Below are 54,246 nucleotides of genomic sequence, written 5' to 3'. Positions count from 1 at the left end.
TAGGAAAATGCTTGTAGACGGTGCCAACGGCGACATCGGCTTCCGTAGCGATGTCCTTCCAAGTCGTGCCAAAGATGCCGTTCTGGGTGTGCAGCTTGATTGTCGCGTCGAGAATGCGCTGCCTCGTCTTGGCGAAGGCGGCAGTCCGGGAACCCATGCTGTAGCGGCGAGGGGACATAGACGTCCACTTAAATAATTGAATGAACAATTCAATCATTTAATTTACCTGGAGTCAATCCAGATTCGCAGGAGCCACTCGCTATTCCCCACTCGCTATTTCATTATTCACCCCATGAACCCGATCGAGCTTCTCGACTATGCCGGCGTCGCCGTCTTCGCGGCGACCGGTGCGCTGGCCGCCTCGCGCAAACAGCTCGACATTATCGGTTACCTGTTTCTGGCTAGCGTTGCCGGCATCGGGGGCGGAACGTTTCGCGACGTCATCCTCAACGTGCCCGTGTTCTGGGTGGGAAACCGCGACTATGTGCTAATCTGTGCAGCGGTGGCGGTCGTCGTCTTCTTCAGCGCACATCGTTTGGAGTCCCGCTACAAATTGCTGCTCTGGCTCGACGCCATAGGTCCTGCCGCATTTTCGGTGATGGGCGCGGCCAAGGGGCTGACGATCACCGGGTCACCTGCAGTTTCGATCGTCACCGGCATGCTCACCGCAACCCTTGGCGGCATTCTGCGCGATCTATTGACAGGCGAGCCTTCGGTGCTCCTGCGACCGGAGATCTACGTTACCGCAGCGCTTGCCGGCGCCGGCCTCTACACACTTGGCGATTTCGCCGGACTGCCGCCGCTTGCGTCGGGCCTGGCAGGTTTCATGGCGGCTTTCTGCGTACGCGGCGGCGCGCTGAAATTCGGCTGGGCCCTTCCGTCCTACAAAAGCAAGCCTGGCCGGCGTCCGGAAGATATTCCCTGATTTAAGGTGTCAGGCCGCAAACCGCTGCGCTTCTCCGCCATAATAATTGACGTAGCGGGCACCGATCTCCTTGACCGGCATCACCACGAACACGTCGACCGTCGAGAATTCACGGTCGATGACGCAGCCGTCGCCGATGCGCGCGCCGACGCGCAGATAGCCCTTGACCAGCGGCGGCATCGCGGCGATCGCCGCCTTGGTATTGACCGCCTCGATCGGCATCAGATCCATGGAACAATAGCGCCCGGCGACGGCGCGCACATCCCAGGATGAATTCGTCCGGCAGTGGTGGGCAAGATAGGTCAGCGCCTCCGCATGTGCCGCCGGCACGGTGCCGTGGAACGACGCGCAGCCGGTCATCACGCCGATGCCGTAATGGTTGATGTAGGCCCAGATGCCTTGCCACAGCGCCTCGATGGTGCGCTTCGAGCGGTATTCCGGCAGAACGCAGGAGCGGCCGAGCTCGAGGAAGCGCTGGCCGGGATGCCGCGCGATCAGCTTGGTCAGCTCGAATTCACCTTCGGAATAGAAGCCGCCGGCGGCCGCGGCAATCTCCTGCCGCAGCAGGCGGTAGGTGCCGACGATGCGGCGATGCTCGGGGCCGGAAAGCGAAGTATCGAAGACCAGCAGATGATCGCAGAGGGGATCGAAGCGATCGGCATCGCGGCGGTCCTGCATCTGGAACAGGTCCTTCCTGGCACCAAGCTCGTCGTAGAACACCCGGTAGCGCACTTCCTGCGCGGCAGCGATCTCGGCCTCGTTGCGGGCGAGCCGCACTTCGAGATTGCCGATGCGGCCGAGCGATGCGCCTTTTATGACGGCATCGGCGTTCCGGCCGACGAGCAAAGGCCCGCTGGCGTTCGGCCGAGCATCACATTCCGGCATGACTGTATGCACGAGTGATTCTCCTTCGAGCCATCCCTCTTGGCACGGGGATACGGTGTAGGTGCAACAGGATTGTGACAGTACCGTGATACGGCTCTGCGGGCAATACTTCGTCGGCTGGGTAATCTATCAACCGTCTATGTTGTGCCTCAGGCGGCCGCTTGCCCTTCGACCGCATGAACCAGGGCATCGGGGTCGAGCGGCTTGGTGACGAAGCCGCTGGCACCGTGAGCGAGCACGGCGTGGCGGGTCTTTTCCTGGCTGTCGGCCGACAGCACCATGATCGGCACCGGCGGCACCGCGGTCTCCTCCTCATGGCGGCGGATGGCGGCGATGGCGTCCAGGCCGTCCATGACAGGCATATGCAAGTCCATCAGCACCACGTCGTAACGGTGCTTGTGGCCGGTGCTGATGACCGCCTCGACGGCGGCCTTGCCGTTGCCGACCACTTTCACGCGATGCCCGGCCTTCAGCAGCGTGGCGCGGGCCAGCATGGCGTTGATGTCGTTGTCCTCGGCGATCAGCACCGACAGGCCCTGCTGGCGGGCGCCAATGGCGTGCCCCGCCTGCGCGCCGCGCCTTTGCAGTTGCGGCTCGGCGATGACCGGCGCGTGGCTGGTCAAAAGCACGCGCAGCAATGTCTCGCCGCGCACCGGCCTCGCAAGAAAGGTGGCGTAACCATTGGCACGGAACTCGCCAAGCATGCCACGGTCGGTCGGTGCGATCAGCGTCACTGCTTCGCAATCGGCAAATCCGCTCTGGCGCAGGCGCCTGAGCAGCCTGCCGTCGCTTTGCTCCATGGCAGCATCGATCAGCAGCACGTCGCAGCTCTCGGCGAAAGGGGTGGCCTGGGCGGCGGCGGTGGCCAGATCGACCGTGCCGCCATTGGCGCGAATGGTGCGGGCGAGGGCTTCGGCCTCGACCAGGTTCTTCGACACGATCACCGCATGCCGGCCCGACAGCGCGTCCTGGCGGATCTGCGGCGCCTCGACGGCGGAAATAGCGGGAATCTCGAAGACGAATTCGGACCCCTGGCCAAGCCGGCTCGACACAGAGATAGTGCCGCCCATGGCGGTCACCAGGCGCTTGGAAATGGCGAGACCGAGGCCGGCACCGCCATGCGCACGGGTCGAGGTGCCGTCAGCCTGTTCGAAGTCCTCGAATATGCGCTCCATGTCCTGCTCGCGCAGACCGGGGCCGGTGTCGGTGATGCTGAAGCGGATGCGGTCGGTGGTTTCGGTGCGGACGCGGGCGATGCTTGCCAGGACGCCGCCGCTGTCGGTGAACTTGACGGCGTTGCCGATGAGATTGAGCAGCACCTGCCTGACCCTGCCGGGGTCGGCGGTGATCAGCTGCGGCACGTCGGGTTCGACATGACAGCCGAGGCCGATATCCTTGGCAAAAGCCCGCGCCGCCAAAAGCTCGATGACATTGTCGGCGATCTCGCGCACCGACATCGGCTGCGGTTCGGGATCGAAGCGGCCGGCCTCGATCTTGGAGTAGTCGAGCAGGTCCTCGATCAGCGCCAGCAGCGCGCTGGCCGAGGTCGAGATGGCGCCGACATAGGTCCGCTGCTCGGGCGAAAGGCTGGTGTCGGCGAGAAGCCGGGCCATGCCCATGATGCCGTTCATCGGCGTGCGGATCTCGTGGCTGACGGTGGCGAGGAAGCGCGATTTGGCCTGGCTCGCATATTCGGCCCGCTCGCGGGCGGTGATCAGCGAGGATTCGGCGCGCTTGCGAGCGGTGATGTCGCGGGCGATGGCGCGATGCGAAACGGCGCCGCTGTCCTTGTCGCGCACCGACAGCTCGATCCAAGAGAACCAGCGTGGGCCGTCCGGCGTGCGAATGGCGACGTCGGTGGAACTCAGGCATTCATGATCGGAAAACGCGGCGTCGGGGACGATGCCGACATCGATGCCTAGTTCGGCCAGGGTCTTGCCGGCAAGGTCGCGCTGGTCGGTTTCGACAAGGTCGGCGAAAACCTTGTTGGCGTAGACAATGTGGCCGTCGCGGTCACGATGGACGACGAGATCGCCGAGTGCATCGATCAGCCCGCGAAAGCGCTCCTCGCTCTCCTGCATCTCCCACATGCGGTCGGCCAGCGTCTCGATTTCGGCGCGGCTGCGGGCGGTCGTGGCATCGAGCAGGGCCACCGCGCGGCGCTCGGTGCGCCTGTTGCGCAGATGCATGGCGAGCCCGGCGATGGCTGTCGCCAAAAGGCCGATGGTGATGAAGATCGGCGCCCCGGTCAGATGCGAAAAGCCTGCCAGCACGACGATGGCGACGAGCGTCAGGAAGGGCAGGCCTTCGCGGTTGGAGGCCGGCAGTTCCGGCGCCAGCGGTGGCGCGGCGACAAGCTGCCGTCCTGGCGCCGCGGGGGCCGTCCCATCGGCCCGTTCGGCTGGTTCCGCCTCTCTGAAGCCGGGTTCCGCAATCATACGGAAATCCTGCCAGACAGAGCTTATCGAAGGTTGTGGTTGATCGCTCGAATTTTACCGGTCGCGCTCTTTTTTATCCCTTGGGGGCTCACATATCCACCACCACGCGGCCGCGGATCTTACCCTCGACGATGTCATGCGCGGCGCCGATGATGCCGTCGAAGCCGATGCTCGTCGACAGGCTGGCAAGCTTTGCGTGGTTGAGATCGGCGCCGATGCGGCGCCAGGCCTCGAGGCGGACCGCCTTCGGCGCCATCACCGAATCGATGCCGAGCAGCGAGACGCCGCGCAGGATGAAGGGGGCGACGCTGGCCGGCAGGTCCATGCCGCCGGCGAGGCCGCAAGCGGCAACGGCGCCGCCATAGGAGGTCATCGACAGAACGTTGGCCAGCGTGTGACTGCCGACCGCATCGACGCCGCCGGCCCAGCGTTCCTTGGCGAGCGGTTTTGCCGGCTGGGCGAGCTCGTCGCGTGAAATCACTTCCGCAGCGCCGAGGTCGATCAGATAGGGGCTTTCGGCAGCGCGGCCGGTCGAGGCGATGACGTGATAGCCGAGGCTGGACAGGATCGAGACCGCGACCGAGCCGACGCCACCGGCAGCGCCGGTCACCACCACCGGGCCGCGATCGGGCACGATGCCGTGCCGCTCCAGCGCGATGACGCAAAGCATGGCGGTGTAGCCGGCGGTGCCGACCGCCATCGCATCATGCGGGCTCATGCCGTCCGGCAACGGCACCAGCCAGTCGCCCTTGACGCGGGCGCGCCCTGCAAAGGCGCCGAAATGCGTCTCGCCGACGCCCCAGCCGTTCAATATGACCTTGTCACCCTTGCGCCAGCCAGGATTGGAAGACGAGATGACGGTGCCGGCGAAATCGATGCCCGGCACCAGCGGCCAGCGCCGGATCACCGGCGCCTTGCCGGTAATTGCAAGACCGTCCTTGTAGTTCACCGTCGTCGCCTCGACCGCGACGGTGACGTCGCCCTCCATCAGGTCTGCCTCGGTAAGCTCGGTCACCGCGATTGACTGGTTTTTCTCGGCGTCACGCGAAACGAGCATGGCTTTGAAGGTTTCGGGCATTTTTTCTCCTCGGGCTTGCAGATCAGAATGTGCGGCGCCAGGCGAGTGAGGTCAATCGCTCGACGCTCCGCGCCGCCAGCCAATGAGTTCGTCGAAGACGACCAGCACGGCACCGACCGAAATGAAGGCATCGGCGAGGTTGAAGATCGCGAAGGACCAGACCGGCGTGTGAAACAGAATATAGTCGATGACATGACCGTAGATAGCGCGGTCGATCAGATTGCCGAGCGCGCCGCCGACGATCAGCGCGAAGCCGATGCGGGCAAGCAGGTGGCCCGGCGGCGTGCGGGCCGCAAGGTAGAGCACGAAAGCGACCACCAGAACCGCGACGACCACCAGGCCGGTGTCGCCGAAGGACGAAAACAGCGAGAACGCGATGCCGGTGTTGTAGGTGCGGTACAGCGCCAGGAACGGAAGCAGGTCGAGCCGTTCCTGAAAGGCAAGACCGGTTTCGACTAGGTATTTCACCCACTGGTCGAGCGCTATCGCGGCGACGACCAGAAGAGCATACGGCCTGCAGGACTTCATGGTTTGCAGTTTCACGGTTTGAGATGTCACGATCTGGCGTCCTCCGGGACGAGCTTCAGCGCGCCGCGCCGGATCTCGAACAGCATGACGCCGGTGGCCACCGCAAGGTTGAGCGAATCGGCGCGGCCGGCCTGCGGTATCCGCAGCAGTTTGTCGCAGCTTGCGGCAAGCTCGTCAGGCAGGCCTTGCTGCTCGTTACCCATCATCAAAAGCACCGGGCCTTTTGAAAAATCGACCGAGCGGTAGTCGACCGCACCCTTCAGATGGGTGCCGGCGACGAGGCCGGGAAAGCTCGTTCGCCAGGCGAGAAAAGCTTCGGGCGACGCCTTGGCGACCGGCACGGCGAAAATCGAGCCCATGGTGGCGCGCACCGTTTCGACCGAAAAGGGATCGGTGGTCTCGCCGACCAAGATGACGCCCCTGGCCCCGACAGCGTCGACCGTGCGGATGACGGTGCCGAGATTGCCGGGGTCGCGGACGCGGTCGAGCGCCACCCAGACGTCACCGTCACGGGCGCGGATGTCCTTCAACGGCAGGAATTTCTGCGAGAACACGCCGACGACCATTTGCGGATTGTCGCGGCGGGTGATGGCGACCAGCACTTTTTCCGAAACTTCAAGGACGGTGCCGCCGGCGGCGACCGTGCGCGCCGCGATCTTTTCAACCGCCGTATTGCCACGTCCGGCCTTGACGAAGACCAATGTCCTGATCGACCAGCCGAGATCGAGCGCGTCGATGACCAGCTTCAGGCCTTCGGCCATGAAGGCATTCTGCTGGTCACGGAATTTCTTCAGCGCGAGCGCCTTGATGTCCTTGACCAGCGGGTTGGCGAGGCTGGTGACTTCCTTCACCTGCCCTGGCGCGCCCGCGTGCCGTTCGTACGCACTCATTCAGGCCACCCAGCGTGAGAACAGCGAGGTCGAAAGCGCCCGACCGGCAGACTTCTCGCGGATGATCAATTCACCCGACTCGACCGTGCCGCCCATGCCGGCGAAGGTGTCGCGCATCAGGGCATGGATGGCGAAAAAAGAGGCGCGGATCGAATAGGCGGTCAGTACCACGGCGAGCGGCTTCGGCGTCAGGATCGCGCGGCAGATATCGGTCAGCGCCGGCAGGTCCTCGAACAGCTGCCAGACCTCGCCCTTCGGTCCGCGGCCATAGGCGGGCGGGTCGAACAGGATGATGTCGTAGCGGCTGCCGCGGCGCTCCTCGCGCTCGGCGAATTTCACGGCATCGTCGACGATCCAGCGGATCGGCTTTTGCGACAAGCCCGCCATTTCCTGGTTTTCGCGCGCCCAGCCGATCGCCTTCTTGGAAGCATCGACGTGGGTGACCTCGGCGCCGGCACGCGCCGCCACCAAGGAGGCAAGGCCGGTGTAACCGAACAGGTTCAACACCTTCACCGGCCGTTTTGCCGCCGCGATCAGTCCGGCCATGTGGTCCCAGTGCGAGGCCTGCTCGGGAAAGACGCCGACATGGCGAAACGAAGTGAAGCGGCCGAGATAATCTATGCCGTCATGCTTCATCGGCCAGGTCTCGCCGAGCGGCGTCTTGGGGAAGCGCCAGCGGCCGATGCCTTCCTCGTCGGTATCGCCGGTGAAAATGGCGTCGGCGCGCTCCCAGTCCCTGGCCGGCAAAGCCTTTTGCCAGATCGCCTGGCCCTCCGGCCGTACGATGCGGTAGGGGCCGTATTGCTCGAGTTTTTCTCCGGCGCCGCTGTCGAGCAGCGCGTAGTCCTGATTGGGGCCGACCTCGAGGATCAGCGGCAGATGTTCGGCAGGCAGCGCGCCATCGCGGCGGGATAGAGGGCGCGGCGCGGCTTTCGGCTCGGACCGGTCCTGCAGTTTAGGCTCCGAACCGGCGGTCAGGCCGGCGTCGCGCCGCCGCGGCTGCTCCGCCCCGCCCTTCGCGGGCGGGCGGCTGTCGCGGCGTTTGTCGCGAAAAGGTTTCAAGAAGGCGCATCTCCGGAAGGCGGCTCGCCGCTTCTGCCACAGCACATTGACCGGCGCAACAAAAGGGCTGCCGACGTGTGCAACCGGATCAGCCGCGCCTGATCGACAGCAGGCCGACTGCGAGCGTTATGAAACCAACGGCCTTGAAGCCGGTGACGACCATATGGCCGGTTTCCCAGCGGCTCCGGATACTTTCGAAATTGTCCGGGATCGGTCCAGGCACCCAGGTGGCCAGGACATCGTTTGCCGGTTTGACCAGGGTAAACCACGCCACGAGGGCCATCAGATAAAGCACGGTGGCGGCCAAAATCCACCAGAATGCCGGGCGGTCGCTGCGCAGCATACAGGCGAGAAGCCCCGGACAGGCGATCGCGGCCACGTCCAGCGGTGCGCCGACAATCGCGAAGAATTGGAACTGAGCGTTGAAGACAGTGGTTTCACGCCAGAGCGAAGGCGGCCATCTGGTCAGCCGCGGCACCGATTCCAGCACATGGGCGAAGGATGGTCCGAGGCTGAGCGCAGCGACGATTGCGGTCAAAACCGACCAGAACAACAGGAACCCGCGTATATCCATAATGGCCAGACAACGGCGTCGGGGCGCAGACGTTCCCGTCCGCCACCATGTCGCTTGCCGCCGAAAGTGCTGGGGCTCTATCGTGATTGAAACTAGGTCATGATTCATGTCCCGTGCTGAACGCCTGCTCGACCTGATCCAGATCCTGCGCCGGCATCGCCGGCCGGTCAGCGGCCGCAGCCTTGCGGGCGAAATGGGTGTGTCGATCCGCACGCTCTATCGCGATATCGCCACGCTGCAGGGGCAGGGCGCGCCGATCGAGGGCGAGGCGGGGTTGGGTTACGTGCTCAGGCCCGGTTTCATGTTGCCGCCCTTGATGTTCACCGATGAGGAGATCGAGGCGATCGTGCTCGGTTCGCGCTGGGTGGCCAAGCAGCCGGACTGGCGGCTTGCGAACGCCGCCACCGACGCGCTGGCCAAGATCGCCGCGGTGCTGCCGGACGATTTGCGCGAAGAGCTCGATGCCTCGACGCTGCTGGTCGGGTCGCGCACCGAGGTCACCGAAGGCATCGATCTCGGTGTGGTGCGGCAGGCCATCCGCGAGGAGCGCAAGCTGATCTTTGTCTATCGCGACGCCGGCGGCGCTGCCTCCGAGCGCACCGTCTGGCCGTTCGCACTCGGCTTCTTCGACAAGGTGCGCGTCGTCGCGGCCTGGTGCGAGATGCGCCAGGATTTCAGGCACTTTCGCGCCGACCGGATATCCGGCCTCAATGCCACCGAGATGCGCTATCCGCGCCGCCGTCAGGTGCTGCTCAAAGAATGGCGGGCGACGCTCGACACGCCAAGCTAAGGCTGCTGCTCAGTTGAGACTGCTGCCAGAATCTGGCAGTGGCATACGGTATGCTCCTCCAGTCGAAACCATCTGGAGAGCAATTCATGACACCGCCCAATTTCGTCATCCTCTATGTCGACAAGCCTGAGCAAAGCGGCGCCTTCTATAGCGCGCTGCTTGGGCGGCAGCCGGTCGAGACCTCGCCGACCTTCGTGCTGTTCGTGCTCGACAACGGCTTCAAGCTCGGCCTCTGGTCGCGTCACACCGTGGAACCGGCCGCTGCGGCAGCAGGCGGTGGCGCCGAGATCGTCTTTGCGCTGGACACGCCGGGTGCCGTCGACGCCACCCATGCCGAGTGGGCCGGCCGCGGGCTGAAAATTCTGCAGACGCCGACCGACATGGATTTCGGCCGCACCTTCGTCGCGCTTGATCCCGACCGCCACCGGCTGCGGGTTTATTGGCAAAGGGAGTAAGGCAGTAGGGCAGTAGGGGAGTACGTGACAGGAAACATAGCTGGCGCGGCGCCGCACGATCAGTGCGGTTTCCTACTGCCCTACTGCCCTACTGCCCTACTGCCCTCCTGCCCTACTGCCCTACGCTTGCGCGATACACGGCAATGCCGGCGGCGAGGTCCTCGAGGGCTGCGCCGACCGACTTGAACAGCGTGATCTCGTCGTCGTTCTGCCGGCCTTTTTTCTGGCCGCGCGTGAGTTCATAAAGGTCGGCGACGATGGCTTCCGGCTTCAGAACGCCGGAGGCCAGCGGCTGGACGATGTCACCGGCTTCCTTGGTGGCGCCGGCGCGGGTGTCGACATAGACGCGGGCGCGTGCAATCGCGTCGTCGTCGCTTTCGCGCATCGCCGGCGTGAAGCCGCCGACCAGATCGACATGGGTTCCGGGCTTCAAGAGGGCGCCCCTGATCAGTGGCGTGGTGGTGATGGTCGCCGATGACACAATATCGGCCTGGCCGAGTTCGGCGTCGAGATCGCCTGCTGCTTCGGCCGAAAAACCCTCGGCACGCAATTTTGCCGCGACCTTTTCGGCATTCGCCGGCGTGCGGTTCCAGATGCAGATGTTCTTGATCGGACGCACCGCCGAATGCGCCTTTGCAAGGAATGGCGACAGCGCGCCGGCGCCGACCACCAGCAGCCGCGATGCGTCCTCGCGGGCCAGATAGGAGGCAGCCAGCGCCGAGGCACAGGCCGTGCGCCACTGTGTCAGCCTCTGGCCATCGATCAAGGCCTGAGGCTCGCCTGTGGCGCCGTCGAGCAAGAGGTAAAGCCCCATCACCGCGGGCTTGCCGACGGCATTGTTGTCAGGCGACACGGTGACGATCTTGACGCCGATATGGCCATCGGCCGAGGTGCCGGCTGCGTTGAAGTCGGTCCAGGCCGGCATCAAAAGCAGCGTCGAGGCGGCGCCATCGGGCCGCTCGACCGTGTGATGGTGCCTGACCGGCTGCACGGCGCCATCGCGAAAGGCGGCGCGCAACGTCTCGACCAGCCCGGAAAAGGTCAGCGCGCGGTCGACCTCGGCGGCGGAAATGGTCAGCATGAAAGGCTCCGTGGAGAACTGGGCCGGTTGTGCTTCAGGCCCGAGCCGCGGCTCAGTTCGTCGGCTTCGGCAAGGCTGGGCTCTGCGACCCGGTGGGCGCGCGGCTGACCGCCTGGCGCAGGTTCTCTGCCTCGGCGCCGCGCTGGCGCGCCAGCTTGCGGTAGCGGCCCTGCTTGATCCAGGTCGCCAGGCTGCCGACGATCATGCCGATGGCCAGCGCCAGGAACAGGAAAATGAAGAGCGGCACGGTCAGCGTCAGCGCCGGATTGCCGGGATTGAACGGATCGAGTGTGAAGGCCACCGGTTCGCGGTTGGCTACGGCCAGCGCAATCAGGATGACGGCCAGCGGCACGAAAACCACGATGAGGAGAAAGCGATTAAACATGTTTTTCCGTTCGGAAGCAAAGGCACCAGCGGTGGCGGGCGCCGCGCCTATTTGCCTCCGTTCAGCCTTTCACGCAATTCCTTGCCGGTCTTGAAGAACGGTACCCATTTCTCCTCGACCTCTACGGATTCGCCGGTGCGCGGGTTGCGGCCGGTGCGGGCAGGACGATTTTTCACCGAAAACGCGCCGAAGCCGCGCAACTCGACCCGGTTGCCCTCGGCAAGCGCGTCGGTGATTTCATCGAAGATGGCGCTGACAATGTTTTCGACGTCGCGCAGGAAAAGATGCGGATTACGCGTGGCGATGATCTGCACAAGTTCGGATTTGATCATGAAAAGGCTCCCCGTAAAAGCAGTGCCGCCGAAATTATCAGAATGATTTTATTTGGTTTTTCACTCGTCCCAAGCGGTTCCTCAAGGGTGCCAGACGGAAACGAGACCGTCAAGAAACAAGCGGTCCGCTCCAATTTCGTGAAGGACGTCGCCGTCATGGCCGGCCAGGCCAAGCGCAGCACCGACGGTCTGCGCCATCGCTTTGGAGAACAGGAAACCGCCGCGTTTTTCCGTGTCCTTCCATTCCACCACCTTGAGCTTGGCATCGACACCCTTGCCTGCAAGCCAGTCGATTGCTTCGGCCTCGCCGCCGACCGCGTCGATCAATCTGTTGGTGACCGCCTGCCGGCCGGTGAAGATCGACCCGTCTGCGAGCGCCAGCGCGTCCGGCTTGGTCATGTTGCGGCGCTCGGCGACGATGCCGACGAACCAGTCGTAGCTGTCGAGGATGAGCTTGCGGACCATGGCGCGCTCATCGTCATTGGTCGGCTTGAAGGGAGAAGGCGAGGCCTTCAAGGGCGAGGATTTCACCTCCTCCAGCTTGACGCCGAGCTTGTCCATGAGGCCGCTGACGTCCGGGTACTGGATCAGCACGCCGATCGAGCCGACGATCGAGGATTTGCGTGCGACAATATGGTCGGCCGCGGTGGCGATCATGTAGCCCGCCGAAGCCGCGAGCGTGCCGACCTCGGCCACCACCGGCTTGTCGGCAGCGAGCTTGCGCACTGCCTCGTAGATCGATTCGCCACCGACGGTGGTGCCGCCGGGTGAATCGATCGACAGGATCACAGCCTTGACGCGCGGCGACTGACGGATTGCCTCCAGCCGCTTGATCAGTTCTTCGTCTTCGGTGATGGTACCTTCGATCTTGACCTTGGCGATGTGGTCGACAGCCGCGCCGGTGAAGTCGTCACCATAGATCCACGCCGAAAAGGCGATCAGCCCGGCTGCGGCGACGATAATCGCCGCGACACGCCAGAATGTCAGCTTGCGGCGCAAGCGGCGGCGGTCGATCAGGTCGTCGGCTCTCAATGCCATGGTCAGCCTCGTAGTCGGTGGGAGCAAATGCTTTTAAAGCAACCATTCGCGCCCGGCTACCGTTTCCTGACGGCCTTGCGCCAAAGGCCGTCTTAGGCATTCGCGACAAGCCTCAACCTGTCACGTTCTACAGGCTCTAACACTGTGCGCCCATATCTGGTATGAGGTACAGGCTGCGCTGGGGCCATTTTCATTGTACAGGGGCGGCTGTCACATTTTTGCGGTTTTCCTCGGCTTGTGCTTGCTTGAGGGCGCCGGCACCCCACCTATAGGGCGGCCTGGCGGGCAGGGGTTTAGAAGAAGCAGTCATGTTAGCGGGACCAATCGAACCGACCAACACCGAGACGGAGTTGGCTCCCAAGGCCGCAGGCCGGGCGCGGGTCGACGCGTTTGACGTTGCGCAGCGTCATTCGCGCCGGGTCCGTATCCTCAAGCTGGCCGTGCCGCTGGTCGCTGCCGTGATTGCGGTCGCGTTTCCCGTCTATTCCTATCTCATGGCTCCTGCTGCAATCGAGGTGCAGGCCGACGGCGGCGCCTTTGCCGATGGCAAGCTGGTGATGGCCAACCCCAAGCTCAACGGCTTCACCAAACAGAACCTGCCCTATTCGATGACAGCCCTGCGCGCCATACAGGATGTCAGCAAACAAGGCATCATCGATCTGGAAGGCATCAAGGCCAAGCTGCCGATGGCGGCCGACAACACGGCCGCCATCGATGCCACGCACGGCACCTATGATCGCGACGGCAACACGCTCAGCCTGACCAGCGATGTGACCGTGTCGACCACGGACGGTGTGGTGGCAAAATTCAAATCAGTCTATCTCGACATGGGCGAAGGCACTATGAAGACAAGCGAGCCCGTCGATGTCAGCCGCGGCGGGTCGCGGATCAGGGCGGATTCGATGTCGGTCCAGGACAATGGCAAGGTCCTGGTTTTCGAGAACAAGGTGCGCGTCGACATCGATCCCGCCAGTTTGAAGGCGGCAGAGGCAAAGAGCGGAGAGACCAATGCGGTTCAGTAGTTCGGCACGGCGCCTCGCCGCGATTTCGGCGTTGCTAACCTTGGGGCTGACCTTGGGGACGGCGCCGTCGCTGGCGCAATCCAGTGCCACCAGCCAAATGTCCGGCCTCAGGCTGTCGGGCGACAAGCCGATCCAGATCGAAAGCGACAAGCTCGAGGTGCGCCAAGCGGAAAGCGTTGCCGTCTTCACCGGCAACGTCAACGTCGTCCAGGGTCCAACCGTGCTCAAGGCCGGCAAAATGACGGTCTATTACGTCAGGGATGCAGGCGCCGCCAAAAGCGCCCAGCCGGCGGGTGCCGCGGCAATGACCGGATCCGCCAACATCGACCATCTCGAGGTCGACGATAAGGTCTACATCAAATCGGACAATCAGGTTGCCACCGGCGACCGCGGCACCTTCGACATGAAGACCGAAGTGCTGGTGCTTTCGGGCAGCAAGGTCGTGCTCTCGCAAGGCGACAACGTGCTTGTCGGCTGCAAGCTTACCGTGCAGATGAAGAGCGGCCTTGCTCAGGTCGACGCTTGCGGCGGCCGCGTCATGATGTCGATCACGCCGCCGGCGAAGTCTGGAGCAGCGAAACCCTGATGACCGGTATATCGTCGCTGCTGGCGCGTCTTCCAGGGCGTGCCGCCAGCAAACTTGCGGCACCGGCCAGGGTCACCGTCGAAGCGGCAAAGTTCAAGGGAACCTTGATCGCCAAGGGGCTGACCAAAAGCTACAAGGGCCGCAAAGTCGTCAGCGGCGTGACGCTGGGCGTGCGCGCCGGCGAGGCGGTTGGGCTGCTCGGCCCCAACGGCGCCGGCAAGACGACCTGTTTCTACATGGTAACCGGCCTGGTGCCGGTCGATGAAGGCACGATCGAAATCGACGGTTTCGACGTCACGTCGATGCCGATGTATCGCCGCGCCCGTCTCGGCATCGGCTATCTGCCGCAGGAAGCCTCGATTTTTCGCGGCCTGAATGTCGAGCAAAACATCCGGGCCGTGCTCGAAGTGGTCGAAAAGAGCCGCAAGGAGCGTGAGCGCCTGCTCGACGAATTGCTCGAGGAATTCCACATCAGCCATCTGCGCAAGGCTCCGTCGCTGTCGCTCTCCGGCGGTGAGCGGCGACGCCTCGAAATTGCCCGCGCCTTGGCAACCCGCCCCGCCTACATGTTGCTCGACGAACCTTTCGCCGGCATCGATCCGATCGCCGTCGCCGACATCCAGCAGCTCGTGCGCCACTTGACGGCACGTGGCATCGGCGTTCTGATCACCGACCACAATGTCCGCGAGACACTTGGCCTGATCGACCGCGCCTACATCATCCATGCCGGCCAGGTGCTGACTCATGGTCGAGCCGACGAAGTGGTCGCAAATGCCGATGTGCGGCGGCTTTATCTCGGCGAGGGATTTACGCTCTAAGTGCGAAATTCCGGCTCGAGCGGGATTTCCGGCGGAGTCCAGCAGCTTTTTCTTCAATTTTCTGCCTGAAAACGCTCCGACAGGCGAGTTTCACCGCTCCTCGCCTTGACAAGCAAAAGCCGGGCCAGTTTCTATGCTGGCCTGGAAAATTCCTTCCAGCAGTGCGGGTGCGTAGACGGAGCGTTTGAAACCGAACCATGGCGTTGGCGGCAAAACTACAGCTACGACAGTCACAGTCGCTGGTGATGACGCCGCAGCTGATGCAGTCGATCCGCCTGCTGCAGTTCACCCATCTCGAGCTGGAACGCTTCATCGACGACGAGATCGAACGCAATCCCCTGCTGGAACGCGCCGAACCGCAGGAGGACGCCGCCAGCGACCAGGCGCAGAAGGGCGACGCTGCATCGGAACCGGCTGCCGACGGCGACTGGTTCGAGGCGGAAACGGCGTGGAGCGCCGAGGCGATCTCGGAAAAGCTCGATACGTCGCTGGAAAACCTGTTTCCTGACGATCCTGGTACGAGCGAGCGGCTCGGGCCCGACCTGACGGCACAATGGAAATCGGCGTCCGGCAACGGTTCCACCTCTTCCTCCGACGGCTTCGACGTCGCCGATATGGCGGCGGCGGCCATCACGTTGCGCGACCATGTCGGCGAGCAGGTGGCGCTCGCCTTTGCCGATCCGGCGGCGCGCCTGATCGCCGGCGAGCTTGCCGACGGCCTCGACGAGGCCGGCTACCTGCGTGCCGACATGGCCGAGATCGCCGCCCGCCTCGGCACGGACGCCACGGCGGTGGCAACGGTCCTGGCGGTCTGCCAGACATTTGAGCCCGCCGGCATATTCGCCCGCGACCTCGCCGAATGCCTGTTGCTGCAGCTGGCCGTGCGCGACCGGCTCGATCCGGCGATGAAGGCGCTGATCGCCAATCTCGAACTCCTGGCACGGCGCGATTTCCAGACGCTGAAGCGGATTTGCGGCGTCGACGAGGAGGATCTGCTCGACATGCTGGCCGAGATCCGGGCGCTCGACCCGCGGCCGGGAATGGCGTTTTCGCGCGGTGCCAGCGATGCGATCGTGGCCGACGTCGAGGTGCGTGCAGCCAATGACGGCAGCTGGACGGTCGAGCTCAATGCCGAGACGCTGCCGCGCGTGCTGGTCGATCACATCTATTTCGCCCAGGTCACGCCACATGCGAAAAACCAGGCGGAAAAGGATTTCCTTGCCGAATGCCTGCAGAACGCCAACTGGCTCACGCGCAGCCTCGACCAGCGGGCGAAGACCATTCTCAAGGTGGCCTCTGAGATCGTGCGTCAGCAGGACGCTTTTCTCGTCCACGGCGTGCGGCACCTGAAGCCGCTCAACCTGCGCACGGTGGCGGACGCTATCGGCATGCACGAATCAACGGTCAGCCGGGTCACGGCAAACAAATACATGCTGACGCCGCGCGGTGTGTTCGAGCTGCGCTATTTCTTCACCGCCTCGATCGCTTCGTCAGGTGGCGGCGATGCGCATTCGTCGGAAGCGGTGCGCGACCGCATAAAGCAGCTGATCGACGAGGAGAAAGCCATCGATGTGCTTTCCGACGATGCCATCGTGGACATGCTGCGGGAAAGCGGCGTCGATATCGCCAGGCGCACGGTGGCCAAATACCGGGAAGGCATGAACATACCCTCTTCGGTGCAGCGGCGGCGCGAAAAACGCGCTTTGGCCAGCGCCGGCCGTTGATCTCCGGCGGAATTTCCACAGCTTTCGCCCTTCATTGACAAGCGGCGACGAAGTGGCTAGAAGCCCGCCCGCATGAGACGGGCTGGCGAGTGGATTTGAGTTCGCCGATGCCCGCACGAGAGATGGTCCGTCACGACGTAGGCCACGGGACGGCCAAGAAGGCGGCTTGTGATCAACCGGAAAGTTCGGATCTAAAATCGGCGCAAGTGACGCCGCAAAAGCTTGTGCGCGCGGACCACGAGTATAAACTCGGGACAGTTTGAAGCCTGAGCAAGGAAGGTCAGTTTTCAGATGACACTGCGCATATCGGGAAAACACATGGATATCGGCGATGCGTTCCGTACGCGCATCAACGACCGTGTCGGGGAAGTGATCGGGAAATATTTCGATCGGGGCTTTTCAGGGCAAATCGTAGTCGTCAAATCGGGGTCGCGCTACACGGCCGATTGCATGATCCGGCTGGACTCCGGTGCTTCGCTGCAGGCGACCGGCGATGCCCAGGATCCAACGCTTGCCTTCGATACCGCGGCAGACCGTCTGGAAACGCGCCTCAGGCGCTACAAGCGCCGGCTGAAGTCGCACAATTCGGGCAATAGCAACGGCGAGCTCACCGACGTCGCCTATACGGTGATGGCGCCGCTTGCCGACGACGAGGAGGATATACCGGAGAATTTCGCGCCGGCCATCGTCGCTGAATCGACTATGACGCTGCGGACCATGTCGGTGGCGTCAGCGGTGATCGAACTCGACACCAAGGACAGCCCGGTCCTGGTCTTCCGCAATGCCGGAAATGACCATCTCAACATCGTCTATCGCCGGCCGGACGGGAATATCGGCTGGATCGACCCGTCCACGGCCAAGGTCGCGCAGGGGTAAAGACCAGCCGCACGCGAGCGTGGGGACTGGCGACGGCAGGCGAACAAGGGATTTCAAGCATGGATCTGAGCGATCTCGTCAGCGTTCCGGCAATCATGCCGGCGTTGAAGGCGAACTCCAAAAAGCAGCTGCTGCAATTGCTGTCCGAAAGGGCGGCGGCGATTTCCGGCATTCCGGAGCGAGAGGTGTTCGACACCATCCTGCAACGCGAGCGGCTCGGCTCCACCGGCGTCGGCAACGGCATCGCCATTCCGCACGGCAAGCTGGCTGGGGTGAAGCGGATCGCCGGCGTTTTTGCCCGGCTGGAGACACCGGTGGACTTCGAGGCCCTCGATGATCAGCCGGTCGACCTGGTGTTTCTGCTTTTGGCTCCCGAAGGTGCCGGCGCCGACCACCTCAAGGCGCTGTCGCGCATCGCGCGGGTGCTGCGCGACGCCGACACGGTTGCCAAGATCAGGGGCACGCGCGACGCCGTGGCCATCCATGCGCTGCTGTCGGACACGCAGGCCTCGCACGCCGCTTGAGGTTTGATTAAATCCGTTGAAGGGCCGCCGTGAGCGGCCCTGTCCGTTTCCAGCCAGATCGCTGCGCCGTATTTGTCAGTGGATAACGACGTTAGTGGATAGCGACCGGGGTCAGATCGTTTTCCAGCGCGCCAGCCAGTGCCCGGTCGCGAGCGTCCGAAAGCAGGATCGGCTGGCCATTAGCGGCAAACAGGGCCCACAGTTCCAGACCCGGCGCGATTTCGCCGAGGCCCGGGAAACGGCCGCGCAGATCGTCGCTCGACACTTTCCTGAGATAGGCGACCGAACCTTCGCCGAGATGGGCGAATTCGCCGCTGGTCATGATGATATTCTCGTTAGTTCTGGTCATTTCAAGCCTCCTTGCCGCGAGACGCCGCTCAAGGCCATCCCGCATGAGAGCTATCGGCAAAAATCAGTCTTTCACCGATATGTTTATTTTTCGTACCAGCCGTTCGGATTCCGGCCGATCGAGATCGATCAACAGAAGGCCGTTCTTCAATTCCGCCGCAATCACCCGCATGCCGTCGGCCAGCACGAAACAGCGCTGGAACTGGCGCGCGGCGATGCCGCGGTGGAGAAATTCGCGCTCGGTGTCGTCGTTCTGACGGCCGCGCACGACCAACTGGTTCTCCTCCGTTGTGACATCGAGATCGCTTTCCGCGAAACCGGCGACGGCGAGCGTGATACGCAGCCTTTCGGTTTTGCCGTCGGCACCGCTGAGGCGCTCGATGTTGTAGGGAGGATAGCTGTCACCGGACTTTGCCAACCGCTCCAGCGTCTTTTCCATGGAATCGAAACCGAGGAGAAGCGGGCTGGAAAAAGGCGTCATTCGGCTCATGTTACAGTGTCCTCTCAAGAGCGACATAAAGTGGAAAAACCCGGATGGCATTTTTCCCGATGGTCTTGATATGGTCCGCCGCCCGGCAGACTTCAAGCCGTCACACGTCCCGCCCAAAAAGACTTGCCAAAACAAGGAATTGAAATGCCCCAATCCCGCAGGATCATCATCGACACTGACCCCGGCCAGGACGATGCAGTCGCCATATTGCTGGCGCTCGGCAGCGCCGAGCTGGAGATCGTCGGCATCACCGCGGTGGCCGGCAACGTGCCGTTGAAACTTACCGAAAAAAACGCCCGCAAGGTCTGCGAGCTGGCCGGCCGGACGGACGTCAAGGTCTATGCAGGCGCCATCCGGCCGCTGGCGCGCGAACTGGTCACCGCCGAGGAAGTGCATGGCAAGACCGGCCTCAACGGGCCGCAACTGCCCGAACCAAAGATGAAACTGCAGGAAGAGTATGCGGTCGATTTCATCGTCGAGACGCTGATGAGGGAGGAGAGCGGCACGATCACGCTTTGCGCGCTCGGGCCGCTCACCAACATTGCGTTGGCGCTGATCCGCGAGCCGAAAATCGCGCCGCGCATCAAGGAAATCGTGCTGATGGGCGGCGGCTTCTTCGAGGGCGGCAACGTCACGCCGACCGCCGAGTTCAACATCTATGTCGATCCGCATGCAGCCGATGTCGTGTTCAAATCCGGCATTCCGATCGTGATGATGCCGCTCGACGTCACCCACAAGGCGCTGACCACCGCCAAGCGCACGAAGGCCTTCCGTAAGCTCGGCACCAGGGTCGGCACGGCCACCGCGGACATGCTGGAATTCTTCGAACGTTTCGACGAGGAGAAATACGGTACCGACGGCGGCCCGCTGCACGATCCTTGCGTGATCGCGTATCTGCTGAAGCCGAAGCTGTTCAAGGGTCGCAACTGCAATGTCAGCGTGGAAACCGCCTCGGAGCTCACCATGGGCATGACGGTGATTGACTGGTGGGGGGTGACCAAACGGCCGAAGAACGCCATGGTGATGCGCGACATCGACCATGATGCGTTTTTCGCGCTGTTGCTGGAAAGGCTGGGGCGGCTTTAGCGCCGTCTTTCATTCCCGAAGCAGACGATACGTTTCGGTGTCGTTCATGCGACGCTGTCGCTCGATCAATACTTGCGAGCCGATGGCGCGCGGCGCGCGCGGGTCGCCATACACGAACACCAGGAGGTTACTTTCTTCGAGACGGATTCCATAGAGATAGCGGAATCCGTCACCGACCGCCCCTTCAGCATTGAGGACGTTAACCACCGTGCCTGTCACGCGCTCCACATCGACGATGGGGCTGCTCCGCCTTGCAATCAGTGCACCGATTGCCAAAATGCAGACGCCCACCACAAGGCTGGTGATAATGACGCCCCGGAGGTTTTCCCGCAGCTTCAACAAGGTGAAGGCCAGCCGCGCTCTTGCCATGGTTCAACTTGCAAATCGGTAAAAGACGAAGCCATTGTCGCGCGTGACGCGCTCGATGCCGACGCGCGAGCCGATCAGATGCGGGAGGTCGTCGTAAACCAGGACCGTCGAACCGTTCTCAAGGACCAGCAGATATTGGATATTCCGCCCTTTACCCTGTCCACTTTTGATCGTCGCATCGACCGGGTCAACCGACCGGATCGGACTTGCGTCATTCGCCCATTTGTTCAGAGCCGACGGAACCATCACCGCGAACAAACCGATGAACAGGATCACGCCAAACGCGTTCCTTTTCAAATCCGCGTAAGTCCACGGCATAGACATGAATCCCCAACTGTTGATCCATGTGGTGGCCTGAAGGCCGACTTTCAATCGGCCTTCCTATTCCAGGATGTTGCTGTTGGCGTCGCCGGGCTCGCGGCCGTTACTTCGCCTTGGAAAAGGCCAGCCACAGGCCGCCGCCGACCAGGAAGCTGCCGCTGATCCTCGACAAGAGCTTGACGCGGCCGGCCGACAGCAGGCGTCCGGCGCGGCCGGCGGCCAGCGCGTAGGTCGAATCCGAGACTGCGGCGAAGATCATCGCGGTGAGACCCATGACGCCGATCTGTAACGCGAAATTGCCTTCAGGCGCGATGAACTGCGGAAAGAAGGCGCCGAAGAACACTAGCGTCTTTGGATTGCTGATCGCCACCAGCAGCCCCTGCAAAAAGAAGCCGCCACGCGGCTTTTTTGCCGATCCGTCGGCGTTCAGCTTGCCTTTCGAGCGGAACATCTGCACGCCCATCCAGATCAGGTAGGCGGCGCCGATCAGCCGGACCCACTCGAACCAGTGGCCCATGCCGGCGATCAGCGAGGTCAATCCGATGCCGACGATGGCGATCATGATGGCCAGCCCGGCCTGGGTGCCGGCAACATTGGCGAGACCGGCGCGCGAGCCGTGGCGGATGCTGTTGGCGATGATCAGCGTCACTGTCGGCCCCGGCACCAGGATGATGACGATGCAGGCGACGACGTAGGTGGCGTAGAGTTCCAGCGACATTTTTCCCTCCACAGAATGCCGCTCGTGCGGCGCGCTGTCGCGATCAATGCATGACGATGAGTTGCGTGCAAGTCGGCGAGGCGCCGACAATACGGAGCTGATTTTAGCAGGCGCCGGCCTGCCATGGCAGCGTGGCCTCATAGGCGGCAGCCGCCCTCAGCACGGAGAGGTCACCGCGCGGTCGCCCGATCAATTGCATGCCCATTGGCCTGCCCCTGGCGTCGAAGCCCGTCGGTACGTTGACCGCCGGGCAGCCGCCCAGCGTGGCGAGCGCTGAGACCTGCATCCAGCGGTGATAGCTGTCCATGGCACGCCCGGCCACTTCCCTTGGCCAGTGGGTGACGACATCGAAGGGAAAGACCTGTGCGGCTGGCAGCGCAATCAGGTCGAAACGCTCGAAGAGCGACAGCAGCATTCGATGCCAGGACGAGCGCCTCACCGTGGCGGCATGGATCTGCGGCGCGGTGAGGCGCAGTGCATGTTCCACCTCCCAAACGGCCTCCGGCTTCAGCAGACTTCGTTTCAGGAGATCGTCGTAATGCGCCTTGAGTGCACAACCGCTGCTCGCCTGGCGAAGCGTTACAAAGGCTTGCCACAGCGCTTCGAAGTCGAATTCCGGCATCAGCGGCTCGGCCTCGAAGGATACACCCGCGAACCGGCCGAGTGCTGCCTCGCAAAGCTGTAGAATGCCTGCTTCAACCGGCAGATGACCTTCGAGATCGCCGAGCCAGGCGATACGCCCGCCGGCCGCCGGCGTTTCCACCCCTTGGAGAAACGAGCCTGGCTTATCATGCGACAGCGGCGCGCGAGGATGGTAGCCGGCCTGCACGTCGAGCAGCAGCGCCATGTCCCGCACCTTACGCCCCATCGGCCCTTCGACGCCCATTTGCGCAAGAAACACATCAAGGTCAGGGCCGGCCGGCACCAATCCCTGCGATGGACGGAAGCCATAGACATTGTTGTAGGCAGCGGGATTGCGCAGGGAACCGCCAAAATCGCTGCCATCGGCAACGGGAACCATGTCGAGCGCCAGCGCGACCGCCGCACCGCCGCTCGAGCCGCCGGCGGTCAGCGCCGGGTCAAATGCGTTGAGCGTCTGTCCGAACACGGTGTTGTAGGTGTTGGAGCCGAGCCCGAATTCGGGAACGTTGGTCTTGCCGATGATGATCGCGCCGGCCTTGCGGACGCGCTCGACGAAGAAGTCGTCTTCCTCAGGCACAAAATCGGCGAAGATCGGCGAGCCGAAGGTGGTTCTCAGGCCTTTTGTCAGCGCAAGATCCTTGATCGCGATCGGCAGGCCGAACAGCGATCCGGTATCTCCACCTCGCGCCAGATGAGCGTCAGCGCTGTCGGCCTCGCGCAGGATGTCGGCACGCTCACGCAATGAAACGATAGCGTTGACCAGCGGGTTCACCGCCTCGATCCTGTCGAGGAATGCCGCGACCACTTCGCGCACCGAAAGCTGCCGGCGCCGGATCTTCCCGGCAAGCGCCACGGCAGACAGGCGGCAGATGTCGCCGGCGGGCGGCACCGCATGCTTGGTCGTCGGGCGCATGGCTGTCATCCGGCTTCAGCCTGTAGATTTCTGCAGAGCGGCATCGACGTCCCTGGCCAGCGGGATGGCCGGCTGTGCACCGGCTTTCAGGCAGGCCAGCGAACCGGCTGCGGCAGCGCGGGCAAGCGCCTGGTCGAGCGGCAGGCCGGCTGCCAGCCCGGCTGCAAAATAGCCGCAGAACGTGTCGCCGGCGCCGACCGTATCGAGCGGACTGATCTTCAGCGCCGGAACCATCAGGAGATCGTCCGGCGTTGCCGCCAGAACGCCGTCCGCGCCAAGCGTGACGACGATGGTGCGGCCGGTTCTCGCGGCATAGTCGCGCATCCGTGCCGGGCGGTCGCGGCCATTCAACGACAGCGCCTCGCCATAGAGGTCGAACTCGGTTTCGTTGGCGACGACATAGTCGGCCTTGCCGAGGAAGCCGGCCGCGTCGCCATGGAAAGGGGCGGTGTTGAGCACGGTGATCGCGGCGGCTGTCCTTGCCGCGTCGAGTGCTGCCTCGACGGTCTGCAGCGGGATCTCCAGTTGCAGCAGCACGACGTCGCCGTTTTTTACGAAAGCCTTGGAAAGGTCACCCGGCACGACCGAATCATTGGCGCCCGGCACAACGGCGATCACGTTCTCGCCGTCGGCGCCGACCATGATCAACGCGGTACCGGTCGAGGCAAAGGTCTCGCCGACGCCGGACAGGTCGATCTTGCCGTCGCGCAGCAGCGCCAGAGCCTCGCTGGCGAAGCTGTCCTTGCCGACCGCGCCGACCATGCGCACCTTGGCCCCGGCACGGGCGGCGGCCAGCGCCTGGTTGGCGCCCTTGCCGCCGGGGGCAGTAGCGAAACCGGAGCCGCGCACCGTCTCGCCGGGACCGGGCAAGCGGTCGACACTGGCGATGAGATCGAGATTGATGGAGCCGATGACGACGATCAAGAAGTGCCTCCCGCTAGCGCATACCACTCTAATTGCGCGGGAAGCTACTCCGTAAGATCGCTGCTTGTCACCCTAGCGGTCCTTGCATCGCTCCAATCGTTCCATTCGTTGGCTATTTAAGAAGAGACCTGTCCCGCCTCCCAGCCGAGGATGGCGCGTTTGCGGGTCAGGCCCCAATGGTAGCCGGTGAGTGCGCCGGACTTGCCGAGAGCCCGGTGGCACGGCACGACGAAGGACATCGGATTGGCACCGACCGCGGCACCGACAGCCCGGCTGGCACTCGGTGCGCCGATGCGCGCGGCGATCGAGGAATAGGTGCAGGCCTGGCCCATCGGAATGCGCAGCAAGGCCTCCCAGACACGGACCTGGAAGTCTGTGCCGATCATGACAACGCGCAGCGGCTGGTCGGCGCGCCACAGCGACGGATCGAAGATGCGCGCGGCATAGGGCGCCGTCGCCGCCATGTCCTCGACATAGGTCGCATTCGGCCAGCGGCTGGTCATGTCGGCAAAGGCCGCACGCTCGCCGCCGGGGTCGTTGAAGGCGAGGCCGGCGAGGCCGCGGTCCGTCACCATGATCAGCGCGATGCCGAAAGGCGAGATATGATAGCCGTAGCGGATGGTGAGCCCTGCGCCGCGGGTTTTGTAATCCCCCGGCGACATCGCTTCGTGGGTGACGAACAGATCATGCAGCCGGCCTGGGCCGGACATGCCGAGTTCGAACGAGGTTTCAAGCAGCGGCATGCCGGCATCGAGCAGCTTGCGCGCATGATCGAGGGTGACGGCCTGCAGAAAAGCCTTGGGCGACAGGCCGGCCCAGCGGGTGAACAGCTTCTGCAGCCCGGTCGGCGTCTCGCCGACCTCCTCGGCCAGCACTTCCAACGAAGGCTGGTCGCGATAGTCGAGGCTGATCTTTTCGATGGCACGACGGACGATTTCGTAGTCGCCGCCTTCAGGCGTGATGTCTTTCTGAAGGATTGCTGTCGTTTTGAGAGGCATTTGGGCGTTCATGGCAGTATCTCCTTGAGTGCGAATATCGTCCTTCGCGGCGCCGATCACCACCCGAAACTTGCTTTCCCGCGGCATGTACCCAGATAGAGCTGGGCTTTGAATGGGGAGGACGGTCGTGGCTGGTGAAAAAGTAAACCTGACCGGGGCAAAGGAGACCTTGTTTTTGACACTTTATGGCAAGGCGCTGGAGAGCCGGCTGCCCAATTCGCTGCTCAGGGACTACTTTGCCGACGAGGCGGTGCGCAACATCGACTATGATTTCTCACGGCTCAGGGTCGACAACAATCTCGGCGTCGGTCTAGCAATCAGGGCAAAGACGCTGGACGTCTGCGTTCAGGACTTTCTCGCCCGAAATCCTGACGCCATCGTACTGCATCTCGGGTGTGGGCTCGATACGCGCATATTCCGTATCGACCCGCCAGCCGGCGTGGACTGGTTCGACGTCGACTATCCCGAAGTCATCGACCTCAGGCGCAAGCTCTATCCAGTGCGGGATCACTACCACCTGATCGCTTCGTCGGTCACCGAACCGGGATGGCTGAACGAAGTACCTCGGGATCGCCCGGCCATAGTCGTGGCGGAAGGCCTGACTCCCTACCTGGGCGCCGAGGAGGGGCAGCAACTGTTTTCTCGTTTGGTGGGACATCTTTCGAGCGGCGAACTGGTTTTCGATGCCTATAGTCGCCTGGGCCTGAAGATCATTCGCCTCAATTCCTCCTTCCGCGCCACCGGTGCCGAGGTCCACTGGAGCATCGAGAACCCGCATGAATTGGAGCGAGCCGTTCCGAAGCTGCGGTTCGTCGAGGACATCCCTGCCTATAAGCCGGCACATGCCGCTCGCATGCGCTGGTTCGCGAAACTGTTCGTTCGCCTTTGGAAATACATTCCAGCATTGCGCAAGATCGGCAGGCTGTTGCGCTATCGTTTCTGAAACGCTGGCTCAGCGCGCCTTGGCGGTCGCCAGAGCGCGCGAAAATGCGGTGGCAAAACTTTCGCGGTCGTCAGGGTTGAGGAAGCCGCCGATCGAGACGGTTTTTCCTTGCGCCTCGACCGCCATTCTGGTGATGCCGATCTCGGCGTGGCGGGCGATCGAAAAGCGCGCCCAGAACGGATTGAAGCGGTGTGCTTCCGATTTGCCTGACGGGGCAGTCTTGCGGATGTCGAGGCTGGTGCGCGACACCGATACCTCCTCGCGAGCCCGGGCGGCACGATAATTGGCGCGGAAGGCGATGTAGACGGCGATCACGTCGAGGCCGAAGAAGCCGAACACCGGCCAGGCGCCGCGCAACAGAAAAAACGCTCCAGTCACCAGCCAGCCGAACAGCAGGGCGCCCATCAGTATGGCAAAGCCGGTCTTGCCCAGCGACCGGTGCGGTGTCAGCAGCGCCTGGAAAAATGGCTCGTCGGCCTGAAATGAGGCGTTTGTGTCGCTCATTGGGGAATATTATAGGAAGGCAATGACAAGCCCCAAGCCCAAAAACTCTTCCGCGCTAAAAAAAGACCTGTTGCCCGGCCGCGGCGACGGCTCGAACGTCAAGTCGCGTCCGCGGACGGCGAGATCGCGGGCGCTTTACAGCGCGGCCGAGGTGCATGAGATTTTCCGGCGCTTTTCCGTTCAGCGGCCGGAACCGAGAGGCGAACTCGAACATATTAACGCCTTCACGCTGCTGGTGGCGGTGGTGCTTTCGGCTCAGGCGACGGACGCCGGCGTCAACAAGGCGACGCGGGCGCTGTTCAAAATTGCCGACACGCCGCAAAAGATGCTGGCGCTGGGCGAGGCCAAGCTCGGCGACCATATCCGCACCATCGGGCTATGGCGCAACAAGGCCAAGAACGTCATCGCGCTGTCGGAGGCGCTGATCCGCGACCATGGCGGCGAGGTGCCTGAGGATCGCGATCAACTGGTCGAGCTGCCGGGTGTCGGCCGCAAGACCGCCAACGTCGTGCTCAACGTGGCATTCGGCCAGCATACGATGGCGGTCGACACGCACATCTTCCGCATAGGCAACAGGCTCGGCCTGGCGCCGGGCAAGACGCCGGAACAGGTCGAGCAAGGTTTCCTGAAGATCATTCCGGATGAATATATGCGGCATGCGCATCATTGGCTGATCCTGCACGGCCGCTATGTCTGCAAGGCGCGCAAGCCGGATTGCCCGGTCTGCGTCATCGCCGATATCTGCAAGGCCAAGGAAAAGACGACCAGCGTGCCTGCACCGCTGGTGGAGATCGCGCCGCTCGGGCCAGGAGAAGCGGCTACTGAGTCAGTGCCCGGCAAGTGACTGTGAAGTTCCTCGTATGTGGCGCCGTCCACGTTCAGGAACTCTCCTCGACGAACACCTCCTCGCGCTTCTTCCTGACCGCGGGGAGAAACACGATGACGAGCACGGCAAGCGCGATGAGGAGCAGGCTGGCGCTGATCGGCCGCGTCACGAAGGTGCTCGGATCGCCGCGCGAGAGGATCATGGCGCGGCGCAGGTTTTCCTCGAGCAGCGGGCCGAGCACGAAGCCGAGCAGCAGCGGCGCAGGTTCGCAGCGCAGCTTGGTCAGGAGATAGCCAAGCAAGCCGAAGAGGGCGACGGCATAGAGGTCGTAGACGTTGGTGTTGACGCTGTAAACGCCGATCGAGCAGAACGCCATGATGATCGGGAAGAGCACGTAATACGGGATCGTAAGCAGTTTCACCCAAAGCCCGATCAGCGGCAGGTTCAAGATGATCAGCATCAGATTGCCGATCCACATCGAGGTGATGATACCCCAAAACAGCGCAGGCTGTTCGATGGCGACATTGGGGCCGGGCACGATGCCCTGGATGATCATCGCGCCGATCATCAGCGCCATTACCGGGTTGGCCGGAATGCCGAGCGTCAGCATCGGGATGAAGGAGGTTTGGGCGCCGGCATTGTTGGCCGATTCCGGTCCGGCGACGCCTTGGATGGCGCCCTTGCCGAATTCCCCGGGATTTTTCGAGACACGTTTTTCGACGGTGTAGGAGGCAAAGGCGGCAAGGATCGCGCCGCCTCCCGGCAAGATGCCGAGCGCCGAACCGATGATCGTTCCGCGCACGATGGGAGCCGCCATGCGCCGAAAATCTTCGCGGGTCGGCATAAGGCCGGAGATCTTTCGGATCAGCACGGAACGCTCATGCTCGTTTTCGAGGTTGCGCAGTATCTCGGCGACGCCGAAGACACCGACCGCCACTGCGACGAAATTCAGCCCGTCGGCATATTCGCGGATGCCGAGCGTGAAACGGGGTGTACCGGTGTAGATATCGGTGCCGACAAGGCCGAGCAGCAGGCCGAGCACGACCATGGCCAGCGCCTTGACGATCGAGCCGTGGGCGAGCGCGACGGACGAGACCAGACCGACAATCATCAGCGAAAAATACTCGGCAGCACCGAATTTCAACGCTATCGCCGTCAGCGGCGGGGCAAAGATGGCGACGAGGAAGGTCGACACCGTGCCGGCAAAGAACGAGCCTATCGCCGCGGTCGCCAGTGCCGCCCCGGCGCGGCCGTTCCTGGCCATCTGGTAGCCGTCGATGGCGGTGACGGCCGACGAGGATTCGCCGGGCATGTTGATGAGAATAGCGGTAGTCGAGCCGCCATACTGCGCGCCGTAATAGATGCCGGCGAGCATGATCAGGGAGGAAACCGGATCGCCGATCTGGAAGGTGATCGGCAACAGCATGGCAATGGTTGCGGTGGCGCCGATACCGGGCAGGACACCAATCAGCGTGCCGAGAAGGACGCCGATCAGGCAGAAACCGAGGTTTGCCAAAGATGTGGCTGTCGAAAAGCCGAGTGCGAGGTTGTTGAGGAGTTCCATTTCATCTCCTCACAACGACGTTGGCAACCACGGGCCGAAACGCCGAAACGGCAGGCCGAGTGCGTAGCTGAAGACGACGAATGCGAACAGCGTCAGGCCGGCTGACAGCACGAGTGCAGTCAGCGGCTTCATACGGCCGCTACCGAAAGATGCGATCAGCGCCGTCAGGAAGATCGACGGGATGAAGCCGAGGCCGCGCACCGTCAGGCCGAAGAAGATCGGAGCAGGCAGGATGAACAGCATGCCGCGCCACGCAATGTAACCGATCGGCTCGCTCTCGAAACGCACCGCTTGGACGAGGATGGCGGCGCCAAGCAAGATCAGCACAATTGCCAGCACCAGCGGGAAATAGCCCGGCTCCATGCGAAAGGCGGTGCCGATTTCGAGGCCCAGCGACTGCAGCGCGAAAAAGGCGCCAATAAAGATCAACAGCGCGGCGCATATGCCGTTGGTTCTGTCGATTGCGAAAGGTTTCATGGCGTCCTCCCGGCCCGCCTCACGGGCGTGCCGATGCCGGTGTAAAAACGGGGCGCTGGCGGCGCCCCGTTAAAAACCTTTAGTCGGCGTACTGGCCGGCCGCTTCGATGATCGGCTTCCAGCGCGCAATCTCACTTTCCAGCTTGGCCTTGAGCGCGGCCGGCGTGGCATCGGCCTCGGGCGACGGCTTGGTGCCGAGTTCGGCAAATCGGGCGACGACGTTCTGGTCCTTCAGCGCCACCTGCAGAGATTTCGACAGGCGTTCGGTGATCTCGGCCGGCGTGCCCTTGGGTGCATAGATGCCGTGCCAGATGCCGACCTGCACCTGGGGAAGACCGGCCTCTACCGTCGTCGGAACGTCCGGCAGCACGTCTAGCCGTTGCGGCGAGGTTACGGCATAAGCCTTGATCGTGCCGCCCTGGATCTGCTTGGTGGTATTGGTCGTCTGGTCGCACATGATGTCGACCTGGCCGCCGAGAAGATCGGTCATGGCCGGGCCGGTGCCCTTATAGGGTACGGTGACCAGCGGCGTGCCGATGGCGCTCATAAACAGCATGCCGCACAGATGCGAGGCGGCACCGATCCCGGCATTGGCAACGGTGATGCTGTCCTTGTTGGCCTTGGCGTAGTCGACCAGCCCCTTCAGATCGGTCGGCTCGAGGTCCTTGCGGCCGACGATGGTCATCGGCACCTCGGTGACGAGGCCGACATATTCGAATGCGTTCAGCGTGTCGTAGGCGAGCTTTCTGTAGAGCGTAGCACTTGTCGCCATGCCGATGTGATGGAGGAGCAGCGTGTAGCCGTCAGGCTCGGCATTTGCGACGCGGCCGGCGCCCAGTGTGCCGCCGGCGCCGCCGACATTCTCGACGATGACCTGCTGGCCGAGGTCCTTCGACATGGCTTCCGCGACAAGACGCGTGACGGTGTCAGTAGGGCCGCCGGCCGAAAACGGCACGACAATGGTGATGGTGCGTTCGGGGTAGGTCTGCGCGCCAGCGGCCGGTGGGTAAAGCATGGCGGCCGCAGCGACAGCCAGCGCGGCGACGAATTTTCTCATCGTGATTCCTCCCAGGATACGAATTACCAACCGCTGCGCGGAGTTCCTCTCAAAACCGAATGTAGATGGAGCAATAACTAGCGCAACCCGACAAATGACAATCGGCCTCGAATGGCAAACTGCACGTTTGTCCGCGCAAATGAGTGGAAAGGTTGGGCCGCGCGATGCCGTTCCTCCGACCTATCTTAATAACCGTAGCCGCGCGCTATCGCCGCCGCGAACACCGGGATCAAGAGGAAGATGAAGGCCGCGGTGCGGACATAGGTGCGAACGGACGCTAGCTCCGCCGCAGGAACCTGGAAGCCGGGACTGACGCTCGCCTGCCTGTTCCAGGACAGGAAACGGATGGTCGGGATAATCGACAACAGGCCGACAATGGCGAAAGCGGCCATCTTTGCCCAGAACATCCAATTGTACACGTAGAATTCCCAGCCTTTCAGACCATAGACGACGCGGCCGATGCCGATGACGATGATCAGCATGGCAATGATGCCGTAGTGGCGGTCGATGCCGACGAGCCGCTTCAGCGTCGCGGCGGACAAGTCGCTGCGGATCAGGACGAATTCGGCGCCGATGATGCCTGCCAGCGAAAACACCAGCAGATGATGGAAGATGGCAAGCACAAGGTCGGTGGTGTCCATGCTGTATTCCCTCTGTCGGACGGCAGCGCCGAAACCCAACGCGCCTGAACCAGTACTGGAGAAAACTAACACCGCCTGGCAGGATTCACATCAGCCTGGAAGATGATCTACACAGCCTTGGCTCTTGTTTTTCGCAACGGATTTGGATTTCCCGTCTCGTGCGTGTCGCTGTCCCCACGTTTGGAAGACCTGCATTAGGCACCGGCAACACAACCGAGACATGACCATGGCCAGTCCGCATACAATTGTCGCCCCAGTGATTGAGACCTCGCGCACGGTCCTGCGGCCGCACCGGCTTGACGATTTCGACGCCTATGTCGCTATGTGGGCCGATCCCGTCGTCACCCGCTTTATCGGCGGCAAGCCGCGCACGCGAGAGGAAAGCTGGATGCGTTTCCTGCGCCATGCCGGCCTGTGGTCGCTTCTGGGCTACGGCTTCTGGGCGGTCGAGGAAAAGGCGACCAGCCGCTTCATCGGCGAGGCCGGCTTCCACGACCTGAAACGCGACATGACGCCGTCGATCGAGGGCATTCCGGAAACCGGCTGGGCTCTGGTTTCGGGCGCGCATGGCCACGGGTTGGCCAGCGAAGTCGTCGCACGGGTGCTTGCCTGGGGCGATGAGGCATTTGCAGCCGCGAAGACCGTCTGCATCATCGATCCGGAAAACACCGGCTCGCTGAACGTCGCGGCAAAATGCGGTTATGGCGAAGTGCACGAACCGTCTACCAAGGCAAGCCGACCATCCTGCTGGAGCGGCAGCCCTGACGGACGCTGTCTGGCCTCTGCCTGCCACGTCGTCCGGCGTCGAGTTCGCCTGCCTGAAGATCGCACAGGCCGATTGTGCCGCATGCGGCGTGTTCTGTCTTTGACAGGAAGACGCAAACTCTGCATGAATTTTATCGAGCGGGTCTGAAGTCAGGCCACGTTTCTGGCAGGCACCGGAGGAGGTGTCGCGATTTGGAGGAATCCCATGCTGAACAGACGCCGATTCTTGATGAGCACCGCTGCAGCAGGTGCTGCCGGACTGGCGGCATCGCATTTTATCCCCGCCTTCGCGCAGGACGCACCGCAGCTGCAGATTTTCGTGCCGGCGGCGCCGGGCGGCGGCTGGGACCAGACGGCGCGCGCCATGGACCAGGTGCTGCGGGGCGAAAAACTGATCTCCGGCTCGCAGATCACCAATGTCGGCGGCGCCGGCGGTACTGTCGGCCTGCCGCAATTCGTCAACCAGTGGAAGGGCAAGGGCAATGCGCTGATGGTGGCTGGCATGGTCATGGTCGGCGCGATCATCGCCAACAAGGCGGCTAACAACCTTACCGAGGTCACGCCAATCGCCCGCCTCACCGGCGAGTTCGAGGCGCTTGTGGTGCCGGCCGCCTCGCCATTCAAGACTGCGGCCGACTTTGTTGCCGCCCTCAAAGCCGACCCGACGCAGGTTCCGGTCGCCGGCGGTTCGGCTGGCGGCTCGGACCACATCTTGTTCGGCCTCATCGCCAAGACCGTCGGTGTTCCGGCCACCAATCTCTCCTATGTGCCGTTTGCCGGCGGCGGCGAGGCGCTCTCGGCGCTGCTCGGCAACCAGGTCGCGGCCGGCATCTCCGGCTATGGCGAGTTCGCCGAACAGGTCAAGGCGGGTGCGCTGCGGCTGCTGGCCATCTCCGCGGATAAACGCCAGGAGGGAATCGATGCGCCGACGATGAAGGAAGCCGGCATCGATGTCGAGCTGTTCAACTGGCGCGGCGTCTTCGCACCGCCCGGCGTCTCGGACGCCGACAAGGCAGCAATGATCAAGCTGATCGAGACCATGGCCAAGAGCGACGCCTGGGCCACCGAATGCAAGAACCGCAACTGGACGCAGATCCTGCTCACCGGTGACGATTATGCGAAATTCGTCGCCGAAGACACGGCCCGCATCGGGACGATCCTCAAGGACCTCGGTCTAGCGTGATGCTCTCGGCAAGGGGTGGCAGCCTGCGCCAACCCTTGCCGACTTTCGCCAGCCGCATGGACATACGCGGCGCCGGAGGTGAAACTACGCCGAGATCGGCCGAGTGAGACCGGTCCAAGGAGAACCGGCCCCAAGGGACCGACATTGGGAGGACGATGATGAGCACCAGCGACCAGCCGGCGCCGCCGCGCCTTGCAGTACCCGAACTGCTGATCGGCGTCGGGCTCCTCGCCTGTGCCGGTGCGGTTGCCTGGCAGACGCTGGCAATCCCGGTGTCGCCGCTCTATTCCAAGGTCGGTCCGACCGTCTTTCCCTACATCACCATGACCGGGATGGTGATCCTGTCGCTGCTGCTCATCATTGCCGCCTTGCGGGGCGGCTGGCAGCCGGAGGACGAAAAGGAGACGCCGACCGACTGGAAGGCGATGGGCATCGCCGCCCTCGGACTGATCGCCAACCTGGTGCTGATCCAGCCGCTCGGCTTTACCGCGGCATCTGTCATCATGTTCGTTCTCATCTGCCACGGTTTCGGCAGCCGGCGTCCGCTGCGTGACGTGCTGCTCGGGCTGATCCTGGCGCTGGCCGCCTATTTCGGCTTTGCCAGGGCGCTTGGCGTCAATATCGGTGCCGGCTTCATCGAAAACCAGCTGAACGCGACCGTCGATTCGATCGTTGCCATGCTGAGGGGCTGACGCCATGGAAACGCTTGGCCATCTCGCGCACGGATTTTCGGTCGCCTTCTCGCCGATCAATCTCATATGGTGCCTGGTCGGCACCACGCTGGGGACTGCCATCGGCGTGCTGCCCGGCCTCGGGCCGGCACTGACCATCGCGCTGCTGTTGCCGATCACCTATCAGGTGGCGCCGGAGGCATCCTTCATCCTGTTTGCCGGCGTCTACTACGGCGCCATGTATGGCGGCTCGACGACATCGATCCTGCTCAACACGCCTGGCGAAAGCGCCACCATCGTCACCGCGCTGGAAGGCAACCGGATGGCCCGCTCCGGCCGTGGCGGTGCGGCCCTGGCGACCTCGGCGATCGGCTCCTTCGTCGCCGGCACGCTGGGCACGATCGGCGTTGCCTTCCTGGCGCCGATCGTCGTCAAATTCGCGCTGGCCTTCGGCCCGGCCGAATATTTCTCGCTGATGGTGCTGGCCTTCATCACGGTTTCGGCGGTGCTCGGCTCGTCGTCGGTGCGCGGCCTGACCAGCCTGTTCGTCGGCTTCGTCGTCGGCATGATTGGCGTCGACCTGCAGACGGGGCAGCCGCGCTTCACCTTCGGCATGAGCGAATTGTTGGACGGCGTCGACGTCATCGTCGTCGCCGTTGGCCTGTTCGCCGTTGGCGAGACGCTTTACATGGCCTCGCGCCGCTATGCCGGCAAGGACGACATCGTGCCGTTGAAAGGGTCGCTCTACATGACCGCGGCTGAATGGTCGCGCTCGTGGAGGCCATGGCTGCGCGGCTCCCTGATCGGCTTCCCGATCGGCGCCATGCCGGCCGGCGGCGCCGAAATCCCGACCTTCCTCTCCTATGCCATCGAGAAGAAACTCTCCAGACACAAGGAGGAGTTCGGCACGGTCGGCGCCATCGAGGGCGTTGCCGGGCCGGAAGCGGCCAACAATGCATCCGCGGCCGGCGTGCTGGTGCCGATGCTGACGCTCGGCCTGCCGACCTCGGCGACGGCCGCGATCATGCTGTCGGCGTTCCAGAGCTACGGTATCAATCCGGGGCCGCTGCTGCTGACGACGCAGGCCGACCTGGTGTGGGGGCTGATCGCCAGCCTGTTCATCGCCAATGTCATCCTCGTCGTCCTCAACCTGCCGCTGATCGGGCTCTGGGTGCGATTGCTGAAGATCCCGGCGCCGCAGCTCTATGCCGGCATCCTGGTGTTCGCCACGGTCGGCACCTACGGCATCTCGCAATCGCCGATCGACCTCGTCATCCTCTATCTGCTCGGTGCCGCCGGTTTCCTGATGCGGCGTTTCGATTTTCCGACCGCGCCCGTCATCATCGGCATGATTCTCGGGCCGCTTGCCGAAACGCAGTTCCGCCGCGCGATGACCATCTCCAACGGCGATTGGACGGTGTTCTACAAGCATCCGCTGTCGCTGACGCTGCTGACGCTGGCCTTCATCGGGCTGGTTGGACCGCATATCTGGGCCTACATCGAGCACAGACGCATGCGTGGACCGGAGCACGTGCCGGGCGATGCCTGAGCTGTTCGTGACGTCATGACAGACCTGCTTTCCGGCATCCGCATCCTTGACCTGACCAATGTGCTGGCCGGCCCCTATTGCGCCTACCAGCTGGCGTTGCTCGGGGCCGACGTCATCAAGGTCGAGACGCCGCAAGGCGGTGATCTGGCGCGCCAGCTCGGCGCCTCGCCGGAGCTCAACCGGGCGGGCATGGGCGCTTCGTTCCTGGCGCAGAATGCCGGCAAACGCTCGGTGGCGCTCGATCTCAAGCAGGAGGCCGGCCGCGAACGCTTCCTCGATCTGGTCGCTTCGGCCGACGCGCTGGTCGAGAATTTCCGCCCCGGCGTAATGGACCGGCTGGGGCTTGGCCATGCCAGGCTGAAGGAGGTCCGGCCAAGCCTTGTCTATTGTGCGATATCGGGCTTCGGCCAGACCGGGCCGATGCGCGACAATCCAGCCTACGACCAGATCATCCAGGGTCTTTCCGGCACCATGAGCATCACCGGTACACCGGAAACGGCGCCGCTGCGTGTCGGCTATCCCGTCGCCGATACGCTTGGCGGGCTGGTCGGGGCGTTCGCCATTACCGCCGCATTGGTCAAGCAGAAGACGACAGGCGAGGGCGCGTTCCTGGACGTGTCGATGCTCGAATGCACGCTTTCTGCGCTCGGCTGGCCGGTGTCGAACTATCTGACGGCGGACGTCGAGCCGCAGCCGATGGGCAATGAAAACATGACGGCCGCACCGTCTGGCGCGTTTCGCACCGGCGACGGCTTGCTCAACATCGCCGCCAACAAGCAGGAGCAGTTCGTCGCGCTCTGCCGATTGATCGGCCGGCCGGAGCTGGCCTCGGATGTCCGCTTTGCCGAGCGAGAAACGCGCAAGCAGAACCGCATTGCATTGAAAGCGCTGATCGAGGATGCCTTGGCGAGCGGCTCGGCCGCCGCCTGGGAGGAGACGTTCAATCGCGCCGGCGTGCCGGCAGGCCGGGTGCTGACAATCCCGCAGATACTGCAGGAGCGACAGGTGATCGAGCGCGGCATGACGGCGCGCTTCCCGGCTGTGTCCGGGATGGACCAGCCGCTGACCGTGGTGCGCGGCGGCTTCATGGTCGATGGCGAGGCACCTTTGCCGAGCAGGCCGCCGCCGGGGCTCGGCGAGCATATGGACGAGGTTTTTGCCGGCCTGCCGCCGCGTGCCAGGAAAAGAGCGAAGGCATGAGCGGAGCGCAAAACAAGACTGGTCGCGCACGCGGCGAGGAATGGTGGCAGACCGGCATCATCGAGATGCGCCCCGGCGTCATCCGGCTGCGCGGCTATGAAATCCAGGATCTGATCGGCCGCGTCAGCTTTCCGGCAATGATCTGGCTGATGCTGCGCGGCGAACTGCCAAGCGAGGAGCAGGCGGCGCTGCTTGGCATCGCGCTGGGTGCTGCCGTCGACCATGGGCCGCAGGCGCCGTCGATCGCCATCGCCCGTATGGCGATCACCTGCGGCGTCGGCATCAACAGCGCCATGGCATCAGCCGTCAACGTGCTTGGCGATGTGCATGGCGGCGCCGGCGAACAGGCGCTTTCCTTCTACGGAGACATCGCTGCCGAACTGGACGCCGGCATGCCGCTTGCGGACGCCGTGTCGGCGCGGCTCGATCGTTTCCTTGCCGGGGAAAACGGTTATGTGCCCGGGCTCGGCCATCGTTTCCATCCGGTCGACCCGCGGGCGCCCCGCCTCATCGAGCTAACCCGCGACTTTGCCGCGCGCGGCATCGTCAGCGGGCGCTTCGCCGATATCGCCGAGGCGATCGAGGCCGAGGTGGCGCGGCGCAAGGGCAAAAAAATCCCGCTCAATATCGACGGCGCCACGGCCGTCATCTACGGCGAGCTCGGCTTTCCGCCGCCGCTGACGCGCGGCCTTTTCGTGCTGTCGCGCTCGGTCGGCATCCTCGCACATGCGTGGGAACAGTCGCAGGAAAGCGACCGCAACAAGGGGCCGCTGCCGCGCGAATGGCTGTGGGCCTATACCGGCACGCCGGCGCGGCCTCTGCCCGAGGAAGACGATGGCAGTCATTGAGGCATCGGTTCAAGAGACGGCGGCGGCGGGCGCTGGAACCAATTCCATCCCGACACAGTCGGGGCGGGCCTCCATCTTCTATTGAGCGGGATCTTTTCCGAACGCCGGACTCTGCTTTTTGGGATTATGCTCCAGCTCGGCAATCCTGATGTTTCTCACCAGCGTCGAAAGATCCGGCTCGTCGATGAGCAACGCCGCGTCGGCTGGTGCCAGCCATGCCCGCTGCCGCCTCCTGGCTTCCTGCCAGTCGGCAAGTTCCTCGGTTACTTCCAGCAAATAGACGACGACGTCGACACGGACGAAGCGGTTTGCCAGCCGCTTCCAGTAGCAATAGGTGCCGGCCGGTTGTTTCAGTGTCTTGCCGAGAACGCCGGCTTCTTCCTGTGCTTCGACAGTGGCCGCCTTGCGGCCGCTCTTGCCCTTCATCGGCCAGCCCTTCGGCACGATGAAGCGCCTCGTCGTTCGCGATGTGACCAGCATCACCTCGACATCGCCATGCTCGTTCAGCCGAAAGGGAATCGCCGCGACCTGGCGAACCCCGTCGCCCTTCCTTGCCTTGCGTACAACCTTCTTCTTGCTGGCTGCCATTCGATAATCCAGTCGAATCGGTGCCCAGACGGCAAGGGCAGCGTTGCAAACTCGCCCGCTTTCAATGGGGCGCAAGCGGAACGGTTTCCACAATATATAAGTCGGCTAAATAAATGGAAAGGGCCGGTCGTCAGCGGCAGGTGCTGACAAAGCCGCTCCCCGACGGCAGCAACTGGCAAGTTGGCCTCATCTGCGGCACCTCCTGCCGTTGCGGTGTTGGGATTTGGCGATCCTGGGCACGGTACTGCTGTTGCTGCTGCTGGTATTGCTGCCGCCGCAGCCTGTTCTCCAACATCTGCAACTGGTCCTGCTGGATCAACACGTTGCGGTCGGCGGGACTGACGACCTGTGCCGATGCAGCAGGATTTACGCCCGACAGCATCGCCGCGGTCAGCATTGCCGACCCTAAAAACGTCAATAGACGAAGCCGTGACATCCATTCATTCCCGCACAAAACCGATCTTTCCTTAATATAGGGCTTTTGTCCGGCGACACCATGGCCGCCGCTGATTTGAAGCGGATTGGAAGAGGCATTTCGGCTTCGGATGCTCGTCGCGTCAATCGATTTCGCGCAGCCGGTATCCAACGCCGGTCTCGGTGGTGATATAGCGGGGCTGGTCGGGCGTTTTTTCGATCTTTTGCCTGATCTGCCGGACGTAGACTCTGAGATATTGAACGTCGGTGGAATCGCCCCAGACCTGCTTCAGCAGGAACTGGTGGGTGAGAACCTTGCCGGCGTGCTGCACCAAGGTGCGAAGAATGTCGTATTCTTTCGGCGAGAGCTTTATCTCCTTGTCCTCGACCTTGACGACGCGCTTCACCAGATCGACGGAGAGGTCGCCGGTCTGGAACACCGGTCTCTCACCCTGCTGCTGAAACTTGTGGCGAAGCGCTACGCGGATGCGTGCGACAAGCTCGTTCATACCGAACGGCTTGGTGACATAGTCGTCGGCGCCGAGTTCGAGGGCGGACACGATGCCGGCCTCATCAGTGCGGCTGGAAAGAATAACCACGGGAATGTCCAGGCCATCATCCCGCCATTTGCGCAGCAAATCATGGCCGCTCATGCCGGGGAGGCCGAGATCGAGCAGCACAAGGTCCGGCTTTTCCGTCTCGATGAGTTCAATCGCCGCCCTGGCGTTCGGCGCCTCGCTGATCGCATAGCCTTGGCTGCCAAGCCCGACGCGAAGCAGTTTCCGGATCGGCGGTTCGTCGTCGACCACCAATATCCTGACGTCCAGGCTCGTCATGCCAGATCGTCCATATTTTGATGGCCCGTCTCGGGTTCGCCGAGATTGGGCAGTTCCGCCGGCACCAGTTGCATCTTGATCGTGAAAACCGCCCCCGAGCGGTCGGACCTGTTTGCCGCCAAGAGCGTCCCGCCCATCGCTTCGACGAAGCCGCGGCAAATCGACAGGCCGAGCCCCGTGCCGGCACGCACCTGGTCACCCTTGCGCACACGGTAGAAAGTGTCGAAAACGCGCTCTAGATCCGCTGGCGGAATGCCTGGTCCCTCATCCATGATCTGCAGGATGACGAAGCCGTTGTCGGCCCAGGCTTGCAGGCGGATCGTCGAACCTGGCGGCGCGTATTTTGCAGCATTGTCGAGGAGGTTGAACAGCACCTGTTCGAACAGAACGGGGTCGACCCGCAACATCGGCAGATCCGATGGAATGTCGATCTCGGTCTTATGCTCGCCGACGATTTTGCGGGCCCGATACAGAGCTGAACCGACAATGTCGCCGAGATAGTGAAACGCATAGTTCGGCTCCATCGTGCCGGATTCGATCTTGGTCATATCGAGCAGATTGGCGATGAAGCGGTTAAGCCTCTCCGCTTCATCGAGCACGGTCGACAGCAGTTCCGCCCGGTCCTGCTCGGGAAGCGCGGCCTCGAAGTCCCTGAGTGTTCCGGCCGCGCCCATGATGGCGGCAAGCGGCGTTTTCAAATCGTGGGAAATGGAGGTGAGCAAGGCTGAGCGCAGACGGTCTGCCTCGGCCGCAAGCTTGGCCCGGTCAACATCGGCGACGAGCTGGATGCGCTCGATGGCGACCGCCGCCTGGTCGGCGAGCGCATCGAGCAGACGCTGCTGCTCGGGTGTCAGCAGCGGACCTTGCTTGTCGTTGTCGAGGCCGACAACGCCTACCGCCGTGCGTCCGGTCCGCAAGGGCAGATAGAGGCGCTTTGCTCCGGGCAGCGTGTCGGCGCCGCGCCCGGCGGCGCGGTTATGCTCCCAGGCCCAGCGGGCTGCTGCGATGTCGGCCTCGGCCAGCGTGTCGTCGGGTGGGTAGCCGGCTTTGACCGCAATTGTGCCGTTCTCCGGCAGAAGCAGCACCACGCGCAGCTTCAGCATCGAGGCGATCTGGAAGGCAGTCGCCCAGAGAACGTCATCAAGCGTCCCAGCGCCGGCGAGCTTCTTTGAGAAGAGATAAATATCTTCCGTGGCGCGTGCCCGCGAGCGCGCAGCGACCGCCTGACGCTGCACGCGCGCTGTTAGATTGCTGGCAATGACCGCAACAACCAGGAAGACAGCCAGCGCAACGATGCTCTCCGGATCCTCGATCGTCAGCGTGTAGCGTGGTTCCAGGAAGAAATAGTTGAAGGCAATGGCGCTGATGAGGCAGGCATACAAAGCCGGCCAGAGACCGCGGGTCACCGCCGACGTCAGGACCCCAATGAGAAAGATGATCGCCAGATTGCGGACGTCGAGAAACTGGTCGAGAAGGACGGCGAAGGCGAGCGAGCCAACAACATAGGCCGTGGCCATGAGATAGGGCCAGATCTCGAACTGCCACTGCTCGTCCGCCGCCTTGACGGTCCTCGACGTCGCCTCGGCGTTGCGTTCGCTTCCCGAAATGACATGGACGCTGATGTCGCCGGCATTGCGGATGAGATCGTAAGTGAGCGAGCCTTCGATCAATTCCCGCCAGCGCGATCGGGTCGGCCTGCCGATCACGATATGGGTGAAGTTGTTCGCCGTCGCATGCCGAACGATGTCTTGCGCGACGTTCTGACCCGGAATGGTCGTCACCTCGGCACCGAGCTGCTCGGCAAGGCGCAGCTGCGTCGCCAGCCGATCCTTGTCCTCCTCGGGCATGGCAGCTGAACGAGGGGTATCGACATGAAGCGCCGTCCAAGGGGCGCGGAGCCGGTCGGCCAACCTCCGCGCATAACGTACACGGGCCGCCCCGCCCGGACGCGCATCGACGCAGACGAGAACCCTTTCCCCCGCCGCCCAAGGCCCGGGTATCGCGTGGGCCTGCATGTGGGTCAGCAACTGCTCGTCGACCCGCTGGGCAGTGCGGCGGAGCGCCAATTCCCGGAGCGCCGTCAGATTGCCCGGCGAGAAATAGTTCTCGATGGCGCGCTGGGCGGTGCTGGGGATGTAGACCTTGCCTTCCTCAAGCCGCTTGATCAGATCGTCGGGGGTGAGGTCGATGATCTCGATGTCGTCGGCCTGGTCGATTATGGAGTCGGGGACAGTTTCCCGCACCCTGACGCGGGTGATCTGCGCCACGACATCGTTCAGGCTCTCGACGTGCTGGATATTCAGCGTCGTGTAGACATCGATGCCGTGCGTCAGGATTTCCTGGACGTCGAGATAGCGCTTGGGGTGACGGCTGCCGGCGACGTTGGTGTGGGCGAGTTCGTCGACCAGAACTAGCGCCGGGTGCCGGGCGAGGATGGCGTCGAGATTCATCTCCTCAAGGATCCGCCCCTTGTAATCGATCTCAAGGCGAGGAATGACCTCGTAGCCTTCGACGAGCGTCTGGGTTTCCTTGCGGCCGTGCGTCTCGACGATGCCGATCACCACGTCGACCCCGTCGGCCAGCCTGGCGCGGCCCGACATCAGCATCTCGTAGGTCTTGCCGACACCGGGGGCGGCGCCGAGAAATATCCTCAGGCGACCGCGCTCCTCCCGCTCGGCATGCTCGAGCAGCGCGTCGGGAGAGGGCCTGGTTTCGGCGGTGCGGCTGTCGTCTGGCATAAGGGTCAATCATGAACGGCGCCGGCTTCGGTGTCGATCCCGGCGCCGGTCCTTCACTGTTTCATCGCATCGTCCAGCGCAAGGTTGAGGGCCAGCACATTGACCACCGCCTCGCCGATGAACCCCAATTCGCGATCTTCGACATGGCTGTCGACAAGCGATTTGATCCTGGATTCATCGACGCCCCTGGCCTTGGCCACCCTGGCAACCTGAAAATAGGCCGCATCTGGGCTGATATGCGGGTCGAGGCCGCTGCCGGACGTGGTGACCAGATTCATCGGTACCGGCTGGCTCGGGTTTTCGACTCTCAGCTTTTCGGCGTCGCTCTTGATCCTGTCGATGAGCTTCGGGTTGGTCGGGCCGAGATTCGAGCCGCCCGAGGCGGCGGCATTGTAGCCGTCGCCGGCAGCCGACGGGCGGCCATGGAAGTAGCGGTCGCTTTCGAAAGCCTGGCCGATCAGCTCGGAACCGACGAGCTTGCCGTCCTTCTCGATCAGGCTGCCATTGGCCTGGCGCGAAAACAGCGCCTGGGCAATGCCGGTCATGCCGATCGGATAGACCAAACCCGTCAGAATGGTGAAGAAGACGATCATGACAATCGCGGGCCTGATTTGATTGAGCATCGACGTGGTTCCTTAGGCGAGACCGAGAGCGGTGATGGCCATGTCGATCATCTTGATGCCGACGAAGGGCACTACGACGCCGCCAAGGCCATAGACAATGAGATTGCGGCTGAGCAGCGCACCGGCGCCGACCGCGCGGTATTTGACGCCCCTCAGCGACAGCGGGATCAGCGCAATGATGATCAGCGCGTTGAAGATGATGGCCGAGAGGATAGCGCTCTGCGGCGTCGCCAGATGCATGACATTGAGCGCTTGCAGCGGCCCGGCGGTCTGGCCCGGGGCGATGTAGAAGACGGCGAATATTGCCGGGATGATGGCAAAATACTTGGCCACGTCGTTGGCGATGGAGAAGGTGGTCAGCGAGCCACGCGTCATCAGCAGCGCCTTGCCGATTTCGACGATCTCGATCAGCTTGGTCGGATCGCTGTCGAGATCGACCATGTTGCCGGCCTCGCGTGCCGCGACCGTGCCGGTGTTCATGGCAACGCCTACATCGGCCTGCGCAAGGGCCGGCGCATCGTTGGTGCCATCGCCGCACATCGCGACCAGTTTGCCTTTGGCCTGCTCGTCGCGGATCAGCTTCAACTTGTCCTCGGGCGTCGCCTGGGCAAGGAAGTCGTCGACGCCGGCTTCCGCCGCGATCGCCGCCGCGGTCATCGGATTATCGCCGGTGATCATCACCGTGCGGATGCCCATGCGGCGCAATTCGGCAAAGCGTTCTGCGATGCCGCCCTTGACGATGTCCTTCAGATGGACGACGCCGAGCAGGCGCCCGTCGCGCTCGACCGCGAGTGGAGTGCCGCCCGATTTGGCGATCTCGTCGGCGATCGCCTGAAGGTCGCGGACGGTGTCGCTGCCGGGGCGCGTACTGCCTGTGGCAACGGTCGAGAGGTTGACGTGGGCAAGTACCGCATCGACTGCGCCCTTGCGGACCGAGGAGCCTTCCAGATCGACACCGCTCATGCGGGTTTGCGCGGTGAAGGGCACGAAAGTCGCGTGCAGGCTTGCCATGTCGCGGGCGCGGATAGCGTATTTTTCCTTCGCCAGGACGACGATCGAGCGGCCTTCCGGCGTTTCGTCGGCAAGCGAGGCAAGCTGAGCCGCGTCGGCCAGTTCCTGTTCGGTGACGCCCTTGACCGGTCGAAATGCCGTCGCCTGACGGTTGCCCAGCGTGATGGTTCCGGTCTTGTCGAGCAGCAGCGTGTCGACATCGCCGGCCGCCTCGACGGCGCGGCCCGACATGGCGAGCACGTTGAAGCGCACCAGGCGGTCCATGCCGGCAATGCCGATAGCCGACAGCAGGGCGCCAATTGTGGTCGGGATCAGGGTAACGAACAGGGCGACCAGCACGGTCACCGAGATATAGCCGCCCGAATACGAGGCGAAGCTCGGGATCGTCGCCGTCGCCAGCACGAAGATCAGCGTCATGCCGACGAGCAGGATGTTGAGCGCGATCTCGTTGGGTGTCTTCTGGCGCTCGGCGCCCTCGACCAGCGAGATCATGCGGTCGAGGAACGTATGACCGGCAGCCGCAGTGATGCGCACGCGGATCCAGTCGGACAAGACCTGCGTGCCGCCGGTCACCGCCGAACGATCGCCTCCGGATTCGCGGATGACCGGTGCGGATTCGCCGGTGATGGCCGCCTCGTTGACCGACGCCACGCCTTCGACCACCTCGCCGTCCGAGGGGATGATGTCGCCGGCTTCGACAAGCACGATGTCGCCGACCTTCAGGCTGGTGCCGGGCACCAGTTTGAACTTGCTGCGGTCGCCACCGTTCAACAGCTTGGCCTGCGTCTCGGTTCGCGCCCGACGCAGCGAGTCAGCTTGCGCCTTGCCGCGGCCTTCGGCCACCGCTTCGGCGAAATTGGCGAAGAGCACGGTGAACCACAGCCAGATGATGATCTGCAGCATGAAGCCAAGATCGCCGCCGCTGGTAACGAGATCCTTGACGAACAGCACGGTGGTGAGCGCCGAGACGACGGCGACGACAAACATCACCGGGTTTCGCATCAAGGTGCGCGGGTTCAGTTTTCTGAAGGAACCGCCGATAGCGGGCCACAGAATGCGGGTATCCATGATGCTCACGGATTTCGACGGGCTCATTTGGTAGCTCCAGTGTCGATGTTGTTGACCGGTCGATCGTGTGCCGAACGAAGGTGCGGCGGCCCGTAAGCCAGCAGCCAGATCATGATCAAGGCTGCCGCAATAGCGAGGAATGTGGACAGCGTCGGGAAAGGAGGGGGCGTTTTCTCCCCCTCCGGCTCGGGGCGATGCCGGACCTTTCGAGGTATGATGTTGAACCAGGGCATCGCCGTTTCAGAATGTCTGACCGTGAATCATCGCCAGGTGCTCGACGATCGGTCCGACCGCCAGGGCCGGGAAGAAGGTCAGGCCGCCGACGATCAGGATGACACCGGCCAGCAGCCCGACGAACAGCGGACCGTCGGTCGGGAAGGTGCCGGCGGAGGCAGGGACGGTCTTCTTCGCAACCAGCGAGCCAGCAATCGCCAACGCCGGAATAATGACCAGGAACCGGCCCATCAGCATGCCGATGCCGAGCGTTACGTTGTACCAGGGCGTGTTGCCGCTGAGGCCGCCAAAGGCGGAGCCATTGTTCGCCGCGGCCGAGGTGTAGGCATAGAGAATCTCGGAGAAGCCGTGCGGGCCGGCATTGGCGATGGAAGCAACGCCGGTCGGCAGCACCACCGCGACAGCGGTGAAGATCAGCATTGCAAGCGGCAGGCAGAGCACGGCCAGCATAGCCATCTTGACCTCCTTGGCCTCGATCTTCTTGCCGAGATATTCGGGCGTGCGTCCGACCATCAGCCCGGCGACGAAAACGGCAATGACGATGAACATCAGGATACCGTAGAAGCCGGCGCCGACGCCGCCGACAATGACCTCGCCGAGCTGCATGTTGATGATGGGGATCATGCCGCCGAGTGCGGTGAAGCTGTCATGCATGGCGTTGACCGCGCCGCAGGATGCGGCCGTGGTGATGACGGCAAACAGTGCCGACAGGGCGATGCCGAAGCGGCTCTCCTTGCCCTCCATGTTGCCGCCGTCGACGCCCAGCGCATGGACGAGCGGATTGCCGGCGGCTTCCGCCCAGTAGCAGACGGCAACGCCGGCGATGAACAGTACGCCCATAGCCGACAGAATTGCCCAGCCCTGGCGCTGGTTGCCTACCATGCGGCCGAAGACATTGGTCAACGCCGCGCCGAGGGCGAAGATCGTCACCATCTGGATCAGGTTGGAGATTGCGTCGGGATTTTCGAAGGGATGCGCTGCATTGGCGTTGAAGAAACCGCCGCCATTGGTGCCGAGCATCTTGATGGCAACCTGGGAAGCGACCGGCCCGACCGCGATAGTCTGTTGCGCGCCTTCGAGCGTCGTCGCGTTGACGTAGGCAGCGAGCGTCTGCGGCATGCCGAGATAGACATAGACCAGCGTCAGGACGGTGCAGAGCGGCAAAAGCAGATAGAGCGTGCAGCGGGTCATATCGATCCAGAAATTGCCGATCGATTTGCCTGAGGCTCTGGCAAAGCCGCGGATCAGTGCGACCGCAATGGCGATCCCGGTCGCCGCCGACAGAAAATTCTGCACGGTCAAGCCGGCCATCTGCACGAGATAGGACATCGTGCTTTCGCCGCCGTAGTTCTGCCAGTTGGTGTTGGTCATGAAGCTGGCGGCGGTGTTGAAGGCCAGCCCAGGTTCGACGGCGGTCATGCCGGCCGGATTGTAGGGCAGGCCGCCTTGCAGCCGTTGCAGCGAATAGAGCACCAGGAAGCCGGCCAGGTTAAAGAACAGCAGGGCCGCCGCATAGGAGGTCCAATGCTGCTCCTCGCGCTCGCTGGTCCCTGATATGCGGTAGAGCCCGCGCTCGAGCGGGGCCAGAATTGACGACAGGAATGTGCGCTCGCCGCTGAAAACGCGATGCATGTAGCCGCCGAGCGGCTTGGCCAGCAGAACGACGATCCCGCAATAGACGAGGATCTGCAGCCATCCGTTGATTGTCATGGGGTTGGCTCCTTGCCAGCGGAGATCAGAAGCGTTCCGGGCGAACGAGGGCGTATGTCAGGTAGGCGAGAAGAAACAAGGTCACGGCGCCGCCGAGGATATAGTCGAAAAGCATGTTACGATCCCCTAAACTTACAGCTTGTCGCAAGCTTTGATGTAGCCGAAGCATAGAGCAAAAAACGCGATTCCAGTCGCGACAACAACTATGTCCACCGCGCGTTTTCCTTATGTTGTATTTGTTTGTTTACTTTAACAAACTATCAAAACCCGTCGCCGCATCATATCGGCGGCTGGATACACCGCTCCTGTGAATATGGATCAAAGTGCCATAAAGGTTCGAGACGGGACGCGGAGCAAAGAAATCAAAATCCCATAAGGATTTCGCCGCCTCGGCGCTGGCCACAGCTTCAGGGGGGAGGTGCGCACCGGCGCGCGAAGCTGCCGGGGCTCAGTCCGCGCGGGTGTAGATCACCGCGTAATCGTCCGCATAGGCCCGCTTCCAGCCCAGTTGGTCGAAGAACGGAATGCGGCTGTCGTCGGCGGTCAACAATGCCCAGCCTATCGTATATTTGTCGAGTTGGGCTTTCAGGATCGGCTTGCCCCGGCTGTGCCCAGTCTGCTCATCCGTTTCCGTAAAGCCATTCAGGAAGAGCTGATCCGCGCGGCCGTCAATAAACGTCCTGATGCCATGAAAAATCAGCGTACCGCCGAAATCGTAGGAGTTCAGCAGATTGCCCGACAGATTATGGGTTTGGGCGAAGGCCAGTGCGTCCCTCGCCGAGGTCTTCTGGCTCGGCGCGACCGGATAGGTCGTGAAGGCGGCAGCCGCCAAAACCAGCAAAACGGCAAGTCCAGCGCAAATCCTGGAAAATTTCCGTGCGAAAAATTGTTCAAGTCCGTCGCGCTTTTCCGCCGCCCATTTCTCGGCTGAAAGCACTGGATATTGTTGCGCGACCTCGACGGTAAGGACCACCGGCACGAGAAGAAAGAACAGGTACATGAACCGTATGTGGGTGAGATAGACGTGCAACGTGAAGACAAGGAACAGCGCCTTGGCCCAGCCAATGCGCAATCTCGACACGACCAGCCCGAAAAACGCCACCAGCAGGATCACCTCCTGGAGGGTATGCCGCGAGGCGTCGAATGGCTGCCACTCCGCAATGTAAGGCACCGCCTCATTGCCATAGGCCACGGTGAATGTGGCGAGTATTGCCTTGACGCCATAGGGGTTGAGCAGGCTGACCAGCGGGCAAAGCAGCCCGAAAGCAATCCACTTGGCCAGCAGCCGGGGGTTCGATAAGCGCGTGCGCATAAGCAGATCGAGGCCGGCGAAGGCGGCGATGACGAAACCGAAGGTGAAGGTGGCGTGGAGATTGGCCCACACGCAAAGCAGCGCCAGCAGCCATAAAGGCGGCGCTTTCCCGTCGCGTGCGGCCTGGAAAAGACCGGCGGTCCAGACGACGATAATGGGCAAGGTAAAGATGTGCGGTCGGGCGACATAGATTGGCCCGATCACGAGCGCGAGCACCAGCGTCAGTCCTATCGCCAGCGTCGGCTTCAACCACGCGCTGAGATACCACGACGTCAAGAAGGCCGTCAGCGCGATTACCGCAGTCGCCAGCAGCACCACGCCGTTCCAACCGCCGGCTTCATAGGCAATTGCAAGGAGAACCTGGCTAAGCCATTCCTTGGCGATCCATGGCTGGCCGGCAAAAGTGTAGGAGTAAATGTCGATGGTCGGGAATGTGCGGCTTGCCAGCATATCAATGCCGACCTTAATGTGCCACCAGCTATCGGGATCCTGCAGGAGGGAGGTGGCAAAGGCGAGGAGCGCCGCCGCCATCACAACCGCGGCCAACAGGCAAAACACCAGCCTCACATGCTGCATGTCATCTATCGACGGCCTCGCCTCACCAGACATCCCGCGCATATGGCATCCCTGAGCCGCGATAGCGGAAGGCATAGGCCGAATTTGTTAGAAAACCGATAAGCCGCAGGATTGCGGCCCCTATGCCGCGCGTCCAACCGGCTGGGCGCGTTCAGCAGCGATTGTCAAGTTGCGGGTGACGCACAAAGACCTTCGGCGGCTCAGCCCTCGGCCTTGAAGTTCTTGGCTTCCTTCTCGACCTTAGGGCTGTCCTTGCCGTGCTTGCGCATCAGATCCTTCGCCTGCTTCGGCGAAACGTCGGTGGTTTCAGCCAGGTGCAGAGCCTTCTTTTCGTCCGCATCGCGCGTCTTGCGGTCGGCCATTGCGGTTTTCTTGTCAGCCATTACAACGCTCTTATGCTCTCGGCGATTTCGTTCAGCACCTTGCGGTCGGTGCCGTGGCGCTTGATCAGCGTGCGGGCCTGATCCGGGGTAATGCCCGCTTCCTCGGCGAAATGATGTACCTCATAATCTTCGCCGCCCGCCACTCGTGAGCGGTCGCGACTATCGGTCTTGGTTTTGTCGTCGGCCATGGCAGCTCTCCTCATCTCGACGAGAGCATAACGGGCAAGATTTCAGCGAGTTCCTTCGAGCGTGTCGCCCAATTGCCTGCCCTCGGGCATGACCCGGTATGCGCGGCGATTTTGCTCAAAACAAGGGCTTGGTGTCAGGCCGGCCTTCGCGCACAAAAAGGCTGGCCTCTTTGGCGGCCGCGGTGAATGCCCGTCGAGCGCTGCCAACCGCCCGCCGCTGCTCCAGGGCGTCCATCATTGCTTGCAAGGCCGAGCGGTATTTCGGCCCGCGCTTTTCGTTCGGCCACTTTTCGACCAGCAGTGATGCGGCCTCGACCGCCCGCGTCACCGTCAGGATGCGTCCGTTCCGCCCAGTTTCGATTGTCACGGGAACGTCGAATTGTTCATCACGCATGGCACCATTCCACAACTCAAGCGAGATAAGTTTTGCGGACTGAACGGTGCAGCCTGGTATTCGTTCCGGATTGCTAACGGGAGCGATGGTCGAACACGACCCCCATGGTCCTACCAACGGCCGTCATGACGATAAGCTCGACCAGATCGTCGTCACTGTCGCCGCAGGCTGGGGCCGTCCGGCGAAGGATGTCCAGCATCGCCCTCGTCGATATGGTGTCGCCGGCGCCGAATCTTGAAAGCGCAGATGAAACAAGCTCTTGGGCCGTCAAGTCGGCGACAGTCACCCTCTGCACCACGTTCATTGGCTTCCTCCCACCATGAACCCTCGCCCGGGAGAATGATACGCCGAACGTCGCGTTTCGCCAGCAAAATGGTGGTCCTACCAGCGTGCGGACGGCGACCGAAAATCATCGGTTTTGAGTGAGACAAGCCGGGCGAGGCGGCAGCGCTTTTGTGCCATGCGACTTCGCCACAGACCCAATCCCGGCGGCCGGGATGGATCCCAATTTATTTACTTTGCAGTTTGATGGCTTGGCAGTCTGGTTTGCTCGGTTGCGGCTGAAGTCAGCGCAGCAATACCGCGGTGCGGACAGGACTAGATCGGTTCGTCGTTTCACGGAAACGCCGAACCGGTCTGTCTTTTTTGTTTGACGCAATTCCCGACGGAAAACCGTTCACACGTTTTCCTGGAATTGCTTGTCTTGTGACTCTAGGCGGCCAGGTCGCTCGGAAGCTTGCCGCCATTCTCGGCCAGCTTTTTCATCAGTGCGTCGTGCAGCCACAGATTCATCGTTACAGTGTCGTTCATATCGCCGGTGTAGTTCAGCTCGTGGGCAAGCTCCTTGCGGGCGCCGAGGCTGCTGTCGATATTCAGAGCCTTCATCAGGTCGACGATCGAATTCTTCCAGTTGAGTTTCTGCCCCTTCGCGGCCACCGCCTTGTCGAGAATGGCAGCGATGTTCGGGGCAGAGAACGGCGCGGCCGGCGCGGTCGAGGCCGGGGTTGCAGCCGGGGCGGATCGGGTAGGCGCCGTCGGCTGGGTGGCCGTGCTCGAAGCAGGCGCGGGAGACGGTTGCGCCGGCGGCGCTTCGGCCGCAACCGCGTTTCCGAAAATCGCACCTTTGATACTGTCGAAAATGCCCATTGCTATCTCCTGTGTGCCTTGACGGTCGGTGAGGCGACCGGTGCCGAATGCCGCATTGAGCGCCCTGGTTGTACGGGACCACGAACATGGCTGAAGGGCAACTCCGAACTGGCCGAAAGGTAAAGGCTTGGTTGCGCTGAAAAATCGGCCGATACGGCAACAGTTCGGGCCGTATACAGCTCGAGAGACCGTCAAGTGCAATGGATGACGGCCGAATTGAGGGCTCTCGGCACGCATCGGGCTAAATTAGAAGTTGCAAATAGATATGCGGATGCCGAGCGATTCCATACCAGTAAAATCAGTGTCGGTCGCTAATGGAGGCATTGGAGCGGTACGAGGAGGGAGACGCTCTTGATGATGAAAATAGAAAGATCGTCTAGGTTTCGTATTCGCATCGTTGAGAGGAGCGAACCATGATCCTAGTTGTCGGAGCTGAGATGAGCGCGCGCGCGGCCGGCAACCGGTTCGGCGTCGTTACGCGCCTGCGTCACGGGCGGACCGGCTGATGGCGCCCGTCAAGGTCGACCCCGCCAAGGTGCGCGAGTTCAGGGATGCCGAAAGCTTCCATGCCTGGCTTGGCGAGCATCACGACAGCGAGGACGAAGTCTGGATCAAGATCCATAAGCTCGATTCGGGGCTGCCGTCGATCACTCCGAAGCAAGCCATCGACGTGGCGTTGTGCTGGGGCTGGATCGATGCGGTGCGCAAGGCCTTGGACGGCAAAAGCTACCTGCAGCGCTACACCCCGCGCGGCAAGAAGAGCACCTGGAGCCAGATCAATGTCGACAATGTCGCTCGGCTGATCGAGGAGGGCCGGATGACCGAGCATGGGCTGAGGCAGGTCGAGGCAGCCAAGGCCGACGGCCGCTGGGCGCGCGCCTACAAGAGCGGCAAGGAGATGAAGATCCCCGACGACCTCCAGGCGGCAATAGACGCCGAGCCCATGGCGAAAGAGATGCTGGCAAAACTCAGCCAGCAAAACCGCTTCGCGCTCGCCTTCCGCATCCACAACATGAAAACCGAAGCCGGACGCAAGAAGAAGATCGCGGCTTTCGTGGAGATGCTGAAGCGCGGCGAGACGATCTATCCGCAACGAAATCGCGATTCTGGATGAGCATTTGGCCGCGCTTGCCTGCTGCGTCGTGTGCTCGCCCTGTCGGCGAGCCCCGAATGCGGCCGGATCGCAGCTCAAGCGCATTCCTGGCGATGTCGCCGACGATTTGTTTTCGACCAGCGTCGCCTGACATTTCGACTCCATTTCTCATTCGTTTAATCGATGTAGGAACAAAGCTCCGTCCCCACAGTCGGCATACGTATATTAGCAGGCGCTTCTATGACGTTTTTTGCCCATTCAGGAGCCGACTGGCACGTGGGCCGTGTTTGATGCGACGGTGGACGTGCCTGCGGACTTCGCTGGCAGTTGCCTTATCGGCTTGCCGCGGGAGCGGGCGGAGTGGCTCGCAGCAAGAGCCAATCGAAATGCTGCAAAAGGCACTTCGATTTGCCGGTTGTCAGTTGCCGGGCCAACACAAGCCGCGGTTCTTAGACTTAGACCGATAGGAGAGACTTCGATGATGCACGAACAGGTAATGGAAGCTGCGTTGGCAGCCAGGAACCAGGAAGTGGATATTTGTGGTGTCTTCGACATCACCAACAAAACCGATGCGCCAATTGGCTCTCGCCGATTGGGCGAGGCTATCCACTTTGTCGCCAATGCACCTATCGTTGGCTATGATGTTCACGCCGCCGTCATCAGATATGGCCCACTCGGAACCCCCAGCCTCAGAGCAACAGATTGCGAACAGCTGTGGGAGAAGTTTGGCGAGGCCCTGCTGCAACACTGACGGGCAGACCTTTGGCGCGTATGGGCACCACCATCGCGCAGGACAGTTCGCTAGCGAGAACGACATCGAAGCCTGGCCGGTGATGTTGCAATTAAATTAGCGTAAGCGCATATTTTTTGCCGGCTGGACTCGCAACCGGCCAGGCCCGGCGACCGGTCGCCAACGGGCTGTCAGGCCGGCAACACATGCTTCCGCAGGCCCGACGGTCCCTTGGCAAGATCGCCGGAACCACAGCATGATGCGGCGGCAAAACGGGTTTGGGAGAAATAGCATGCCTAAAGTTTCGGAGCTCTTTTTCAAGACAGCCATCGTCTTTCTTATTCTGGGAATTGCAGCTGGCCTGCAGATGGCAATTTCAGGCGATCACGGCGCGTTTCCGGCTCACGCGCACATCAACCTGCTGGGGTGGGTCACCAGTGCAATATTCGGCGGCTATTATGCGCTGAATCCGGCGAAGGCTGCCCGCAGGAGCGCCATGATCCACTACGGCGTCTACAATCTCGGCCTGGTCGTGATGCTGCCGGCTCTTTACCTGATGCTGCAGGGAAACCCGGCGCTCGAGCCGATCGTCGCCACCGGCTCAATGATTGTCGCTGTCGCCGTGCTGATCTTTGCCTTCGTGGTTTTCTCCGCCGAAACAGAGCGCTCGGTCTCGGGAATACAAGCGGTCCCGCGCTAGAAGGGGCGGCGATGGCGCCGAGTCGGCCAAGCCCGTGCTTCTGGTGAAGCGCGGGCCGATTGGTTGTAGGCTGATCTGAGGTAAGGGTGCGGCGAAGATGAAAGCCGCTCCGTAGCCTTCGCGCCCCCCTCTGCCTGCCCCAAGATACCTGCACCGCAGCGGCAGTAGCCGTCCAGCGTCCCTTTAGGCTGGCGAACCGGTGAGATTTATCTGGCGGAGAGAGCGGCAGCCAGTCGGCTGTTCGTCTGCGGCCAATGACGTCCAATAACGCTTTGAAATCAAGCCGTTAATTTTTCAGTTCGTCCAACGACATTCATTGCCGTCCAACAAAATCGCCGATACAATGTGGGTGAAAATGTGGGGTGGGGTGAGTTGGGCGGACGATGCAAAAATCGGGAAAGCACCCGGACAAGGCGCTAAGCGCGATCGAGGTGCGGCAGGCTAAGACTCCGGGACGATATGCCGATGGCAATGGCCTTTACCTCGTCGTGGACCCGTCGGGAGCGAAGCGTTGGCTCCTCCGGATCATCGTCCAAGGCAGGCGTAGAGACATCGGATTGGGCGGCACGTCGATCATCTCGCTCGCCGATGCACGAGAAACCGCGCTAGCTTACCGCAAGAAGAGCCCAAATTTCGTGCGCGCAAACCGGATTCGATGACAAAATTTGCAGGCCGCGAACGCAAAATTCTACCCGCGCGAAGCACTATCAGAGGCAAAAATCAGCATGCAGAACAGCCAAAAATCGCTGCGCGGGCCCCAAGTGTCCCCTCTATTTGATCGTCAATCGACCGGTTAAATGCAACAATAGAAACAGCGCAAAGGACACAGTAACGGCAGCGAGAACTGCGATGCACGCCTTTCTTTCGGTCGGCTTGGCGTATCGCATCAGTATCAAGAGACCAAAAATGGAAGCCAGCGGAATCAGGTATTGCCTGACTAATTCGGGCTCCGCAATCCAAGCTCCGGGTACATCGTAGCGGAACATGTGCCAGATCAGTGAAGCAGTCAGTGCCGCATGCATCAATGCCAGCAGCCCAAGTACAGCGATGGCAATCCACTTCAGTATCGTCACCATCTTTCGCTCCCCACAGGATCGGGCGACAGGTCAACACGCCCACCAAAATCAAAGCCTCTCCACACACCCGCCAACGTCGCCGTCGTCCCCGTAGTGACAGGACCATCCGGCCCCAGACTCACATAGTTGGAGGGGCGCTCAACTTCGCTCCACAATGAAGCGCTCTTGCTAGAGATAGCGTCCAGAGAAAGCCTGTGACAGCCATTTTAATCCACACAATTATGTGGGGCAAAAAGTGGGTCAAATACTGCGAGCCATGAAATTTATTAGGTATTTCAGCAATTTGGCGAGGCAACTGGCGGAGAGAGCGGGATTCGAACCCGCGTTACGGTTTCCCGTAAACACACTTTCCAGGCGTGCGCCTTCAACCACTCGGCC

General features: G+C 62.5%; 61 protein-coding genes, 1 tRNA gene and 1 pseudogene (2 of these 63 only partly in view). 22 read left to right on the top strand and 41 right to left on the bottom strand.

Annotated elements, in window-relative coordinates; genetic code table 11:
• Window positions 1-217, bottom strand: partial view of a TetR/AcrR family transcriptional regulator gene (locus NKI24_RS01680; protein WP_352448335.1) — the 5' portion only. 434 nt of this gene lie to the left of the window's left edge; only the first 217 of its 651 coding nucleotides appear in the window; its start codon is at window positions 215-217; the stop codon falls past the left edge of the window.
• Between the two features lie 75 nt (window positions 218-292).
• On the opposite strand from NKI24_RS01680, the gene NKI24_RS01675 reads away from it, so the two are divergent.
• The gene (locus tag NKI24_RS01675) at window positions 293-925 is read left to right on the top strand and encodes a trimeric intracellular cation channel family protein (RefSeq protein WP_352742976.1); all 633 of its coding nucleotides are present in this window, start codon (window positions 293-295) and stop codon (window positions 923-925) included.
• 9 nt (window positions 926-934) lie between these two features.
• Here NKI24_RS01675 and olsB read toward each other — a convergent pair whose 3' ends face one another.
• The 7 genes from olsB to NKI24_RS01640 all read right to left on the bottom strand — a co-directional run bounded on the left by olsB (window position 935) and on the right by NKI24_RS01640 (window position 8,380).
• Entirely contained in the window at window positions 935-1,810 is an 876-nt protein-coding gene (olsB, locus tag NKI24_RS01670; RefSeq protein WP_023675251.1) for a l-ornithine N(alpha)-acyltransferase, read from the bottom strand.
• A gap of 149 nt (window positions 1,811-1,959) precedes the next feature.
• Window positions 1,960-4,248 carry a hybrid sensor histidine kinase/response regulator gene (locus tag NKI24_RS01665; RefSeq protein ID WP_352448333.1) on the bottom strand — a complete coding sequence of 763 codons (2,289 nt, stop codon included), beginning with the start codon at window positions 4,246-4,248 and terminating at the stop codon, window positions 1,960-1,962.
• Between the two features lie 88 nt (window positions 4,249-4,336).
• On the bottom strand, window positions 4,337-5,326 hold the full coding sequence (gene acuI, locus NKI24_RS01660; protein WP_352742974.1) for an acrylyl-CoA reductase (NADPH): 990 nt from the start codon (window positions 5,324-5,326) through the stop codon (window positions 4,337-4,339).
• A 51-nt stretch (window positions 5,327-5,377) separates the two neighbouring features.
• Complete coding sequence (gene lspA, locus NKI24_RS01655) at window positions 5,378-5,854, bottom strand: signal peptidase II (protein ID WP_352448424.1); 477 nt, start codon at window positions 5,852-5,854, stop codon at window positions 5,378-5,380.
• 26 nt (window positions 5,855-5,880) lie between these two features.
• Window positions 5,881-6,744, bottom strand: a complete 864-nt coding sequence (locus tag NKI24_RS01650; protein WP_352448331.1) for a TrmH family RNA methyltransferase — start codon at window positions 6,742-6,744, stop codon at window positions 5,881-5,883.
• Window positions 6,745-7,806, bottom strand: coding sequence for an RsmD family RNA methyltransferase (locus NKI24_RS01645; protein WP_352453977.1), 1,062 nt, complete (start codon window positions 7,804-7,806; stop codon window positions 6,745-6,747).
• Window positions 7,807-7,894: 88 nt separating this feature from the next.
• Window positions 7,895-8,380 carry a DUF1772 domain-containing protein gene (locus NKI24_RS01640; protein WP_352742971.1) on the bottom strand — a complete coding sequence of 162 codons (486 nt, stop codon included), beginning with the start codon at window positions 8,378-8,380 and terminating at the stop codon, window positions 7,895-7,897.
• 106 nt (window positions 8,381-8,486) lie between these two features.
• Here NKI24_RS01640 and NKI24_RS01635 point away from each other — a divergent pair, with 106 nt between their 5' ends.
• Window positions 8,487-9,170, top strand: coding sequence for a helix-turn-helix transcriptional regulator (locus tag NKI24_RS01635; RefSeq protein ID WP_352448328.1), 684 nt, complete (start codon window positions 8,487-8,489; stop codon window positions 9,168-9,170).
• Between the two features lie 86 nt (window positions 9,171-9,256).
• A complete protein-coding gene (locus NKI24_RS01630) occupies window positions 9,257-9,625 on the top strand; it encodes a VOC family protein (protein WP_352448327.1) in 369 nt (122 codons plus the stop codon).
• Window positions 9,626-9,737: 112 nt separating this feature from the next.
• On the opposite strand, the gene lhpI is transcribed toward NKI24_RS01630, so the two are convergent.
• From lhpI to sppA, 4 genes are all read right to left on the bottom strand, one after another.
• The gene (gene lhpI, locus NKI24_RS01625) at window positions 9,738-10,706 is read right to left on the bottom strand and encodes a bifunctional Delta(1)-pyrroline-2-carboxylate/Delta(1)-piperideine-2-carboxylate reductase (RefSeq protein WP_352742968.1); all 969 of its coding nucleotides are present in this window, start codon (window positions 10,704-10,706) and stop codon (window positions 9,738-9,740) included.
• 52 nt (window positions 10,707-10,758) lie between these two features.
• Window positions 10,759-11,091 carry a LapA family protein gene (locus NKI24_RS01620; RefSeq protein ID WP_352448325.1) on the bottom strand — a complete coding sequence of 111 codons (333 nt, stop codon included), beginning with the start codon at window positions 11,089-11,091 and terminating at the stop codon, window positions 10,759-10,761.
• Window positions 11,092-11,138: 47 nt separating this feature from the next.
• Window positions 11,139-11,423 (bottom strand): integration host factor subunit beta, encoded by a 285-nt coding sequence (locus tag NKI24_RS01615; RefSeq protein WP_023675261.1) that lies wholly within the window; start codon window positions 11,421-11,423, stop codon window positions 11,139-11,141.
• 81 nt (window positions 11,424-11,504) lie between these two features.
• Entirely contained in the window at window positions 11,505-12,461 is a 957-nt protein-coding gene (gene sppA, locus NKI24_RS01610) for a signal peptide peptidase SppA (RefSeq protein WP_352448324.1), read from the bottom strand.
• A gap of 308 nt (window positions 12,462-12,769) precedes the next feature.
• On the opposite strand from sppA, the gene lptC reads away from it, so the two are divergent.
• From lptC to ptsN, 6 genes are all read left to right on the top strand, one after another.
• Window positions 12,770-13,483 (top strand): LPS export ABC transporter periplasmic protein LptC, encoded by a 714-nt coding sequence (gene lptC, locus NKI24_RS01605; protein WP_352742966.1) that lies wholly within the window; start codon window positions 12,770-12,772, stop codon window positions 13,481-13,483.
• Window positions 13,470-14,069 carry an LptA/OstA family protein gene (locus NKI24_RS01600; protein WP_352448322.1) on the top strand — a complete coding sequence of 200 codons (600 nt, stop codon included), beginning with the start codon at window positions 13,470-13,472 and terminating at the stop codon, window positions 14,067-14,069. Before lptC ends, NKI24_RS01600 begins: the two co-directional genes overlap by 14 nt.
• On the top strand, window positions 14,069-14,887 hold the full coding sequence (gene lptB / locus NKI24_RS01595) for an LPS export ABC transporter ATP-binding protein (protein ID WP_292664962.1): 819 nt from the start codon (window positions 14,069-14,071) through the stop codon (window positions 14,885-14,887). The genes NKI24_RS01600 and lptB overlap by 1 nt, the downstream gene beginning before the upstream one ends.
• A 197-nt stretch (window positions 14,888-15,084) precedes the next feature.
• Window positions 15,085-16,611 carry an RNA polymerase factor sigma-54 gene (gene rpoN, locus NKI24_RS01590; RefSeq protein ID WP_352742963.1) on the top strand — a complete coding sequence of 509 codons (1,527 nt, stop codon included), beginning with the start codon at window positions 15,085-15,087 and terminating at the stop codon, window positions 16,609-16,611.
• 291 nt (window positions 16,612-16,902) lie between these two features.
• Window positions 16,903-17,487, top strand: a complete 585-nt coding sequence (hpf, locus tag NKI24_RS01585; RefSeq protein ID WP_023675267.1) for a ribosome hibernation-promoting factor, HPF/YfiA family — start codon at window positions 16,903-16,905, stop codon at window positions 17,485-17,487.
• A 59-nt stretch (window positions 17,488-17,546) separates the two neighbouring features.
• The gene (gene ptsN / locus NKI24_RS01580) at window positions 17,547-18,011 is read left to right on the top strand and encodes a PTS IIA-like nitrogen regulatory protein PtsN (protein ID WP_023675268.1); all 465 of its coding nucleotides are present in this window, start codon (window positions 17,547-17,549) and stop codon (window positions 18,009-18,011) included.
• A 91-nt stretch (window positions 18,012-18,102) separates the two neighbouring features.
• On the opposite strand, the gene NKI24_RS01575 is transcribed toward ptsN, so the two are convergent.
• Both NKI24_RS01575 and NKI24_RS01570 read right to left on the bottom strand, forming a co-directional pair.
• A complete protein-coding gene (locus NKI24_RS01575) occupies window positions 18,103-18,360 on the bottom strand; it encodes a BQ00720 family protein (protein WP_023675269.1) in 258 nt (85 codons plus the stop codon).
• A gap of 63 nt (window positions 18,361-18,423) precedes the next feature.
• Window positions 18,424-18,849, bottom strand: coding sequence for an Hsp20 family protein (locus NKI24_RS01570; RefSeq protein WP_352448320.1), 426 nt, complete (start codon window positions 18,847-18,849; stop codon window positions 18,424-18,426).
• 144 nt (window positions 18,850-18,993) lie between these two features.
• Between NKI24_RS01570 and NKI24_RS01565 the strand changes: the two genes are divergently transcribed.
• Window positions 18,994-19,935, top strand: a complete 942-nt coding sequence (locus tag NKI24_RS01565) for a nucleoside hydrolase (RefSeq protein ID WP_352742961.1) — start codon at window positions 18,994-18,996, stop codon at window positions 19,933-19,935.
• Window positions 19,936-19,944: 9 nt separating this feature from the next.
• Here NKI24_RS01565 and NKI24_RS01560 read toward each other — a convergent pair whose 3' ends face one another.
• The 6 genes from NKI24_RS01560 to NKI24_RS01535 all read right to left on the bottom strand — a co-directional run bounded on the left by NKI24_RS01560 (window position 19,945) and on the right by NKI24_RS01535 (window position 24,832).
• The gene (locus NKI24_RS01560; RefSeq protein WP_352448318.1) at window positions 19,945-20,304 is read right to left on the bottom strand and encodes a hypothetical protein; all 360 of its coding nucleotides are present in this window, start codon (window positions 20,302-20,304) and stop codon (window positions 19,945-19,947) included.
• A 3-nt stretch (window positions 20,305-20,307) separates the two neighbouring features.
• Window positions 20,308-20,676, bottom strand: coding sequence for a hypothetical protein (locus NKI24_RS01555; protein WP_352448317.1), 369 nt, complete (start codon window positions 20,674-20,676; stop codon window positions 20,308-20,310).
• Window positions 20,677-20,728: 52 nt separating this feature from the next.
• Window positions 20,729-21,343: a LysE family translocator gene (locus tag NKI24_RS01550; protein ID WP_352742959.1), complete on the bottom strand. Its 615-nt coding sequence runs from the start codon at window positions 21,341-21,343 to the stop codon at window positions 20,729-20,731.
• 103 nt (window positions 21,344-21,446) lie between these two features.
• On the bottom strand, window positions 21,447-22,907 hold the full coding sequence (locus tag NKI24_RS01545) for an amidase (RefSeq protein WP_352742957.1): 1,461 nt from the start codon (window positions 22,905-22,907) through the stop codon (window positions 21,447-21,449).
• Between the two features lie 6 nt (window positions 22,908-22,913).
• Complete coding sequence (locus tag NKI24_RS01540; RefSeq protein ID WP_352448315.1) at window positions 22,914-23,822, bottom strand: ribokinase; 909 nt, start codon at window positions 23,820-23,822, stop codon at window positions 22,914-22,916.
• A 116-nt stretch (window positions 23,823-23,938) separates the two neighbouring features.
• Complete coding sequence (locus tag NKI24_RS01535) at window positions 23,939-24,832, bottom strand: methylated-DNA--[protein]-cysteine S-methyltransferase (protein WP_352448314.1); 894 nt, start codon at window positions 24,830-24,832, stop codon at window positions 23,939-23,941.
• A 115-nt stretch (window positions 24,833-24,947) separates the two neighbouring features.
• On the opposite strand from NKI24_RS01535, the gene NKI24_RS01530 reads away from it, so the two are divergent.
• A complete protein-coding gene (locus NKI24_RS01530) occupies window positions 24,948-25,763 on the top strand; it encodes a class I SAM-dependent methyltransferase (RefSeq protein WP_352742955.1) in 816 nt (271 codons plus the stop codon).
• A gap of 9 nt (window positions 25,764-25,772) precedes the next feature.
• Here NKI24_RS01530 and NKI24_RS01525 read toward each other — a convergent pair whose 3' ends face one another.
• The gene (locus NKI24_RS01525; protein ID WP_352742953.1) at window positions 25,773-26,267 is read right to left on the bottom strand and encodes a DUF2244 domain-containing protein; all 495 of its coding nucleotides are present in this window, start codon (window positions 26,265-26,267) and stop codon (window positions 25,773-25,775) included.
• 22 nt (window positions 26,268-26,289) lie between these two features.
• Between NKI24_RS01525 and nth the strand changes: the two genes are divergently transcribed.
• Entirely contained in the window at window positions 26,290-27,111 is an 822-nt protein-coding gene (gene nth / locus NKI24_RS01520; protein ID WP_352742951.1) for an endonuclease III, read from the top strand.
• Between the two features lie 34 nt (window positions 27,112-27,145).
• On the opposite strand, the gene NKI24_RS01515 is transcribed toward nth, so the two are convergent.
• The 4 genes from NKI24_RS01515 to NKI24_RS01500 form a co-directional block, all read right to left on the bottom strand.
• Window positions 27,146-28,657 carry a tripartite tricarboxylate transporter permease gene (locus NKI24_RS01515; protein ID WP_352448310.1) on the bottom strand — a complete coding sequence of 504 codons (1,512 nt, stop codon included), beginning with the start codon at window positions 28,655-28,657 and terminating at the stop codon, window positions 27,146-27,148.
• 9 nt (window positions 28,658-28,666) lie between these two features.
• Window positions 28,667-29,134 (bottom strand): tripartite tricarboxylate transporter TctB family protein, encoded by a 468-nt coding sequence (locus NKI24_RS01510; RefSeq protein WP_352742949.1) that lies wholly within the window; start codon window positions 29,132-29,134, stop codon window positions 28,667-28,669.
• Between the two features lie 79 nt (window positions 29,135-29,213).
• The gene (locus tag NKI24_RS01505; RefSeq protein WP_352742174.1) at window positions 29,214-30,191 is read right to left on the bottom strand and encodes a tripartite tricarboxylate transporter substrate-binding protein; all 978 of its coding nucleotides are present in this window, start codon (window positions 30,189-30,191) and stop codon (window positions 29,214-29,216) included.
• A gap of 185 nt (window positions 30,192-30,376) precedes the next feature.
• A complete protein-coding gene (locus NKI24_RS01500; protein WP_352742946.1) occupies window positions 30,377-30,832 on the bottom strand; it encodes a DUF2214 family protein in 456 nt (151 codons plus the stop codon).
• Window positions 30,833-31,058: 226 nt separating this feature from the next.
• On the opposite strand from NKI24_RS01500, the pseudogene NKI24_RS01495 reads away from it, so the two are divergent.
• The 6 genes and pseudogenes from NKI24_RS01495 (at window position 31,059) to NKI24_RS01470 (ending at window position 37,048) form a co-directional block, all read left to right on the top strand.
• Window positions 31,059-31,597 (top strand): annotated as a pseudogene (locus NKI24_RS01495) (GNAT family N-acetyltransferase).
• Between the two features lie 205 nt (window positions 31,598-31,802).
• Window positions 31,803-32,780: a Bug family tripartite tricarboxylate transporter substrate binding protein gene (locus NKI24_RS01490; protein WP_352742944.1), complete on the top strand. Its 978-nt coding sequence runs from the start codon at window positions 31,803-31,805 to the stop codon at window positions 32,778-32,780.
• A gap of 158 nt (window positions 32,781-32,938) precedes the next feature.
• Window positions 32,939-33,472, top strand: coding sequence for a tripartite tricarboxylate transporter TctB family protein (locus tag NKI24_RS01485; protein ID WP_352576249.1), 534 nt, complete (start codon window positions 32,939-32,941; stop codon window positions 33,470-33,472).
• Between the two features lie 4 nt (window positions 33,473-33,476).
• Complete coding sequence (locus NKI24_RS01480; RefSeq protein WP_352742942.1) at window positions 33,477-35,000, top strand: tripartite tricarboxylate transporter permease; 1,524 nt, start codon at window positions 33,477-33,479, stop codon at window positions 34,998-35,000.
• 15 nt (window positions 35,001-35,015) lie between these two features.
• A complete protein-coding gene (locus NKI24_RS01475) occupies window positions 35,016-36,200 on the top strand; it encodes a CaiB/BaiF CoA transferase family protein (RefSeq protein WP_352742940.1) in 1,185 nt (394 codons plus the stop codon).
• Window positions 36,197-37,048, top strand: a complete 852-nt coding sequence (locus NKI24_RS01470; RefSeq protein ID WP_352576222.1) for a citryl-CoA lyase — start codon at window positions 36,197-36,199, stop codon at window positions 37,046-37,048. The genes NKI24_RS01475 and NKI24_RS01470 overlap by 4 nt, the downstream gene beginning before the upstream one ends.
• Window positions 37,049-37,126: 78 nt before the next feature.
• Here the strand turns inward: NKI24_RS01470 and NKI24_RS01465 are convergent, their stop codons facing one another.
• From NKI24_RS01465 to NKI24_RS01400, 14 genes are all read right to left on the bottom strand, one after another.
• Complete coding sequence (locus NKI24_RS01465) at window positions 37,127-37,636, bottom strand: NUDIX hydrolase (protein WP_352742938.1); 510 nt, start codon at window positions 37,634-37,636, stop codon at window positions 37,127-37,129.
• 130 nt (window positions 37,637-37,766) lie between these two features.
• Window positions 37,767-38,222, bottom strand: coding sequence for a hypothetical protein (locus NKI24_RS01460; protein WP_352568207.1), 456 nt, complete (start codon window positions 38,220-38,222; stop codon window positions 37,767-37,769).
• A complete protein-coding gene (locus tag NKI24_RS01455) occupies window positions 38,194-38,886 on the bottom strand; it encodes a response regulator transcription factor (protein WP_352454001.1) in 693 nt (230 codons plus the stop codon). The genes NKI24_RS01460 and NKI24_RS01455 overlap by 29 nt, the downstream gene beginning before the upstream one ends.
• Window positions 38,883-41,624 carry a DUF4118 domain-containing protein gene (locus NKI24_RS01450; RefSeq protein ID WP_352742935.1) on the bottom strand — a complete coding sequence of 914 codons (2,742 nt, stop codon included), beginning with the start codon at window positions 41,622-41,624 and terminating at the stop codon, window positions 38,883-38,885. Before NKI24_RS01450 ends, NKI24_RS01455 begins: the two co-directional genes overlap by 4 nt.
• A 53-nt stretch (window positions 41,625-41,677) precedes the next feature.
• Window positions 41,678-42,247 (bottom strand): potassium-transporting ATPase subunit KdpC, encoded by a 570-nt coding sequence (gene kdpC, locus NKI24_RS01445; protein WP_352702993.1) that lies wholly within the window; start codon window positions 42,245-42,247, stop codon window positions 41,678-41,680.
• Window positions 42,248-42,259: 12 nt separating this feature from the next.
• Window positions 42,260-44,353, bottom strand: coding sequence for a potassium-transporting ATPase subunit KdpB (gene kdpB / locus NKI24_RS01440; RefSeq protein ID WP_352568204.1), 2,094 nt, complete (start codon window positions 44,351-44,353; stop codon window positions 42,260-42,262).
• Between the two features lie 213 nt (window positions 44,354-44,566).
• Window positions 44,567-46,270, bottom strand: a complete 1,704-nt coding sequence (gene kdpA, locus NKI24_RS01435) for a potassium-transporting ATPase subunit KdpA (RefSeq protein ID WP_352742933.1) — start codon at window positions 46,268-46,270, stop codon at window positions 44,567-44,569.
• Window positions 46,271-46,295: 25 nt separating this feature from the next.
• Complete coding sequence (locus NKI24_RS01430) at window positions 46,296-46,385, bottom strand: K(+)-transporting ATPase subunit F (protein ID WP_023675300.1); 90 nt, start codon at window positions 46,383-46,385, stop codon at window positions 46,296-46,298.
• 333 nt (window positions 46,386-46,718) lie between these two features.
• Window positions 46,719-48,158: a hypothetical protein gene (locus tag NKI24_RS01425; protein ID WP_352448293.1), complete on the bottom strand. Its 1,440-nt coding sequence runs from the start codon at window positions 48,156-48,158 to the stop codon at window positions 46,719-46,721.
• A gap of 200 nt (window positions 48,159-48,358) precedes the next feature.
• On the bottom strand, window positions 48,359-48,541 hold the full coding sequence (locus NKI24_RS01420; protein ID WP_352448292.1) for a hypothetical protein: 183 nt from the start codon (window positions 48,539-48,541) through the stop codon (window positions 48,359-48,361).
• Window positions 48,541-48,729 carry a DUF3606 domain-containing protein gene (locus tag NKI24_RS01415; RefSeq protein WP_352448291.1) on the bottom strand — a complete coding sequence of 63 codons (189 nt, stop codon included), beginning with the start codon at window positions 48,727-48,729 and terminating at the stop codon, window positions 48,541-48,543. The genes NKI24_RS01420 and NKI24_RS01415 overlap by 1 nt, the downstream gene beginning before the upstream one ends.
• A gap of 115 nt (window positions 48,730-48,844) precedes the next feature.
• Window positions 48,845-49,123 carry a DUF982 domain-containing protein gene (locus NKI24_RS01410; protein WP_352702984.1) on the bottom strand — a complete coding sequence of 93 codons (279 nt, stop codon included), beginning with the start codon at window positions 49,121-49,123 and terminating at the stop codon, window positions 48,845-48,847.
• A 73-nt stretch (window positions 49,124-49,196) separates the two neighbouring features.
• A complete protein-coding gene (locus NKI24_RS01405) occupies window positions 49,197-49,427 on the bottom strand; it encodes a hypothetical protein (protein WP_352702982.1) in 231 nt (76 codons plus the stop codon).
• A gap of 407 nt (window positions 49,428-49,834) precedes the next feature.
• The gene (locus NKI24_RS01400) at window positions 49,835-50,269 is read right to left on the bottom strand and encodes a DUF3597 domain-containing protein (RefSeq protein WP_352448289.1); all 435 of its coding nucleotides are present in this window, start codon (window positions 50,267-50,269) and stop codon (window positions 49,835-49,837) included.
• A 505-nt stretch (window positions 50,270-50,774) separates the two neighbouring features.
• Between NKI24_RS01400 and NKI24_RS01395 the strand changes: the two genes are divergently transcribed.
• The 4 genes from NKI24_RS01395 (at window position 50,775) to NKI24_RS01380 (ending at window position 53,451) form a co-directional block, all read left to right on the top strand.
• Window positions 50,775-51,383 (top strand): YdeI/OmpD-associated family protein, encoded by a 609-nt coding sequence (locus NKI24_RS01395; protein ID WP_352448288.1) that lies wholly within the window; start codon window positions 50,775-50,777, stop codon window positions 51,381-51,383.
• A gap of 457 nt (window positions 51,384-51,840) precedes the next feature.
• Window positions 51,841-52,113, top strand: a complete 273-nt coding sequence (locus tag NKI24_RS01390) for a hypothetical protein (protein ID WP_352448287.1) — start codon at window positions 51,841-51,843, stop codon at window positions 52,111-52,113.
• Window positions 52,114-52,384: 271 nt separating this feature from the next.
• Complete coding sequence (locus tag NKI24_RS01385) at window positions 52,385-52,792, top strand: hypothetical protein (protein WP_352448423.1); 408 nt, start codon at window positions 52,385-52,387, stop codon at window positions 52,790-52,792.
• 383 nt (window positions 52,793-53,175) lie between these two features.
• Complete coding sequence (locus tag NKI24_RS01380; RefSeq protein WP_352448286.1) at window positions 53,176-53,451, top strand: Arm DNA-binding domain-containing protein; 276 nt, start codon at window positions 53,176-53,178, stop codon at window positions 53,449-53,451.
• A gap of 111 nt (window positions 53,452-53,562) precedes the next feature.
• Here NKI24_RS01380 and NKI24_RS01375 read toward each other — a convergent pair whose 3' ends face one another.
• Complete coding sequence (locus NKI24_RS01375; protein WP_352448285.1) at window positions 53,563-53,868, bottom strand: hypothetical protein; 306 nt, start codon at window positions 53,866-53,868, stop codon at window positions 53,563-53,565.
• Window positions 53,869-54,164: 296 nt separating this feature from the next.
• Window positions 54,165-54,246 (bottom strand) — tRNA-Ser (locus tag NKI24_RS01370) (it continues 8 nt past the right edge of the window).

The sequence above is a fragment of the Mesorhizobium sp. M0701 genome (genome assembly GCF_040320365.1).
Classification (GTDB): domain Bacteria; phylum Pseudomonadota; class Alphaproteobacteria; order Rhizobiales; family Rhizobiaceae; genus Mesorhizobium.
This window is presented reverse-complemented; position numbering and strand designations above follow the sequence as displayed.

Bases quoted from the DNA above. Each gene is read 5' to 3' on its own strand.
- NKI24_RS01675 (WP_352742976.1), top strand. From the start codon at position 293: ATGAACCCGATCGAGCTTCTCGACTATGCCGGCGTCGCCGTCTTCGCG.
- olsB (WP_023675251.1), bottom strand. From the start codon at position 1,810: ATGCCGGAATGTGATGCTCGGCCGAACGCCAGCGGGCCTTTGCTCGTC.
- NKI24_RS01665 (WP_352448333.1), bottom strand. From the start codon at position 4,248: ATGATTGCGGAACCCGGCTTCAGAGAGGCGGAACCAGCCGAACGGGCC.
- acuI (WP_352742974.1), bottom strand. From the start codon at position 5,326: ATGCCCGAAACCTTCAAAGCCATGCTCGTTTCGCGTGACGCCGAGAAA.
- lspA (WP_352448424.1), bottom strand. From the start codon at position 5,854: ATGAAGTCCTGCAGGCCGTATGCTCTTCTGGTCGTCGCCGCGATAGCG.
- NKI24_RS01650 (WP_352448331.1), bottom strand. From the start codon at position 6,744: ATGAGTGCGTACGAACGGCACGCGGGCGCGCCAGGGCAGGTGAAGGAA.
- NKI24_RS01640 (WP_352742971.1), bottom strand. From the start codon at position 8,380: ATGGATATACGCGGGTTCCTGTTGTTCTGGTCGGTTTTGACCGCAATC.
- NKI24_RS01635 (WP_352448328.1), top strand. From the start codon at position 8,487: ATGTCCCGTGCTGAACGCCTGCTCGACCTGATCCAGATCCTGCGCCGG.
- NKI24_RS01630 (WP_352448327.1), top strand. From the start codon at position 9,257: ATGACACCGCCCAATTTCGTCATCCTCTATGTCGACAAGCCTGAGCAA.
- lhpI (WP_352742968.1), bottom strand. From the start codon at position 10,706: ATGCTGACCATTTCCGCCGCCGAGGTCGACCGCGCGCTGACCTTTTCC.
- NKI24_RS01620 (WP_352448325.1), bottom strand. From the start codon at position 11,091: ATGTTTAATCGCTTTCTCCTCATCGTGGTTTTCGTGCCGCTGGCCGTC.
- NKI24_RS01615 (WP_023675261.1), bottom strand. From the start codon at position 11,423: ATGATCAAATCCGAACTTGTGCAGATCATCGCCACGCGTAATCCGCAT.
- sppA (WP_352448324.1), bottom strand. From the start codon at position 12,461: ATGGCATTGAGAGCCGACGACCTGATCGACCGCCGCCGCTTGCGCCGC.
- lptC (WP_352742966.1), top strand. From the start codon at position 12,770: ATGTTAGCGGGACCAATCGAACCGACCAACACCGAGACGGAGTTGGCT.
- NKI24_RS01600 (WP_352448322.1), top strand. From the start codon at position 13,470: ATGCGGTTCAGTAGTTCGGCACGGCGCCTCGCCGCGATTTCGGCGTTG.
- lptB (WP_292664962.1), top strand. From the start codon at position 14,069: ATGACCGGTATATCGTCGCTGCTGGCGCGTCTTCCAGGGCGTGCCGCC.
- rpoN (WP_352742963.1), top strand. From the start codon at position 15,085: ATGGCGTTGGCGGCAAAACTACAGCTACGACAGTCACAGTCGCTGGTG.
- hpf (WP_023675267.1), top strand. From the start codon at position 16,903: ATGACACTGCGCATATCGGGAAAACACATGGATATCGGCGATGCGTTC.
- ptsN (WP_023675268.1), top strand. From the start codon at position 17,547: ATGGATCTGAGCGATCTCGTCAGCGTTCCGGCAATCATGCCGGCGTTG.
- NKI24_RS01575 (WP_023675269.1), bottom strand. From the start codon at position 18,360: ATGACCAGAACTAACGAGAATATCATCATGACCAGCGGCGAATTCGCC.
- NKI24_RS01570 (WP_352448320.1), bottom strand. From the start codon at position 18,849: ATGAGCCGAATGACGCCTTTTTCCAGCCCGCTTCTCCTCGGTTTCGAT.
- NKI24_RS01565 (WP_352742961.1), top strand. From the start codon at position 18,994: ATGCCCCAATCCCGCAGGATCATCATCGACACTGACCCCGGCCAGGAC.
- NKI24_RS01560 (WP_352448318.1), bottom strand. From the start codon at position 20,304: ATGGCAAGAGCGCGGCTGGCCTTCACCTTGTTGAAGCTGCGGGAAAAC.
- NKI24_RS01550 (WP_352742959.1), bottom strand. From the start codon at position 21,343: ATGTCGCTGGAACTCTACGCCACCTACGTCGTCGCCTGCATCGTCATC.
- NKI24_RS01545 (WP_352742957.1), bottom strand. From the start codon at position 22,907: ATGACAGCCATGCGCCCGACGACCAAGCATGCGGTGCCGCCCGCCGGC.
- NKI24_RS01535 (WP_352448314.1), bottom strand. From the start codon at position 24,832: ATGAACGCCCAAATGCCTCTCAAAACGACAGCAATCCTTCAGAAAGAC.
- NKI24_RS01525 (WP_352742953.1), bottom strand. From the start codon at position 26,267: ATGAGCGACACAAACGCCTCATTTCAGGCCGACGAGCCATTTTTCCAG.
- nth (WP_352742951.1), top strand. From the start codon at position 26,290: ATGACAAGCCCCAAGCCCAAAAACTCTTCCGCGCTAAAAAAAGACCTG.
- NKI24_RS01515 (WP_352448310.1), bottom strand. From the start codon at position 28,657: ATGGAACTCCTCAACAACCTCGCACTCGGCTTTTCGACAGCCACATCT.
- NKI24_RS01510 (WP_352742949.1), bottom strand. From the start codon at position 29,134: ATGAAACCTTTCGCAATCGACAGAACCAACGGCATATGCGCCGCGCTG.
- NKI24_RS01505 (WP_352742174.1), bottom strand. From the start codon at position 30,191: ATGAGAAAATTCGTCGCCGCGCTGGCTGTCGCTGCGGCCGCCATGCTT.
- NKI24_RS01500 (WP_352742946.1), bottom strand. From the start codon at position 30,832: ATGGACACCACCGACCTTGTGCTTGCCATCTTCCATCATCTGCTGGTG.
- NKI24_RS01490 (WP_352742944.1), top strand. From the start codon at position 31,803: ATGCTGAACAGACGCCGATTCTTGATGAGCACCGCTGCAGCAGGTGCT.
- NKI24_RS01485 (WP_352576249.1), top strand. From the start codon at position 32,939: ATGAGCACCAGCGACCAGCCGGCGCCGCCGCGCCTTGCAGTACCCGAA.
- NKI24_RS01480 (WP_352742942.1), top strand. From the start codon at position 33,477: ATGGAAACGCTTGGCCATCTCGCGCACGGATTTTCGGTCGCCTTCTCG.
- NKI24_RS01475 (WP_352742940.1), top strand. From the start codon at position 35,016: ATGACAGACCTGCTTTCCGGCATCCGCATCCTTGACCTGACCAATGTG.
- NKI24_RS01470 (WP_352576222.1), top strand. From the start codon at position 36,197: ATGAGCGGAGCGCAAAACAAGACTGGTCGCGCACGCGGCGAGGAATGG.
- NKI24_RS01465 (WP_352742938.1), bottom strand. From the start codon at position 37,636: ATGGCAGCCAGCAAGAAGAAGGTTGTACGCAAGGCAAGGAAGGGCGAC.
- NKI24_RS01455 (WP_352454001.1), bottom strand. From the start codon at position 38,886: ATGACGAGCCTGGACGTCAGGATATTGGTGGTCGACGACGAACCGCCG.
- NKI24_RS01450 (WP_352742935.1), bottom strand. From the start codon at position 41,624: ATGCCAGACGACAGCCGCACCGCCGAAACCAGGCCCTCTCCCGACGCG.
- kdpC (WP_352702993.1), bottom strand. From the start codon at position 42,247: ATGCTCAATCAAATCAGGCCCGCGATTGTCATGATCGTCTTCTTCACC.
- kdpB (WP_352568204.1), bottom strand. From the start codon at position 44,353: ATGAGCCCGTCGAAATCCGTGAGCATCATGGATACCCGCATTCTGTGG.
- kdpA (WP_352742933.1), bottom strand. From the start codon at position 46,270: ATGACAATCAACGGATGGCTGCAGATCCTCGTCTATTGCGGGATCGTC.
- NKI24_RS01430 (WP_023675300.1), bottom strand. From the start codon at position 46,385: ATGCTTTTCGACTATATCCTCGGCGGCGCCGTGACCTTGTTTCTTCTC.
- NKI24_RS01425 (WP_352448293.1), bottom strand. From the start codon at position 48,158: ATGCAGCATGTGAGGCTGGTGTTTTGCCTGTTGGCCGCGGTTGTGATG.
- NKI24_RS01420 (WP_352448292.1), bottom strand. From the start codon at position 48,541: ATGGCTGACAAGAAAACCGCAATGGCCGACCGCAAGACGCGCGATGCG.
- NKI24_RS01415 (WP_352448291.1), bottom strand. From the start codon at position 48,729: ATGGCCGACGACAAAACCAAGACCGATAGTCGCGACCGCTCACGAGTG.
- NKI24_RS01410 (WP_352702984.1), bottom strand. From the start codon at position 49,123: ATGCGTGATGAACAATTCGACGTTCCCGTGACAATCGAAACTGGGCGG.
- NKI24_RS01405 (WP_352702982.1), bottom strand. From the start codon at position 49,427: ATGAACGTGGTGCAGAGGGTGACTGTCGCCGACTTGACGGCCCAAGAG.
- NKI24_RS01400 (WP_352448289.1), bottom strand. From the start codon at position 50,269: ATGGGCATTTTCGACAGTATCAAAGGTGCGATTTTCGGAAACGCGGTT.
- NKI24_RS01395 (WP_352448288.1), top strand. From the start codon at position 50,775: ATGGCGCCCGTCAAGGTCGACCCCGCCAAGGTGCGCGAGTTCAGGGAT.
- NKI24_RS01390 (WP_352448287.1), top strand. From the start codon at position 51,841: ATGATGCACGAACAGGTAATGGAAGCTGCGTTGGCAGCCAGGAACCAG.
- NKI24_RS01385 (WP_352448423.1), top strand. From the start codon at position 52,385: ATGCCTAAAGTTTCGGAGCTCTTTTTCAAGACAGCCATCGTCTTTCTT.
- NKI24_RS01380 (WP_352448286.1), top strand. From the start codon at position 53,176: ATGCAAAAATCGGGAAAGCACCCGGACAAGGCGCTAAGCGCGATCGAG.
- NKI24_RS01375 (WP_352448285.1), bottom strand. From the start codon at position 53,868: ATGGTGACGATACTGAAGTGGATTGCCATCGCTGTACTTGGGCTGCTG.